Genomic DNA, 42,277 nt, shown 5'->3' with positions numbered 1-42,277 from the left:
CCCCCCGCCGCCCCCCCCCCCCCCCCCCCCCCCCCCCCCCCCCCCCCCCCGCCCCCCCCCCCCCCCCGCCGGCCCCCTGGCGCCCCCGCCGCGCCCCCCCCCCCCCCCCCCCCCCCCCCCCCCCCCCCCCCCCCCCACTCGCGGCTTCAGCGCAGCAAAAAGCCGATGTCCGCCGCGAAGCGGGCATCGGCTTTTTCGGTGGCTGGCACAGGCCGGTCACGTCACCGCGGAGGCGACGTGAACCGAATCAGCTGGCCAGGGGATGGAGTTCGTCGAACTGTTCCGAAGTCTCACCCTCGACGAGGAAGTCGCCGTGGTAGAGCGCGTCGAAATCAATCTTGATGACATCAGCGTTGGTGTCGTCGATCCACATGACACTGAGCGTATGGGTCACTCTTAAGGATTCATTGAGTCACAGTTCGGAAAACGGTGGCAATTATTACTTCGAAGTAGGGTTACCGACAGGTCACCCTCAGGCCGCGGGCGATGTGAAGTGGATGGGGTTGGTGCCGTTGAGCGCCACCCAGGTCACCACGGCCGCTGCGATCGCCACGACCAGCAAAGTCACCGAGACCAGCCGCGGCCAGGTCGCGCGCCCCCACAGGCGCTCGTCGAGCGAGTAGACGCCGGCGCCGGTGAACAGCAGCGCAATCGCCCCGAGCCCGATCATGAACGGCATGTTGAAGGGTTCGGACCAGAACGCCGCGCCCGACACATTGACGGCCCACGCGTCGATCATCGCGGCGGTCACGGCCATCGCTGCCAGCGGAGTGACGATTCCGAGCAGCAGGCCGATTCCGCCGAGGGTCTCCGCGGCGGTGACCATGAAGGCCGCCAGCTGCGGCATCCTCCACCCGCTCTGGCCCATGCTGTCGACCACCATCTGGAAGTCGAACGCCTTCAGCAGTCCCGCCTGCAGGATGGCGGCGCCGACGGCAAACCGCAGCACCAGAAGGCCGAGATCCCGCCCGGACGTCGTGAAACGAATATCGGATCCAGTCGCCATAGATCACCACCCTAGGTGGACGGCCCCAGAAGGTAAGGCTCGTTAAGACTGGCCACAGGTGCCGGGTGAACGATGAGGATCTGCTCGACGTGTCCCCTGTGCGGCGTGTTCGGCCCGCGTCGGACAAGCGTTGACCGCGATAACTTAACGCTGATAAGTTCGTGCCGATTCTCGGCTTGAATCGAGGGCGGGTGGCGGGACGGCCATCGGTGAGGGGGACGCACGTGCTGCAACGGATCGCGCTATTGGCCATCGCGGCGCCGCGCCGCATCATCGCGCTTGCGGTGCTGACCATGATCGCCTGCGCGGCGTTCGGCCTCCCGGTCGCCAAGAGCCTGTCCGCCGGAGGATTCCAGGATCCGGGGTCGCAGTCCACACAGGCCTCCGAACTGCTCGCGGAGAAGTTCGACCAGGGCGATATGCAGCTGGTCTTCGCCGTCACCGCGCCCGAGGGCGTCAAGAGTCCCGAGGCCGCCGCCGCAGCGCGGGACATCATCGACCAGATCAAGACCTCCGAGCACGTCGCCAGCGTCACCTCGGCCTGGACCTCGCCTCCGGCGGCCGCCGCCGAGCTGGCCAGCCGGGACGGCAAGACCGGTCTGATCGTCGCCGGAGTGAACGGCGGTGAGAGCAGGGCCCAGAAGTACGCCCAGGAAGTCGTGGATTCCGTCACGGAGACGATCCCGGCCAAGCACGCGGATGTCACGATCGTCACCGGCGGGCAGGCCCTGGTCTACTCGCAGATCTCCAAGCAGTCCGAACATGATCTGCTGCTCATGGAGTCGATCGCCATCCCACTGAGCTTCCTGGTGCTCGTGTGGGTGTTCGGCGGACTGCTGGCGGCGGCGCTGCCGATGGCGGTCGGCGCGCTGGCGATCGTGGGTGCCATGACGGTGCTCCGGTTGATCACGTTCGCGACCGACGTGTCGATTTTCGCCCTCAATCTCTCCACGGCGATGGGGCTGGCGCTCGCGATCGACTACACGCTGCTGATCATCAGCCGCTACCGCGACGAACTGGCGAAGGGCTCGAGCCGCGATGAGGCCGTGGTGCGCACCATGGTCACCGCGGGCCGCACAGTGCTGTTCTCCGCCACGACGGTCGCGCTGTCGATGGTCGCGATGATCCTGTTCCCGATGTACTTCCTGAAGTCCTTCGCCTATGCGGGCATCGCAACGGTGGCGTTCGCGTCGTTCGCGGCCGTCATCATCACCCCCGCGGCGATCGTGCTGCTGGGCCCCCGCCTTGACGCGCTTGATGTGCGCAGGCTCGCGCGCAGGCTCACCGGACGGCCCGAACCGCAGCCCAAACCCGTCGAGCAGCTGTTCTGGTATCGCTCCACCAAGGCCGTGATGCGCCGGGCCCTGCCCATCGGCCTGGCCGGCGTCATCCTGCTGTTGGTGCTCGGCACCCCGTTCCTGGGAATCAAGTGGGGATTCCCGGACGACCGCGTCCTGCCGGCGAGCGCGTCGGCGCATCAACTCGGCGACCAGCTTCGCACCGAGTTCGCCGATAACTCCAACACCGCCGTGACCGTCGTCGTCCCCGACGCCGACGGGTTGACGCCCGCCGACTTCGACCGGTACGCCGCCGAGGTGTCCAAGGTGGCCGACGTGTCCGCGGTGACCGCGCCGACCGGCACGTTCGTCGGGGGCAACCGAGTCGGGCCGCCCGCGGCGGCCACTGGAATCGCCCAGGGCAGCGCGTTTCTGACCGTCGGCAGCGCCGCGCCGCTGTTCTCCGACGCCTCGGAGAACCAGCTCGACGCGCTGCACAGTGTGCAGGGCCCCGGCGGTCGCGACGTCCAGTTGACCGGTATCGCGCAGATCAATCGGGACAGCGTCGACGCCATCACGTCCCGGCTGCCGCTCGTGCTCGGCGTGATCGCGGTGATCACCTTCATCCTGCTGTTCCTGTTGACCGGCAGCGTGGTGCTTCCGCTGAAAGCCCTTGTGCTCAATGTGCTTTCATTGACCGCGGCGTTCGGCGCGCTGGTCTGGATCTTCCAGGACGGGCACCTCGGTGCGTTCGGGACCACGCCCACCGGGACGCTGGTCGCCAACATGCCGGTGCTGCTGTTCTGTATCGCGTTCGGCCTGTCGATGGACTACGAGGTCTTTCTGGTCTCGCGCATCCGCGAGTTCTGGCTCGAAAGCGGAAGGACCCGCGCCGACAACGACGAGAGTGTCGCCCTCGGACTGGCCCGCACGGGGCGGGTGATCACCGCTGCGGCGCTGGTCATGTCGATCTCGTTCGCGGCATTGATCGCCGCGCAGGTGTCGTTCATGCGGATGTTCGGGCTCGGGCTGACCTTGGCCGTCCTCGTCGACGCCACCCTCGTGCGCATGGTCCTGGTCCCGGCGTTCATGCACGTGCTCGGCAGGTGGAACTGGTGGGCGCCCAAACCGCTGGCGCGCCTGCATGAGCGGATCGGGATCAGCGAATCGGGACCGGACCACCCCCGGCCGGGAGCGGACGCGCCCGCTGGCGCCCGGGTCGGTGTGACGGAGACCGGTTGATGAACCCACGGTCGTTGGAGGGACGCCGACGGCGGGCCCCACGTGGGTCTGGCGAGCAGTTGCGCGACGAGATCCTGGATGCCGCAACCGATCTGCTCCTGGAGACCGGCAGCGTCAAAGACGTGTCGATCCGCTCGGTGGCCGAACGGGTCGGTGTCACGCCGCCGTCGATCTATCTGCACTTCACCGACAAGGACGCGCTGCTGGACGCGGTGTGCGCGCGCTACTACGAGAGCCTGCACGCGAAGATGAAGCAGGCGGCTGATGGCCAGTCGACCACGTTGGACGTGCTGCGTGCGCAGGGGCTGGCCTACGTCCGGTTCGCCATCGACACCCCGGAGCTGTACCGCATCGCCACCATGGGCGAGGGACGTCCCGGCAGTGATGTGGACGCCACGTTGGCCTCGTCGGCGTTCATGCATCTGCGGGAGACCGTGCAGACGTTGATGGACGAGGGGATCTATCCGCCCGGAGACCCCACGGCCGTCACCCTTCAGCTGTGGTCGACGGCGCACGGGATCGCGGCCCTGCTGGTGGCCAAGCCGTACCTGCCGTTCGGCGACCCACTCGACTTCGCCGACAACGTGATGCGGGCGTTCTGCACGGGACAGATCGTGATCGGGATCATCGGTGCAGAGGCCACGGTGCAGGACACCCTGGACTGGGTTCTCGAGAACAAGGGAGTGCGTCAATGAGCGAGGTGTCGAACCCATTCTTCGCCCGGGTGTGGACCGTGATGTCGGCCCATGAGACCGAGGAGTTGACCAGGCTGCGGCGCGAGAACCTGGCGGGGCTGTCCGGGCGGGTGCTCGAGGTGGGCGCGGGCACCGGCACGAACTTCGCGCACTATCCGGCCGAGGTGAGCCAGGTCGTCGCCGTCGAACCCGAGGCCCTGCTGTTGCGACACGCGCAGGTCGCCGCCGCGGCGGCGCCCGTCCCGGTGACGGTGACTGGTCAGACCGTGGAGGAGTTCACCGACGCCGAACCCTTCGACGCCGTGGTGTGCTCGCTGGTGCTGTGCACGGTCGATGAACCTGCCCCGGTGCTGCGTCAGCTGTTCACGGCCCTGCGGCCCGGCGGCCAACTGCGCTACCTCGAGCACGTCGCGAGCGCGGGGTGGCGGGGCCGGCTGCAGAGCGCGGCCGACGCCACGGTGTGGCCGAGACTGTTCGGCGGGTGCCACACGCACCGGGAGACCGAACGCGGGCTGACCGAGGTCGGGTTCACGATCGACACCGCACGCAGGCAGTGGACACTGCCGCGGTGGCTGCCGCTGCCCGTTGCGGAGTTCGCGCTGGGCCGCGCCGTCAAACCCGCCTGAGCAGCGAGGGAAGCTGTTGCAGCAGGTGTGGCAGCGCGTCGCTGGCGCTCTGCCGCACCGCCAGAGTCGCTGACGCGGACAGCGGGGTCTCCTCGGGGTTGACCTCCACCACCACGGTGCCCTGCGCCAACGCCATCTCCGGCAGGCCCGCGGCGGGGTAGACGATGCCGGAGGTCCCCACCACGATCAGCAGATCCGCGCGCTGGACGGCCTCGACCGAGGCCTGCCAGGGCCCCTCGGGCAGCGGCTCGCCGAACCACACGATGTCCGGGCGGATCAGCCCACCGCACGCGCACTGCGGCGGTTCGGCTTCCAGCTCGGGCTCCAGCATCTCGGGCAGCTCGCCGAGGTAAGCGGAATCGCATTTGTCGCAACGGAATTCGAACAGGCTTCCGTGCAGGTGGTGCACCGCGGTGCTGCCGGCGCGCTCATGCAGGTTGTCGACGTTCTGCGTGATGACCGTGACGTCCTCGATCCCGGCGATCTTCTCCCACGCCGCCACGGTGTGGTGACCCTCGTTGGGGTCGACGCGCTGGACCAGGTGATGGCGCCACAGGTACCACGCCCACACCCGCTCGGGGTGGTCCTGCCAGCCCTGCGTGCTGGACAGTTCGTAGGGATCGAAGCGCGCCCACAGGCCGTTCCTGTCGTCACGAAAGGTGGGCACGCCGCTTTCCGCGGAGATGCCCGCGCCGCTGAGGACCACGATGCGCACCCCACCAAAATAGCGGGCCTGATGGATACTGGGACACGTGGAGTTGGGGGAGTGGTTGCAGGTTGATCCGAGCGCGCCGAAGCCGCTGTTCGACCAGTTGCGGAGCCAGATCATCGAGGCCGTGCGGGACGGACGTCTTCCGCCCGGCACTCGGCTGCCCACGGTGCGGGAACTGGCGGGCAAGCTCGGTTTGGCGGTCAACACCGTGGCGCGGGCCTACCGCGAGTTGGAGGCCTCGGGAATGCTCGAAACGCGCGGGCGCTTCGGTACTTTCGTGGCCCGTGCCGATCCGGCGGATGCGGCGATGGCCGCCGCGGCGCACACCTACGCGCAGGCCGCGCGGGCGCTCGGCGTGGATCGGGCCGCCGCGCTGCGCTACATCGAGGCCGCGTTCGCCTGACGCCGGGCTCAGCCGAACTCGAGCAGCGCGGTGATCCCTCGGACCGATTTCAGCAGGTCGATCCGGTACAGCAGCCCGATGGCCTGGTTGAACAGCCAACCCCGGCCGGATTCCAGCGGCAGGTCGTGCACCGCCGTGACCCCGGGGACGGCGCTCAGCTGGGTCACCGCCTCATCGGGGGTCAGCGCGAAGGGCATGGTGGGCACGGTGTAGCGGCGGGACGGGCGCAGCCGGCCCCGCTGGGCGAGCCCGGCGAACCACTTCGGGGTCAGGTCGAACATCATGCGGCCGCCGGGGAAGCGTCGGGCGCATTCGCCGATCAGTGCGAAGGCCTCCTCGGGCTGCAGGTACATCAGCAGCCCCTCGGCGGTGATGAAGACCCCGCGCGAGGCGTCGACGGCATCGGCCCAGCTGTAGTCCAGTGCGGACTGGGCGCGGTACTCGATGCGCGGTGACTCGGGCAGCAGAGCGCGCCGGATGTCGACGACCGGTGGCAGATCGACCGTCAGCCAACGGAATCGAGGCGCGGGAAGTGTCGCGTCCAGACGCCAGAAGCTGGTCTGCAGACCCTCCGCGAGCGCGACGACGGTGGCCTCGGGGTGGCTGCGCAGGTACCGCGCGGTGTGCAGGTCGAACGTCTTGGACCGCACGGCCATGTCCTGGCGCGTCGAACCGAACCTGGTGAAGTCGTAGTCGATGGAGTCGACGAGGCGGATGGCCATCGGGTCAGAGATCACCGCATCGGCCCTGCGGGCCTCGCGTGCCCGGCTGCACAGCGTCATCAGCGCGGTTTCGGAGACACCGGTCAGGTCGGCCCTGTGCTTGGCCGTGGCGTCGGTCCCGTTCTCGAGAGCGTCGTCAGGTGAGGCAGTCATCGAGTTCGACCCTACCGGCGCAGCACCTTCTCCAGCGTGCGCAGGTTGCGGGTGGTCGTCGACGCTTTGTAGCGCTTCTTGCCCATGGTTTTGCCGATCGTCGAGTCCAGCGTCCCGGCGCGTGGCACCTGCCAGTACAGGACGCCGACTCCGCGCGCGATCCTCTCCTCTGGGCCTGCGGGCAGGGCGGCGAGTTCCTCGAGCACCTCGGGGTCGGTGACGAAGGTGACGTAGGAGTGGTGGCCCTCGACCTCGCGTTCGAACGGAAAGGCGTCATCGATCGCCGCGACGGTGTCCATGTCATAGGCGAGCACCCACGCCTCGTAGCCGAACTTCTCCCGCAGCGTGTCCTCGGCCTTCTTCCGCACCCCATCGGTCTTGGCCTTGGCGTCGAACACGACGTTGCCACTGGCCAGCACGGTCTTGACGTTGCCGAACCCCGCGTCGGAGAAGGCTTTGGCCACATCGGCCATCTTGAGGTTCACGCCGCCGACGTTCACTCCGCGCAGGAAGGCCACGTAGCGGGTCATCGGCTCGACTCCGAAAACCTTGGCCTGACAATGGTCATACTTGCAATGGTAGGCACGAGGGGGCCCTGTCAGTAGGCTCACAAGATGACTCGGCAGGTATTCGACGACAAGCTCCTGGCCGTGATCCGCGGCAACTCTCTTGGGGTGCTGGCCACACTCAAGCGGGACGGCCGTCCGCAGTTGTCCAACGTCTCCTACCACTTCGACCCCCGGCAGGTCGCGATCCAGGTGTCGATCACCGAACCGCGCGCCAAGACCCGCAATCTGCGCCGGGATCCGCGCGCGTCCATCCTGGTCAGCTCCGACGACGGATGGTCCTATGCGGTGGCCGAGGGCACCGCGAGCCTCACGCCGCCGGCCGCCGATCCGCATGACGAGACTGTCGAGGCGCTCGTCGAGTTGTACCGCAACATCGCGGGTGAGCATCCGGACTGGGACGAGTATCGGCAGGCGATGGTCACCGACCGGCGTGTGGTGCTCACCCTGCCGATCTCGCACGTCTATGGCAGCCCTCCGGGCAGGCGCTGACGGTAGGCTGCCGTCCATGGGTAAGGACGAGGCTCCGGAGGACGAGAACAAGAAGAAGTTCCGTGAGGCATTGGAGCGCAAGAACGCCAGATCCGCCGCCGGGACCTCCCACGCGGACGGCGGCGCCAAGCAGCCCAAGGCTCATGGCCCGGTCGAGGGCCGTCGCGAATTCCGGCGTAAGAGCGGATAACTCAACGCTCGAGGACACGCGTGTCCGACGGGTTCCGCTGAGAGGTTCGGCGCCGCCGACGACGGGACAGTGCCCACCCCTGAGCGACGCCGGGTCACTCAGGGGTGAGCGGGAGAGTGGTCTCAGCGGATCGCGGTGCGCGCTTCGGCGGCCGCCTCGACTGAGGCACTGCTGAGCACCCGGGCCGCGATGAGCGCCGCAAGCATGACGGCGACGCAGGCGATGCCGTAGTCCTTCAGACCCCACTTCACGGCCGCGAGCGTCGCGGCTCCGGCCACACACAACAGCGTGCCCACCGCGGCACTGCGCGGTCCCGGTGACATCGCGATGGCCGCGTCCCAGCCCGGCAGCGGGGTGTTCTCCAGCGGGCGCAGCACCATGAACAGCACGCCGACCACCACCGTCATGATCATCAGTTGAATCACGCTGAGCGCCAGGAAGTTCGGCTGACCCGGGTAGCGATCCAGGCCCGCGTAGTCGAACGCGAGATGCATCAGCAGCAGGGCGGGCATGTGCCAGAGGTAGAGCGTCATCGCGCCCGAGTTGCCGATCGCGGCCAGCCACCACACCCGGGGCCGCTGCGCCCAGCGGTTGATCGCCGGGGCCGCGGCAATCGCGAACGCGCACATCATGATCGCGTGTCCGGCCAGCAGCAGTGACGGTGGCGTCATGTTCGCCAACCGCTGGCCCTCGATACCAACCAGGCTCAGCTCATACGGCCCGAACACCAGCAGTCCCACGTTGACCGCGAACATGCCCAGACCCACGCGCAGTGCCGTGACCCCGTCGAGCAGGCGACGTCGGTGGGCCACACCGAACATGCCGGGGATGACCCACACCGCCATGTTGGCGTAACCCAGCAGCGCCAGATCCGGATCGTGCAGGCGGATCGCATCGACGGCGGCGACCAGGACGTACACGCCGAGGACACCGGCGAACAGGTGGCCCGCGGTCCTGATCCGGTCAAGCAGCGGCATCGCGGCCAGCATCAGCACGTAGGCGCCGAGGAACCACAGCAGTTGGATGCTGATCCCCGCGACCGGCTCGTAGACATGGATGGGCAGCAGCGGTTGCAGCGCCACCAGGGCGACGGCCCAGAAGGCCAGATACCAGAACACCGGCCGGAACAGCCTGGCGCAGCGCTTCATCAGCCATCCGCCCCATGAGGTGCCGGGCCGCCACGAGCCGGCGCTGGCGGCGGCACCGGCGAAGAAGAACAGCGGCATGATCTGCAGCACCCAGGTCAGCGCCTGGAAGACCACCGATGTGGTCAGCAGGTTGTCCCAGATGAAGACGTCGTCGCGGATGGTGCTGGTGGCCATCACAGTGTGGCCGGCGACCACCCCGACCAGCGCCGAGATGCGGATGACGTCGATGGCGCGGTCACGGTCGGCGGGCGTCTGCTCGGCGACCTGTGCGGGCGTCGGAAACATCGGCAGAAATGGCATGGGGAAAACCTAAGCCGCGCCGGCCTAGGTAGAAGTCACTAATTCTGCGACTGGCGCCGCTCCTGCAGCAGCACCGCGACCAGGCACACCGCCGACAGTGCGGCGACGGCGATGGAGAACGCCTCACCCGCGGTCTTCAGCCCCCAGGTCTGGGCGGCCAGCCCGACACCGATCACCGGAATGGAGATCGCGACGTAGGCGACCACGAAGTACGTCGAACTGACCTCGGCGCGCCGCTCGGCAGGGGTGCGCTCGGACACCGCGGCCAGGCCGCGCGCGAAGCTCATGCCCTGACCGGCGCCGGCGATCACCGCGGACACGATCAGCCCCGGCAGCGAGGCGGCGTGCAGGGACACCGCGAGCATGAGCATCGCGGCCACCAGGATCGCGCAGCCCAACGCGACGGCCCGGGCCGGCGGGATCCGGCCGGCGAACAGCTGCGCCCCCGCGGATCCCGCGAACACCACGCTCGCCGTCGCACCCGCCACGGCGAGGTTGTCGATGCCCAACAGCCCGGAGACGAACGACGGCGCGACGGCTGCGAACAGTCCCGTCACCGCGAAGCCCGCGAACGCCGCGGTGGACGCGAGGACGAACACGGCGCGGGTCTGCGGAGGCACCGACAGGCGCTGCACGCTGATACGGCCGGTCCGGGCCGAGGTCTCCGGCGCGGCGAGCACGGCCGCGACCGCGATCACGGTCAGCACGATGTGGACGATGAAGCTCAACTGCAGGGGGTGCGGCGCGTACTGCACCAGCACGCCGGCCACCAGCGGTCCCAACCCCAGGCCACCCATGTTGGCGACGGTCGCGATCGCCGCGGCGCGGCCGCGTGCCGCAGGCGGGGCGGCCTCGATGATCGCGGCCGTCGCGGTCCCGGTGAACACACCGGCCGACAGGCCCGACAGCACACGGGCGATCATCAGGACCGGAATGGAGTCGGCGACCAGGAAGACCGCGGCGCTGGCCAGTGCGGACGCCGCGCCCGCCAGGAGCACCGGACGCCGGCCGACCGCGTCGGACCAGCGGCCGAACAGCAGCAGCGCCGCGAGCACGCCCACCACGTACGTCGCGTAGATGACCGTCGTGGTCAGGACTGAGAAGCGCATGTCCTCGGCGTAGAGCGCGTACATCGGTGTCGGCATCGTGGTGCCGACCATGATGGCGGCGAATGCGTAGGCCAGGAGACCTATGCCGAACCGGTGTCGGGGCGGGCTGGTCGCGTCGAGCACCTGAGGAGTCTGCGTCACCTGGCGGACAACGCTCGACGCGGGTCCCCCCATTCCGCGAACAGGCCCCAGAGGATCTCTCTGGGGCCTGCTCACCGGGTTGAGGGGCAGTGCGTCAGTGCGCGACCGCCTTCTCGGCGCCCACCCCGGTCAGCGAGCGGACCTCCATCTCGGCGTTCTTCTCGTCGTCACCGGTGTCGGGCGAGGTCAGCGTGCCGACGATGCCCAGGATGAAAGCCAGCGGGATCGAGATGATGCCGGGATTGGCCAGGGGGAACCACGCGAAGTCCGCGCCGGGGATCATCGAGGTCTTGGTGCCCGAGACCGCCGGTGAGAACACGATCAGCACGATGGTCGAGATCAGGCCGCCGTACATGCTCCACAGCGCGCCCCGGGTGTTGAACCGCTTCCAGTACAGCGAGTACACGATGGTCGGCAGGTTGGCCGCCGCGGCGACCGCGAACGCCAACGCCACCAGGAAGGCGATGTTCTGCCCGTTGGCCAGGATGCCCAACCCGATCGCGAACACGCCGAGCACCACCGCGGTGATGCGGGAGACGCGCACCTGCTCGTCCTCGGTGACGTTGTGCGACTTCAGCACGCTGGCGTACACGTCGTGCGCGAAGGATGCCGACGCCGTGATGGTCAGGCCCGCGACCACCGCGAGGATGGTCGCGAACGCGACCGCCGAGATGATCCCGAGCAGGACCACGCCGCCGAGTTCGAACGCCAGCAGCGGGGCCGCGGAGTTGACGCCGCCCGCCGCGCCCAGGATCCGGTCGGGGCCGACGAGTGCCGCCGCGCCGTAGCCGAGCACGAGGGTGAACAGGTAGAACGCGCCGATCAGCGCGATGGCCCAGACGACGGACCGGCGGGCCTCCTTGGCGGTCGGCACGGTGTAGAAGCGCATCAGCACGTGCGGCAGACCAGCGGTGCCCAGCACCAGCGCCAGGGCCAGCGAGATGAAGTTGATCTGCGACGTCAGCGACCCGCCGTACTGCGCGCCGGGGGCGAGCACGTCGCGACTGGCGACACCCGGAGTCGTCGAGCCCGAGATCGCGGCCTGCGCGGTGCCGAGGATCTCAGAGAAGTTGAGCCCGAACTTGCCCAGCACCATGACCGTCATGAGGCCCGCACCCGCGATCAGCAGCACGGCCTTGATGATCTGCACCCAGGTGGTGCCCTTCATGCCGCCCACGAGGACGTAGACGATCATCAGGATGCCGACGATGGCGATGACGAGGGATTGCCCTGCGCGACTGTTGATGTCGAGCAGCAGCGCCACCAGACCGCCCGCCCCGGCCATCTGGGCCAGCAGGTAGAACAGCGACACCGTCAGCGTCGAGGTGGCGGCGGCCAACCGGACCGGCTTCTGCTTGAGGCGGAAGCTCAGCACGTCGGCCATGGTGAATCTGCCTGTGTTGCGCAGGAGTTCGGCGACCAGCAGCAGGGCGACGAGCCAGGCCACCAGGAAGCCGATCGAGTAGAGGAAGCCGTCGTAGCCGTAGACCGCGATGGCGCCGGCGATGCCCAGGAAGCTGGCCGCCGACAGGTAGTCGCCGGCGATCGCGATGCCGTTCTGCGGGCCGGAGAAGCCGCGGCCGCCGGTGAAGAACTCGTCGGCCGTGGCGTTGCGCTTGCTGGCCCGGATCACCACGACCATGGTGACCGCGACGAACACGCCGAAGATGGCGATGTTGGCGACGGGGTTGCCCACACCGTCGGCGGCGAGAAGGGTGGTGGTCACAGCGCGTCACCTTCCAGTTCGGCGCGGATCGCCTCGGCCCGCGGATCGAGTTCGCGGTTGGCGAAGCGTACGTAGAGCCCGGTGATGACGAACGTCGTCAGGAACTGGCCCAGGCCGATGAGCAGGCCGAGGTTGACGTTGCCGAACACGCGGATGGCCATGAAGTCGTGGGCGAAGGCGCCGAGGGCGACGTACAGGGCATACCAGAGCAGAAAGAACACGGTCATCGGAAAGACGAAGCGGCGCAGCCGAGTCCGCAGTTCCTGGAACTCTGGGCTGGCCTGGGTCTCGAGGAACTGAGCGCCGGTGGGCGCTGGTGGACTGTCGGTGGTGGGCACGGCGGGTCTCCTGACGTCGATGTGGTGCTGCACTGGAGGTCAGGGTATTGAGACTCACATCACATCCGAAGGGCTTCAGCGCCGCTGCTCGCCGAAGCCCGCCCCTCATGCGGTGAACGGTCGGCGGTGACCGCTGAACGGTCGTGGTCAACCGCGCGGGACACGCTCGATTCCCATGCCCAGACGTTCCGGGACATGCATGCGCGCGAAGATCCGGGCGACGTCGCGTGGCGCGCTGCCCGCCGTCAGCCGGCTCACCACCACCGTCGTCACGAAGGCGATGGGCACCGTGACGGCGGCCGGGTAACCCACGATGGCCGCGGGCCATCCGGCGAACGCGTCGGTGTCGATCACACCGGTGACGGTCAGGGCCACCGCGGTGCCGGACAGCAGACCGCCGGTGGCCAGGCCGGCGATCGCGCCCGCCGCGGTCAGGCCGCGCCACCAGATGCCCAGCACCAGCAGCGGGCACAGTGTCGATGCCGCGACCGCGAACACCAGTCCGACGTTGCGGGACAGGTCGAGTGCGGAGGCCGCCAGTGCCAGGGGGATCGGCACCAGGCCGCCGATGACCGCGGCCAACCGGAAGTCGCGCACCCGGCCCTTGAGCACGTCGGTCGACAGCGCACCGGCGATGCTGACCAGCAGCCCGGACGAGGTGGCGAGGAATGCCGCGATGGCACCCGCGGCGACCAGTGCCGCGAGGCCGGCGCCCACGGGTCCGCCGATCGCCGCCCCCGGCAGCAGCAGCACCGCCGCGTCGGCCGTGCCGGTGATCAGCAGTTGCGGCACGTAAAGCCGGGCGAACACCCCGAGGATCGTCGGGAACAGATAGAACAGCGACAGCAGCGCGATGACCGCCACCACCGTGCGGCGCGCCGCACGACCGTCGGGATTGGTGTAGAACCGCACCAGGACGTGGGGCAGCCCCATGGTGCCCAGGAAGGTCGCGACGATCACCGAAAGGACTTGGTACAGAGGGTGTTCGCCGCCCAGGCCGGAACCCGAGGAGAGCCACTGCTCACCGCTGACGGGCGCGCCGTCGACCACGGGGGTGGCGGCGCCCGCGGCCAGGGTCAGGGTGCTGCCGGTGTGCAGTGTGTATCGGCCCGGCCCGTGCAGGGGTGCGCCGTCGATCGAGACGCCGTCGGGTTGCGCGACCTGCACCACGACGTCGGTCTCGATCGCGACCGTGGTGGTGTCGGCGACGACGGGCGGCAGCGGACCCCCGAGGGCGGGACGGTCGGTGAGGAACAGCATCGTCAGGGCCAGAGCCGGAATGGCGATGGCCGTGAGCTTGAGCCAGTACTGGAAGGCCTGGACGAACGTGATGGAGCGCATGCCGCCGCCGACGACGTTGGCGATCACGATGGTCCCCACGGCCACCGGGCCGATCCAGACCGGCACGCCCAGAAGGATCTTCAGGGTCAGTCCGGCCCCCTGATACTGCGGCACCAGGTAGAGCACACAGATCACCACGACCACGAGCATCGCGATGGTGCGCACCCGCGCCGACCCCAGGCGGAATTCGGCGAAGTCCGGCACGGTGTAGGCGCCCGAGCGGCGCAGCGGCGCGGAGGCGAAGAGCAGCAGCCCGAGGTAGCCGGCGGTGAACCCGACGGGGTACCACAGCGCGTCGGCGCCGTACTTGGCCACCAGCCCCGCGACGCCGAGAAAGGATGCGGCCGAGAGGTATTCACCCGATATCGCTGCGGCGTTCCAGTGCGGCCCGACGGTGCGGGAGGCCACCAGGAAGTCGGATGTGGTGCGGGACAGCCGCCCCCCGTAGGCGCCCACCAGTATCGTCGCCAGCGCCGCGAGCACCAGAGCGGCCGCGGTCACGGGTCCTCACCCTCCTCCCGGCCGCCCTCGTTCACGATGCGCATGAAATCGCCTTCGGCCTGTTCGGCGAGGCGCACGTAGAGGCGACCGAGCCCGTAGATCAGCGGGTAGAGGCAGACACCCAGCACCAGCCAGTTGAGCCGGATCCCGAGCACGCTCAGCGCCGTGACTTCGGGAAAGGCGTTGCCGATCAGGGGGATCGCGATCGCGATGCCGGCGACGACGACGGCCAGGCGCAGTGCCAGGCCCAGTTGGGCCCGCACCAGTCCGCGGACCAGGGCGTCGCCCACCTCGGTCTGCTCCTGGACCTCGACGCGCGTGCGAACCATGCGGGCGCCGCGCCGGTGCGCCAGCACGACCCGCTGGCGACGTGGGGCGTCGAGGCGCTCGGGGCGCGGCCGTCGGGGCGGATCGGGGCGATTCACGGTTCGACCGGGCGATAACTGCGCATGGGTTCGCGGACCAGTCGGTCGCGCAGTTCCCGGGTCTGGCGCCGGCTCACCGGAAGCTCGACCGCGGGGGAGGCGCCGTTCTCCTGGATCCGCACCAGCACCCCGCTGTCGGTGCTGCGCAACCCGGTGACCATGCCGAGTGCCACCAGGTAGGAGCGATGCACGCGCTGGAAACCCGAATTGCGCCAACGCGTTTCCAGGGTCGACAGGGGTATGCGGACCAGGTGCGAGCCCGACGATGAGTGCAGGCGCGCGTAGTCACCGTCGGCCTCGACCCAACCGATGGTGTCGCGACGCACCAGAGACGTGATGCCGGCGAGTTCGACGGGGACCACTTCGTCGTCGCCGCCGGTCTGCGGTTCCGTGGTCCGGGCCGCGACGACGCGGCGCACCGCCTCGTCGAGCCGCTCACGGCGCAATGGTTTCAACAGGTAGTCGAGCGCCCCGACCTCGAAGGCCGCGACAGCCTTGTCCTCGTGCGCCGTCACGAAGACGACGGCGGGAGGATGGGAGAAGTTGCCCAGCACCGCGGCCAGTTCGAGACCCGACAGGCCGGGCATGTTGATGTCGAGGAAGATCGCGTCGATGCTGTGCTCGGACAGTTCGCGCAGGGCGGCGTTGGCGTCACTGACCCCGTGCACCTCGCCGACGGAGGCGTTGTTGGTCAGCAGGTAGGTCAGCTCGTCGAGGGCGGGAGCCTCGTCATCGACCGCGAGCACGGTCAGTTGGCGGGTCATACGCGTACTCCTGCGGCGAATTTGGGAACCCGCATGATCACCTTCGTGCCTGCCCCGAGCGCTGTTTCGACAATGAGACCGTAGTCGTTGCCGAATGCGGCGCGCAGGCGATGGTCGACATTGGCCAGTCCGACGCTCGCGGAGTCGTCTCCGCCGTCCCTGTCCAGCGCGTCGGCGTGCGCGGTGCGCAGAGCCTCCGGGTCCATGCCGACGCCGTCGTCCTCGACGCTGATGACACAGTCATTGCCCTCGTCACGGGCGGTGAGGGTGATGACGCCGTCGCGACGGCCCGCGAGGCCGTGCCGAATCGCGTTCTCCACCAAGGGCTGCAGGGCCAGGAACGGCACCACCACACCCAACACTTCGGGGGCGACCTGAAGCCTGACATCCAGGGCGGGCCCGAATCGGGCGCGTTCGAGGGTGACGTAGCGGTCGATGTTCTTGAGTTCGTCGGACAGCAGCGTGTACGGACCCGCGGCCCGGAACGAGTAGCGAGTGAAATCGGCGAAGTCGAGGATCAGCTCACGGGCCCGGTCGGGGTCGGTGCGGACGAACGAGGCGATGGTGTTGAGGGCGTTGTAGACGAAGTGCGGGCTGATCTGGGCGCGCAGCGCCAGCACCTCCGCGCGGTCGAGGCGGGCCCGCGAGGCGTCGAGTTCGGCCAGTTCGAGTTGGCTCGAGGCGTACCGGGCGACTTCCCCGACCGCGCCGAGCATCCCGGGACCAGGCCGGGCGTGGGTGAGGACCACCAGGACGCCGAGCACGTCGTGCGCGTCGGGCAGCAGAGGCTGGGCGATCACCGCGGGACTGGTGCCGGCCAGCACGCGCCTGCCCTCCTCGGCGGCGGTGCGGGCCGCGCGGGCGCATTCGGCCAGCATGTTCGTGGTCCACATGAGCGTGTCGTCGGGATCGTGTGCCAGCAGGTGGCCGTCGGCGTCGTACAGCGCGACGCCCTGGGCGCCGGTGAGATCCCGCAGGTGCGGCACCGCGTCCCGCGCCGATTCGGCGTCGAGGCCCTGGCGCAGCGCCCGCGCCGACAGTGCGGCGGTGTGCAGGGCCGCGTGCACGGCGATCTCGGTGGGGGTGGCCACGACCCGTCGGGTGCGCACCACGGTGATCGCCGCGATCAGGGCGACGACGAGCAGTGCGGCGACCAGCGCAGCCGCCATCTCGCCGGACATGATGCTGACCCTAGCGACTCAGTGTGTGCGTGATCCGAGATTCCCGGGCCGTCACTGAACCGGGCAGGCGTACTTGCGTGCCACGTCGAACACTCGATCCTGGGCTCCGGGACCGATGACCCCCTGCGCGGCCAGTTCGAGACCGATGTATCCCGGGATGCCGCCGATGCAGGCCTGATGGGCGACGCGCCAGGCGGTGTCGGGGTTGAGGTTGTAGCCGTTGCGCTGCAGGCCCTGCAGGTATTCGTCGAAGGCTGGGGTGCCCTGGTCGGGGATGGCCGCCGCCGGGCCGGCCAGGGCGAGCGCGGCGACGACTGCCGCGACAAGAGGTGTCACCACGCGTCTCATGTCCATCTCCTAGGGGCATATCCAGGGTTATTGCGTCTACGTTCGCACACTTGGCCGACACCGGCGTCTGAACGGGTGGACACCGGTGCCCGTGCTGATCGCCGCCCTCGATCCGGCCTAAACTGGCTCGGTGCCCACCTTGCAGCTGGTTCAAGATCCGGATGCCGACGCGCTGCTGGAGTCCAGCCCGCTGGCGCTGCTGATCGGGATGCTTCTCGATCAGCAAGCCTAGATTCGATTGCGAGCAGACGAAGCAAGCGCTCTCCGCGCCCTCATCGGGGTTCGGCTATCGGTAGCCCAAGGGCGGCAAAAGGGTTTCCTATCTCGCCCAGATCGATACTGCCACCAAGTGGGCAGAGGCCAAGGGATACGAAATCGTTGGGTCGTTTCAGGATCTCGGCGTCTCGGCTGAGAAGTGACCAGGCCCAAGCATCCGACGTAGCCGTGCGCCTGGCACGAGAACTCACGACCGAGGAGACGGGTCTAATCTCCCGTCGACTCGCCTGGGTCGAGCAGGAACTCCGACTGACGAGCGCGGATCCGCGCTCGTCAGTCGCTTTTCATCAGTTGGATCACCCAGCGCAGGTGAAACCAGTGTGAAACGATTCTGCGAGTCTGCTGGCAAACGAGGGGTCTTGATATGGGTGGCTTACAACCTTGGCATTGGCTGGTTCTTCTGCTGGTGGTTGTTCCTTTGGTATGCGGTTGGATCTCGTCCAACATTGCCAAGAAGAAGGACCGCAGCGCCGGGGGTTTCTTCGCCCTCGGATTCTTCTTCGGAGTAATCGGAATCATTGTTGCTGCTGTCGTCTCGCCTGGACAGCCAGGACCGCCCTCGGGGATGAGGGGCGTGGCGTGCCCGCGGTGCAATGCCCGGCAGAACGTCGCACTGGGTGCTTCCCACTTCGAATGCTGGCAGTGCAAGACGACGGCCACAGTGCCCGCCTAGCGCGGACGTTGGACTCCGTAGTTCGCCGGAGGGGACTGCCCCGAGTTCTAGACTGACTGCGTGCCCACATTGCAGCTGGTTCAAGATCCGGATGCCGACGCGCTGCTGGAGTCCAGCCCGCTGGCGCTGCTGATCGGGATGCTTCTCGATCAGCAGATTCCGATGGAGGTGGCCTTCGCCGGGCCCAAGAAACTCGCCGATCGCCTCGGCGGCCTGGATGCCCGCGTGATCGCCGAGTACGACCCGGACAAGTTCGCCGCCCTGTTCGCCGAAACGCCTGCCGTGCACCGGTTCCCGGGCTCGATGGCCAAGCGTGTGCAGGACTTGGCGCGCATCATCGTCGACGAGTACGACGGTGACGCCGCGGCGGTGTGGACCGAGGGCAACCCCAACGGGCGCGAGGTGCTCCTGCGGATCAAGCGACTGCCCGGGTTCGGTGACCAGAAGGCCAAGATCTTCCTCGCCCTGCTGGGCAAGCAGTACGGCCTGACCGCCGAGGGTTGGCAGGCCGCCGCCGGCGACTACGGCAAGGACGGCGTGCACATGTCGGTTGCCGATGTGCGTGACGCCGAGTCATTGGGCAGGGTGCGCAGCTACAAGAAGCAGATGAAGGCCGCCGCCAAGGAGGCCAAAGCCGCGAAGGGCTGAGCCCCACGCGCGCCGAGCGACCACCTGGGGAGCGACCACCTGGGTACGCGACACGCAGTGTCTGGACGTACGTAAGTGGTCGCTCGCGGGCGACCCAACGGGCGCCGCGCCCCCAACCCAGCGAGTGGCCGTGTTGGTACGCGCACACCCGGCTGGGGTCCCCCGCGTGCAGGGGCGTCCCGTACCAACGCCCCGCAAGCGGGGACCCCAGCCCGCTCGCGGGAAAAAGAAGGGGCTCAGGGCACGACGGTGGAACCGATGGTGGGCATGAACTGGCACTGCTTCTCGGTCGTGGTGACCTGCCCGAAGATCGTGGACATGATGCTGCCCGAGCCGGTGTCGACGATCGCGGTCAGCGTCGTCGGCCCTTCGGGGTTGATGTCAGGGCGCGGCTTGAGCGTCGCGCTGCCGGACTTCCCGGTGGTCAGGTTCACCCAGGTGACGTTGAGCGGCAGCTTCTGCTCGGCGGCCGGCGCCGAGGTCCCGACGGCGGTGAACACGTAGGCGGTCTGTCCTGCGCCGGGGCCCGGGAGCGGGATGGTGGCCGGGCCAGCGACCGAGATCGCGGTCGCGATGGAGTTGCCGCCGTCGGCCAGGCACCCGTTGCCGATCGACGGGTACATGAAGTCCTGCGTCACCGGCGCGTCGGGCCCGAAACCCGGGGCGGCGGCGTCGGGAACAGGCGCAGGCGCGGCCTCGGGAGCGGGAGCAGCATCCAGAACGGACACAGGCACCGCCTCGGGAGCGGGTGCAGGCGCCGCCTCGGGGGCCGGTGCAGGTGCCGCCTCGGGGGCAGGCGCCGCGAGCGGAGCAGCCTCAGGTTCGGGACCCGCGACATGCGCGGGATTGATGCCCGGAGGCAGGTGCGCCTCGGCGCCGGGCACCACGCCGGCGGGCGGGTTGTGCGCGGTGGCGGCCACCGGTGCCGGGATGGACGTCGGAGGATCGGACACGAACTGGCTGACCGCGGCCGCGAGATGATGTGAATCGTCGGCCGCGGCGGTGTTCTGGGTGAACGCCGCCGCGGCTGCCATCAGCATCGACGCGGCATTGGAAGGGTCACCGGCGGCCTGTTGGATCACCGGGCTCAGGTTCTGCACCGCCGACAGTCCCGGTGCCTGCACACCTTCGATCGGCGACGGGGCCGGTGCCGGCGGTTCGGCGGCGGCAACACCACCGAACGTCATTGCGACCGACGAGCCGACGACCAAGGCCGTGCTGGACAGCAGGATCCGGGACATGCGGAAGCTCCTCACGTGGGGTCGGTGTGGATCAGGGCAGGGCGCTGGTGGGGAACAGCGACAGCAGAGCCGGCTCGGTTCCCGGGTATGCGGCCGACGGGGCGCCGGACGCGGTCGCCGCCGCCTGCGCGGGGGTCATGCTCGTGCCGCCCAGGAACGACGTCAGCTCGGTGGGCAGCGTGAGGTTCTGCGGCAGCGGCACGGGCAGGCCGGGCACCTGGGGCAGGGTCAGCTGAGCGCCGGGCTGGGCAGCGCCGGGCACGCTGGCGGGTACGGCCGGGGTTGCGGCGGGCATGCCGGGCAGAGCGGCGGGCATGCCGGGCAGGGCGGCGGGCACGGCCGGGATTGCGCCGGGCATGCCGGGAAGAGCGGCGGGCATGCCGGGCAGCGTCGGCTGCGGCACGTTGAGTGACGCGCTGGCCACCGGCGGCGGGGTCAGGGGCAGGGCCGGTGTGGCCGGCGCGGTCTGCGTGCCGCCCAGGATCGACGCCGCGCTCTGCAGCAGTTGGGGTGCCTTGGACGGGTCGACGAACTGCTCGACGACGCTCAGTCCGGGCACACTGGGTGCCGGCACGGCGGGGGCCGCCGGGTCGGCCTTGGCGATTCCTCCGGTCAACAGGGCAAGGCCGCCTCCGGCGATGATCGCTGAGGTGGACAGCACGCTTCTGATCCCTGACATGGCTCTTCCAATCCCTTGTAGGTGGTATGAACCCGAAGCTACGGTGTTACTGGTGGTACTCAAGTGACACGTGTGGCATTTATGCGACCGTTACCGAAGCGAGTGGCGACGGTGACCGGAGAGGCGGCCCATTAACCTTTCGCGTATCGACACAAAGAACACGGCCCTGCGATACGCCCCAGTGCTGCTGGTGCTCAGCGTCGCGGCGCGACTGGCCTGGACCTACCTGGTCCCCACGGGCGCGAACTTCGTCGATCTGCACGTCTACATCGGCGGCGCGGAGGCGCTGAACCGGCCGGGCACGCTCTACAGCTACGTCTACGCCGACCAGACGCCGGACTTCCCGCTGCCGTTCACCTATCCGCCGTTCGCGGCCGTCCTGTTCTATCCCTTGACGCTGCTGCCGTTCGGTCTGGTGGCACTGCTGTGGACGCTCGGCGTGATGGGTGCGCTCTACGGTGTCGTGCGCCTGTCCCAGCGCCTGCTCGGCATCACGGGAGGGGCGCGGACCGCGATGTTGTGGACCGCCGTGGGCATCTGGACCGAGCCTCTGCGCAGCACCTTCGACTATGGCCAGGTCAACGTGCTGCTCGTGCTGGCGGTGCTGGCCGCGGTCCACAGCACCAGATGGTGGCTGTCTGGCCTGCTGCTCGGACTCGCCGCCGGGATCAAGCTCACGCCGGCGGTCGGCGGCCTGTACTTCGTGGGCGTCCGACGGTGGGGCGCGGCGGTGTTCTCGGCGGTCGTGTTCGCCGCGACGGTCGCGCTGTCCCTGCTGGTCGTGGGTGACCAGGCGCGGCACTACTTCACCGACCTGCTGGGTGACGCCGACCGTGTCGGACCGATCGGCACATCGTTCAACCAGTCGTGGCGTGGCGGAATCTCGCGCATCCTGGGATATGACGCGGAGTACAACTGGCTGGTCGTGACGGCCATCGCCGCGACGGCGGTGCTGGCCTGGCTGGCATGGCGCGCGGTGCAGACCGCACCCGGCGAGCAGGACCGGCTCGGCCTGATCCTGGTGGTGCAGCTGTTCGGTCTGCTGTTGTCGCCCATTTCCTGGACGCACCACTGGGTTTGGCTGATACCGCTGATGATCTGGCTGTTCCACGGGCCCTACCGGTACCTGCGCGAGGCACGCGTGCTGGGCTGGGGCTGGCTGGTGTTGGTCCTGGTCGGCGTGCCGTGGCTGCTGAGCTTCGCCCAACCCAGCATCTGGGAGATCAGCCGGCCGTGGCCGCTGGCATGGGCGGGACTGATCTACATCGTCGCCACCGTGGTGACCCTGGCCTGGATCGCGGCGCTGCGGATCAGGTGTCCCGGCGCCCGACGATCGAGTCGATATCGCGCGCCATAGCCACGTCCTTCTCTGTGATGCCGCCAGCGGAGTGCGTCACCAACGCGAATGTGACTGTCCGCCAACGGATGTCGATATCAGGATGGTGATCCTGCGCTTCGGCGCGCTCGGCGACGCGGCGCACGGCGTCGATGCCGTCCAGGAAGGTGTCGAATTTGATCGACCGCCGCAACGCCCCATCGGAGCGCTGCCATCCGTCCAGTTCCGCGGCGGCCGCGTCCACCTGTTCATCGGTCAACACAGACATGCTTCGATCTCCTCACCGAGTTGAGAGCATGTAGGGCCGATCTTATGTGAGAAGTCGCGGCCACGGTCCCCGCCGACAATGAAAGAATCCGCGCTGTGGAGTCCAGAGTCGTCACCGTTGCCGGCGTCCGTTCGCCCGTGCTGGTGGGGGGTGAGGAGAGGGCTCCAGGCGAAGCCGTGGTGTTCGTCCACGGCAACAACGCCGGCGCGCCGTGGACCGCGCTCATGACTCCCGTCGCCGACTTCGCGCGCGTGGTGGCGCCGGAGATGCCCGGATTCGGTGCCGCGGACAAACCGGCCGAATTCCCTACACCGTCGACGGCTACGCGCGTCACCTCGACGGCGTGCTGACCGAACTCGGTGTCGCGCGTGCGCATCTGGTGGCGCACGACTTCGGGGGGCCGTGGGCATTGGCGTGGGCCGCCGACCATCTGGATCGCGTCGCGAGCATCACGCTGATCAACACTCCGGTCGACATCAACCACACCGCCGCGAAGATCTGGCGCACCCCGGTGCTGGCCGAGGTGCTGGGCGCAGCCCTGGGGGCCTGGTTCACCGCGGCCCTGCTGCGTCGCACCGACCCGAACGTCCCCGCGTCGGACCTCGACGAGATCGCCCGGCACGCAACGGTTCCCGGTACCCGTCGCGCCGTCCACCGCCTCTACCGGGCAACGGGGCGGAACGCGCTCGGGCCGTATCTGGCGCGACTCCGAGGCTTTTCGGGCAACGTCCTGATCATCTGGGGTGACAGCGACGCCTACCTGGGGACCGACCAGGCCCGGGCCCAGCAGGAGTTGTTCACGCATGCGCGGCTCAGAATCGTCCCAGGAGCCGGTCACTGGCCGTGGCTCGCTGAACCCGAGGTGGTCAGCGGCCACCTGACGGCCTTCCTTCGCGAGCAGTGACCATGCCGGTGCAGGTGGTCGTCGCGGGTGCGCTCATCGTCGACCGTGCGCTGCTGGTCGCCCAGCGGGAGCGCCCACCCGCGCTGGCCGGGATGTGGGAACTGCCCGGCGGCAAGGTGGCGCCGGGGGAGTCCGACGAGCAGGCACTGGCCCGCGAGCTGCGGGAGGAGCTCGGGATCGACGTGACGGTCGGTGCGCGCCTGGGCGCCGACGTCGCGCTCAACGAGAACACCATGCTGCGTGCCTACGTCGTCACGCTGACCGACGGCGAACCGCACCCGCACGATCACCGCGAACTGCGCTGGGTGCGCAGCGGTGAACTGCACGACCTCCCCTGGGTGCCCGCCGACACCGCATGGTTACCGGATCTGACGGTGGCGCTGGCCGAGTAGCGCCACTCGACTTCGGGTGCGCAGACAGGTCAGTAGTGCAGCGAGTCCGCGAGCACCCGCACCGGCGCGCGACGATGGTGCGCGGCGTACAGCGGGTGCATCAGCACCGGGTGCCTGCAGTGCGGGCACGAGGTCGGCGGGGAATTGACCGACGATCCGGTGAGGTGATGACACTCACTGCAGTGCACCACGTAGAACCCGCCCATCCAATTGAGCAGACCCAGATAAATGGCCAATGTTGCGGCGAATCCGACGAACGCGATGATCGCGAGCGCTACAGCCGTGACGACCATGTCGGCACCTCCAAACCAGCCCTGAGAGACCTTCCGACGGTGATTCCACGGTACGCCGCCAGACTGCGCAGTGGGACCGCAATCAGGGCGCCGAAGTGCGAGAACGGCGTTCTGCAGGGGCGGTCTGAGCCACCTGATCAGGCCTTCCGCGCGCGCTTGTAGACCTTCTCGAGTTCCTTTCCGCGAAGGCCCGTCAATTCGGCCTTGTGGACCTTGTTCAGCACCAGTGGGCAACGCTTGCAGCGGGGCTTGCTGCGGCAGCATTTCTTCTTCGGTTTGAGGTCGGCGTACTTGCTGGACTTCACAGGCTGGCTGTTCTCGTTTTCGTGATCGGGGTCTGCACTGCAACAATCTGTAGGTGGAATCTCGCCCCAACTTTAGAAACGTCGCGATCGTCGCCCACGTCGACCACGGCAAGACGACCCTGGTCGACGCGATGCTGCGGCAGTCAGGGGCCTTGACGCACCGTGGTGACGACGCCACCGAGCGCATCATGGACTCCGGTGACCTTGAGAAGGAAAAGGGCATCACGATCCTGGCCAAGAACACCGCGGTGCACCGGCACAACGCGGACGGCACGGTCACGGTGATCAACGTGATCGACACCCCCGGACACGCCGACTTCGGCGGTGAGGTCGAGCGCGGCCTGTCCATGGTCGACGGCGTCGTGCTGCTCGTGGACGCATCCGAGGGGCCGCTGCCGCAGACCCGCTTCGTGTTGCGCAAGGCGCTGGCCGCGCACCTGCCGGTGATCCTGGTGGTCAACAAGACCGACCGGCCCGACGCCCGCATCGCCGAGGTCGTCGAGGAGAGCCACGACCTGCTGCTCGATGTCGCGTCCGACCTCGATGAGGAGGCCCAGGCCGCAGCGGAGAAGGCCCTGGACCTGCCGACTCTGTACGCCTCGGGCCGCGCCGGCATCGCCAGCACCACCCAGCCCGCCAACGGAGAGAACCCGGACGGGGAGAACCTCGACCCGCTGTTCGACGTGCTGCTCGAGCACATCCCGCCGCCGCAGGGCGATCCGGAGGCCCCGCTGCAGGCGCTGGTGACCAACCTCGACGCCTCGGCGTTCCTGGGCCGTCTCGCTCTGATCCGGATCTACAAGGGCCGGATCCGCAAGGGCCAGCAGGTGGCCTGGATGCGCGAGGTCGACGGGCACCCCGTCGTCACGAACGCCAAGATCACCGAACTGCTGGGCACCGTCGGCGTCGAGCGCACGCCGACCGAGGAGGCCGTCGCCGGTGACATCGTCGCGATCGCCGGCATTCCCGACATCATGATCGGCGACACCCTGGCCGACCCGGATCACGCGCACGCACTGCCGCGCATCACCGTCGACGAGCCGGCCATCTCGGTCACCATCGGCACCAACACCTCTCCGCTGGCCGGCAAGGTGTCCGGGCACAAGCTGACCGCGCGCATGGTGAAGAACCGGCTGGACGCTGAACTGGTCGGCAACGTGTCCCTCAAGGTCGTCGACATCGGGCGTCCCGACGCGTGGGAGGTGCAGGGCCGCGGTGAGCTGGCGCTGGCGATCCTGGTCGAGCAGATGCGCCGGGAGGGCTTCGAGCTCACCGTCGGCAAGCCGCAGGTGGTCACCCAGACCATCGACGGCAAGCTGCACGAGCCGTTCGAAGCGCTGACCATCGACTGCCCCGAGGAGTTCCTCGGCGCCGTCACCCAGCTGATGGCCGCCCGCAAGGGCCGGATGGAACAGATGGCCAACCATGCCGCCGGATGGGTGCGGATGGACTTCATCGTGCCCAGCCGCGGCCTGATCGGTTTCCGCACGGATTTCCTGACCCTGACCCGAGGCACCGGTATCGCCAACGCCGTGTTCGACGGATACCGGCCGTGGGCCGGTGAGATCCGCGCGCGCCACACCGGCTCGCTGGTGTCGGATCGCAGCGGCCAGATCACCCCGTTCGCGATGATCCAGCTCGCCGACCGCGGGCAGTTCTTCGTCGAGCCCGGCGAGGAGACCTACGAGGGGCAGGTCGTCGGCATCAACCCGCGCGCCGAGGATCTCGACATCAACATCACCCGCGAGAAGAAGCTGACCAATATGCGCAGCTCGACCGCCGACGTGATGGAGACGCTGGCCCGGCCGCTCGAACTCGACCTGGAGAAGGCCATGGAGTTCTGCGCCGAGGACGAGTGCGTCGAGGTCACGCCTGAGATCGTCCGGGTGCGCAAGGTGGAACTGACGGCCAGCCTGCGGGCCCGAGCCAAGGCTCGCGCCAAGCAGAACGCCAAAGTCTAGACAGCACGCTGGGCCCCTCCCAGCGGAGAGGCCCAGCGGGTTTCGCCGTCGTCACTCGGTGGCTGCGGTCTTCTGCGCCGTTGGCGCCAGGGCTTTCTTCGCCTTCGGTGACAGTGCCTTCTTGACCTTGGCCACCGCGGCCTTGATCTCGGTGCGCACCGACTTCGCCGCCTGACGCAGTGCCGCGCCGGGCTTGGCCTTGGTTGTGGTGGCCTTCACGCTGTCGGTCGTGACGCTGTCGGCCTTCCCCGTGACGGCGGCGTCGTCGACCAGCGCGGCCCGATCGGCCTTGACCATCTCGGCCGGCTCATCGGGTGTCTTCACCGGCCCCGGTTTGAGTGCTTCGGCGATGCTGCGCTGTGCGGTGCGCACCGTGCCCAGAATGCTGCGAGCCTTCAACTCCATCTTCGCGGCCTCATCGGCCTCGCGGCTGGAGGTGCCGATGGTGACCGCCCGCGTGACGTCGGCGACGTTGGCCGCGCCTGTCACCACGGCGTTGTAGGTCGCGGTGAGGTCGCGGGACTTGACCGCCTCGACGACACCGACGAATGCGGTGATCTGAGCGCGGGTGATCTCCCGGACGGCGTTCGCCGACGCCGCGAGGATGGCCCTGGCCGCCTCGGGCACGGCTTCGGACAGCCTGCCGAGGATGTCGGCCTGCATCCGCATGATCTGCTGGCCGGTTCGGATCAATCTGTCGGCCGCCTGGAGGGCGCGGCCTATGGTGCCATCCTCGAGGGCCGCGATGGCACCTTCGACGTCGCCACTGCGGACCAAATCCCTGGCGGAGCTCAATGTGGCGGGCAGGTCCCAGACGATGCTCGACAGCGTTGCGCCGGCCTCGACGGTCGCGTACGCGAGCCCGCCGGTGAAGTACACGCTGTTGGAGATCAGCTGCCGGGTGATCGGCATCGGGTCGGCGATGACGTCCATGGTCGCCAGCGTGAGATCCTGGATCGTGGCCTGCACGACGGGGGAGAACACCTCGATCGGGTTGACGGGCCCGGCGTCCATCGCGGTGGGCATGACCGCGAGATCGTGAACTGAGCGAATTTCTGGCCGCCGTGTCACCGGTGACACCAGCAGGGCGCCGACGCTGACAAGCGCGACCCCCGCGGCTAAATGACTTCGTAGTGCGATCGACATCTGGAGACCCTTTCCGATGGTGGTTGATGTGCGGAAACGTACCTGAGAGGAAGCTGAGAAGTTTGGCTTCAGCAAAAATTGACACTGCCGCCCACTCGGGTGGTTACCAATGCAAACAAATGTTTAACAGCGGTGAAATAGCTGATAGCATCTGTGCAGTTCAACCGCGGAAAACTGAGGTGTGGAAGGTGTGGGTAAGTGGTCACCCGCGCTGCAACTTCTGGCCGGATAGCGGCCCTGGTCAGCTAATTCAATTTCCCCTGGCCTGAATGGCCCGACTTTCTCGGCCGAAATTGCCGCAGGAAATGTGGCGACATCCTGGTGAGCGGCCGGCGGCACCCCGCCCGACCCCGTTGTTCGGGCGATGCGTGAGCCTGGGCAGGCGTTTGCTGGGCAACCGGTGTGCGCCCTGGTGTCGGCGATGACCGGCAGGAGGACATCGGGCCTGCCGATACGCTGATGTGCGTGCAGACCGCCCGCCGCCGCCTGATGACGACCGCGGCCGTACTGTCTGCGCTGGTCACCGGATCGTGCACGGTCAGCCCGCCCCCGGCCCCGCAGAGCACCGAGACCGTGGAGAGCACGCCTCCGCCGCCGCCGAAGGCGACTCAGATCATCATGGGCATCGACAACGTCGGCGCCGGGTTCAATCCGCATCTGCTGTCGGATCAGTCGCCGGTGAACGCCGCGATCAGCGCCCTGGTGCTGCCCAGTGCGTTCCGTCCCGTCGTCGACAACAAGAGTTCGACGGGATCGCGTTGGGAGATCGACAACACGCTTTTGGTGTCGGCCGAGGTGACCAGCGAGGACCCGTTCACGGTCACCTACAAGATCCGTCCCGAGGCGTCGTGGACCGACAACGCGCCGATCGCCGCGGACGACTTCTGGTACCTGTGGCGCCAGATGGTCAGCCAGCCCGGTGTGGTGGATCCCGCGGGCTATGACCTGATCACTGGTGTGCAGTCGATCGAAGGCGGCAAGACCGCCGTGGTGACCTTCTCGCAGCCGTACCCGGCCTGGCGGGAGCTCTTCACCGACATCCTGCCGGCCCACATCGTCAAGGACGTGCCCGGCGGATTCGGGGCCGGCCTGGCCCGCGCGCTGCCGGTGACGGGCGGACAGTTCCGGGTTGAGACCATCGATCCGCAGCGCGATGAGATCCTGCTGGCTCGCAACGACAGGTTCTGGGGTCCGCCCGCGGTGCCCGATCAGATCCTCTTCCGCCGGGCCGGAGCTCCTGCGGCACTTGCCGATTCGATCCGAAACGGTGACACTCAGGTGGCTCAAGTCCACGGCGGCGCGGCGGCGTTCGCGCAGCTGTCGGCGATTCCGGACGTGCGCACCGCGCGGATCGTGACCCCGCGCGTGATGCAGTTGACGCTGCGGGGGCAGCAGCCCCAGCTGGTCGATACGCAGGTGCGAAAGGCGATCCTCGGTCTGGTCGACGTCGACCTGTTGGCCGCTGTGGGTGCCGGCAGCGACAACACCGTGACATTGGCTCAGGCCCAGGTGCGGTCGCCGTCCGATCCCGGCTACGTGCCCACCGCGCCCACGGCGCTCACGCGGGATGCCGCGCTCGCCCTCCTCGAGGGGGCCGGTTACGTGTTCGAACCGGAGCGGACCACTCCGGAGCAGGAGCCGTCGCGGCCCCGTCTGGTCAAGGACGGCAAGCAGCTGTCGCTGGTGCTCGGGGTCGCGGCCAATGATCCGACGTCCGTGGCGGTGGCCAACACCGCCGCCGACCAACTGCGGAACGCGGGGATTGCCGCCTCCGTGCTGGCGTTGGACCCGGTGGCGCTGTATGGAGATGCCCTGGCCAACAACAAGGTCGACGCGATCGTCGGGTGGCATCGGGCCGGGGGAGACCTCGCGACGCTGTTGGCCTCGCGGTATGGCTGCCCGGCGCTGGAGGCGACTCCGGTGCCCACGTCGGGCGCCGGACCGACCACCACGCCTGCCTCCGCGGGGCCGACGACCGCGAGCCCGCCGCGATCTGCGCCGCCCACCGCGACGCCGACCACCACGACCGTGCCCCCGCCCCCCGTGGAGTCGGGCGAACTGGTGCAGGCGCCGTCCAACCTCACGCAGGTCTGCGACCGCAGCATTCAAGCCAATATCGATGCGGCCCTTGACGGTTCGAAAGACATCGACGCGGTGATCGATGCCGTCGAGCCCAAGCTCTGGAACATGTGGACCGTGCTGCCGATCCTGCAGGACACCACGATCGTCGCCGCGGGGCCCTCGGTGCAGAACGTCGCGCTGACGGGTGCTGTGCCGGTCGGCATCGTCGGTGATGCGGGGACGTGGACGAAGAAGCCCTGACACAGCGATGGGGCCCACCTCACGGTGAGCCCCATCGGTGTTGTTTCGGTCAGGCAGCGTCCTGAGCCGACGCGGACGGTGCCTCGGCGCCGCCGCTGTCGCGGTCCGCCTTGGCTGCGTCCCGCTTGGCCTGGCGCTCGGCCTTGGCCGCCTCACGCTGGGCCTGCCGTTCCGCCTTGGCCGCCGCGCGCTCGGCCTTGGCTTCGGCGCGCTTCTCCTTGATCTTCGACACCGCGTCGGAGATCTTGCCCGCCAGTCCGGCACCGGCCTGCGGCGCCGCGGAACCCGAATCACCATCGGTGCCCGAATCGTCCCCGGCTTCGAGGGCGGGCGTGGGCGCGGTACCGGTGTCGCCCGGAGTCTGGCCCTCCAGGCCGGCCCCGTCCCCTGCCGCGCCGGCGGCCCCGGACTCGACAGCCCCGGCCTCGGCGGGTTCTGACTGCGACACGTCGACGATGAAGGAGCGCTGCGTGACCGACTCGTCGGCCTCGACCTTGGCGGCCGCGGGGACCGCGCTCGGGTCGCCCGAGGCCGTCATCGCTTCGGCGATCTTCTTGCGGAGATCCAGGAGCGCCGCGATCGGGCCGCCGAACCCGAATTCACCTTCGGCCGGCGACGGCGTGAGAAGACCCGGGTTCGGGCCGAGGAGCTCGCCCGCACCGTTGAGCAGTGCATCGACCAGGCGGGCCGGTGCGTTGATCAAGGTGCTCGCCACTGCGGCGAAGTCGAGGTTGCGCAGTCCGTCCACGATCGCCTGGCCGGTCTGGCCGATTGTGTACATCACCGAGAAGATGGGTCCGCCCACGCCGAGCAGCACGGGGAGGATGTTGTCCACCTTGGTGACGACCTCGAATGCGGCTGCGAAGTTCTGCACGACGTTATTGGCGACCGCGCCCACTGCGAGTACCGGTGCGACCAGCCCGAGTCCCAGGGGGAGTACAGCGAAGGTGAGGGTCTGCACCGCACCGGCGATGTCACCGTCAGCCAGCTGGGTGACGAGGGTCTTCACCGTGTCGGGCAGCGCGCCGACCGTTGACAACATCAGGTCCACCGTCTGCTGCGCGGTGACGGCCAGGAACGCGGCGTTGCCGAGTTGATTGCGGATCGCCTGCGCCAGCACCGGGGCCGGTGCGGCGAGGAAGTCCTGGGCCAGAGCGCCCGCGTTGTCCGCGGACCTCTGCAGGACTTCAGCCCACACAGTGATGGGATTGGTGCTCGCGGTGAGCCCGACGTCGGCGAAATGAGCGGTCGACGGCGCCGCGATCTCAACGGAGGACACCGGAGGATGAATGGGCGCGAGCGCGATCGCGCCTGCTCCGACCATCGCGACACCTGCGGTGAGGTATGAACGTACAGCTATTTGCATTGCTTGCATCCCCTTCATGAAGCTGATGGCTTCTGACGGGCCGAAAGTACCTGAGAGGAAACTGAGTAAGTGGGTTTTTGTGCACATTTGAATTTCCCTCGAATTGCTCAGCTATGTACCTTTGGTAACGAAATCCTGCCGCATTCAGTGGAGGTCATTGCCCTCCGCTAACGACCTGGCCAGCAAGGTCGCTGCGGCGTGACCGGGCGAATCGCCGGGCGTATATTGGGCGTCGAGCTGCGAATCACTTCGCGTCCATCTGCTCCTTTTATTTTCGCCAACAATGGCACTCTCTGTGTAAATGCCAGATCACGGGATCTGATTTTCTGGATGGGGAAATTGCCGGTCGGAGGGTCGTCCGCACGGCGTCCGGTGCGAGTTTCCGGGGCATTGCGAATCGCATGTATGTCATCGGCCTGGGTGGCACACCGACTGGGTCGCGGGTTCGTGCGCTACCGCGGCTTGGGGCGGTTGGAGTGCCCCGGCAACCAAAAAAATGTCACGTCCTGACGCGATTTGATCGTCATCGTGTCGCGGAAAGCGACTGCACCCCGCCCAGCGCTCAGCGCCGAACGGGGTGCATGAGTGGCTCGAGTTCAGGCGCCCCACACCGCCCGAACCGTCATCCGAGCCGAGATCAGTCCGCGGATCCGGCCTCCGGGGCGCGATTGGCGCCGGTCACTCGCTTCACGAGGCGCTCCAGGCGCTTGACGGGAGCCTTCGCGTCCAGTCTGCGATCGGGTCTGGTCAGCGAGGTGGCCGGTGTGGTCCGCTTCGGCGCCGCGGACTCGCCCTTGCGGGCCGCGGCATCGTTGTCGCTGGCAGAAGGGAGCAGACTGCTGCGCGACTGCATGGTCGCGGTCGAGATCGGGGCACCGGTGTCGGGGTGAACGCCCAGGGTGTCGGCAACGGTGCTGCGCACCGAATCGCGGGCGCCGATGAGCACGTTGTTGCGGAACTGCATGAGCTGACCGTCGCCGGTCGGATCCGTCGGTTCACCGTTGGTGCCTCCGACGGGTGCGGGCAGCACCCGCGCCGCACCTTCGATGGCGGGATCGGCGATCCACTGTGGTGCATCGATGTACTCCCGCAGGGCCAGGTACAACGCGGTGTTGGGCCCGCCCGAGATCGAGGTGAGCGCACCTTCGGCGACCGGTACGACGCCAAGGGGTGCCAACGCGAGTCCTCTGACGAGGCGCTGCAGGGTCAGCGCCGCCCCCTCGGCGAGGTCGCCGGCGTCGTCACGCAGGTCGATCAGGACCGTGTTGCGGAACTGAAGAAGCGCCCCGTCGTCGACTCCGTCGGTGGATTCCTGGCCGGTGCCACCGCCCAGCTCGCCCGGAAGAATCTGCGCGAGGGCCTCCAGGGCCGGATCCATCACCCACAGTGGTGCACCGGTGGCATCGGCGACCACCTCGCGCAGCAGGTTCTCATCCCCTGCGATCACCGCGTACGCCGCGGCCAGTGGTGTCAGCGGAGCAGCTGCCGCCGTGGTGACGAGCCGCTCGCCCGACAGCGTCAACAGTTCACTCGGTGCCTGGTCGTAGATTGCTGCCAGCCCGAACGGCGCTTCGACCACCCGTGGCGCCGCCGCCGACGCAGGCGCCACAGGTGTCAGAGCGACGACGCTTGCACCAACGATCGCCACACCCGCTCCGAGACGGCATTGAACAGACTTCTTCATTTGCTGAACCCCCCAAGGTCCTCATTGATCCCCGACCCCGCGCAGGTTTTCCATGCGCCCCGCGTCGAGTATGGCTCAGGTTTCTCTCAGCTTTCGCCACGTCATTGCGAGCGCAAGCACTCGTGCGTCCCGGCGGGTAGCTGGCAGTGGCGACGGTCGCGCGAAGCAGCAGATCGGCACACCCGAGCCGGCTTTGCCAGTGGGTGGGACTGCGGCAAAAAGAAAGAGGGGCCCACTCCATGAGTGGGCCCCTCTTTCGTTGGGGTGTTACTCGGCGCTGGCGCTGCTCGAAGCGGAGTCGCGCTTGGCCGCACGCTCGGCCTTGGCGGAGTCACGCTTGGCCGCGCGCTCGGCCTTGGCGGCCGAACGCTGCTCGGCGCGCTCGGCCTTGGCTGCTTCGCGGTCGGCCTTGGCGGCCTCGCGCTTCTCCTTGGCCGTCTTCTTGGCCGGGGCTTCCGTGCCGGACCCACCGTCGGAGACTCCGGTCGACGGGGCGTCGGCCAGGTCCTTCGGGTCCGTCACGACCACCGAGGTCTCCTCACCGGAGGCGGAGTCGTCGACCGCGACGATCTCCTTGTCGGTGACGACCTCAGTCTCGACAACCTCGGTCTCGACGACGGTCTCGTTCTCGACGGCGACCAGGGCGGTGCGCAGTCCGGCGTCGCCGGCGGCCGGCGCCTCCGGGGTCAGGTCGGGCAGAGCTTCGCCGACGGTCGTCAGGGCACCGGTGATGGCGTCCTCGATGGCGTTCGAGACGGTGATGACGGTGCCCACACCGGTGTCGATCAGGCTGTCGACGGCAGCAAGACCGCCGAGGGCCAGGTCGCGGGCCTCGTTGACCACCGAGTTGATCGTCGCGGCCAGCGCGACCGGGAGGTCTGCGACCTCGGCGGGCAGACCCACGGCGGTGAGCAGACCGGAGACCGCGGTGGCCAGACCGCTGGTGAGATCGGTGATCAGGGCCGCGGCGGAGACCGTGAGGTTCGAGGCCAGGTTCACTGGAACCTTGGCCAGGTCGCCGGCGGTGAACACCGCGGTGTTGAAGACCCCGAACCCGCCGCTGATCAGCGAGGACAGTGCCGTGGTGTAGCTGGCGGGGTCCAGCGGTGCGTTGCCGATCGCGTCGAGTGCCCCGGTGATCGCGTATTCGACTTCGGCCACCGCGTACCAGGCACCGTCGGAGATGGTGAAGAAGCCGTCGCTGAGCGCGTTGACCACGCTGTTGGCGGCACCCGCCGAAGCGTTGACGACCGCAGAGATCGGAGCGATGGCCAGGCCCTGGACCGCCGCGACGACACCCTCCACGATCTGGCTGCCCGATGCCGTGGCGACACCGTCGAGCAGTGCGCTCAGGCCGCCCAGTGCGATGTTGAACTGGCCCTGGACGCCGTCGATGTTGATGCCGAGCAGGCCGGGAAGCTGAACTTCGCCGTCGTTGTAGCCGAACAGCGCGAAGCCGAACTCGTTCACCAGATCGATGCCGCCGTAGGCCACCCCTGCGGCGGTCTCCACGCCGGCGCCAAGCAGGCCGGTGTAGCTCGACAGGGCCAACGGGTTGTTGACCACGTCGGCGATGGCGTAGAGGGCCGTCGACAGCGTGCCGATCAGCGTCGATCCGATGATGTCGGTGACGGTGCCGGGCAGCAGCGAGATGATCTCATCGGTACCCCCGACGGTGACCAGCAGCTGGTCGAATCCGGCCTGGGAGGTGCCCGCCAGCAGGGTCAGCAGGCCCGACAGGGTCTGAGAACCGGAGGCGGCCTCGATCAGGGTGTCCCACAGAGCGGTGTTGAGGCTGGACGCCTCGTCCAGAACGCCGAGCAGAGTTTGCCCCGGAATCGCGGCAACCGCGTCGACGGTCGCGACCACGTCGGCGAGGCCGGCATTGAGCGCGGCGATGAACTCAGCGATCGCGGCATCGTCGATGGCCGCCGACAGCTGCACATCAGGTACCGAGACGCTCGGGATCGTCAGGTTCCGATCGTGCGTCGGCGTCACCACGACTGGCGTCAAAGCAATGGCGCTGGCTGCGGTGAGCGCCATGCCGGCCGTGAGGTACGAGCGGGCGGAGATCTCCATTTTGTTACTTCCCCTATCTGGTTGGGCTGAACCGGGTAGCTGAGAGCTTGGGCCAGTTTCTCAGGTTCTGCTCAGGGAATCACAGACCAAATCGGACAGTCTTTGCGGTTTCAAGAATGTTTGCTGGCTAACGCCGTGGAGGCGGGTGCGCCCGCATGCAAGAAGGGGTGAATAACGGAAACTCGTGGCACGGTGTGTCACTGTTTGCTGGATACGTGTGTGGCTGCTGTTGCTGCTGTTGGCAACCTTCAAGATCGCGTCCAGCCGCCGTAACTGTTAGCTGAGTCACCTCAGCTCCGGTTAAGTTCTGGTAACGACAGGGCGGGTTAGCGGCGCTGCAGGTTTCGTTCGCACACGTGAACGAAATTTGGTCTCAGAACAGTCTCGATGGGAGGTGTGACACCTCTTGGTGGACGTGCCCAAAGGTGCTGACGGCGACGTAAAACCTTGCTGCCGACACCGGGAACCTGAGCTCAACCTGGGAAATCGTCGGTAGACGGAATTCGCCAGAGGGTCGCCGCTACGCTGGGTCGATGCAAGCTGAAAGGCCACGCCTTCTCTTTGTGCACGCGCACCCAGATGACGAGACCATCAATAACGGGGCCACCATCGCCCACTACGCAGCACTGGGCGCCGAGGTTCGAGTCGTCACCTGCACGCTCGGTGAAGAGGGGGAGGTGATCGGGGACCGCTGGGCACTGCTGGCAGCCGATCACGCCGATCAGTTGGGGGGATACCGCATCGCCGAACTCTGCTCGGCGCTGCACCTGCTCGGGATCGATGACCCGATATTCCTCGGAGGCGCCGGACGCTGGCGCGACTCGGGGATGGCGGGAACGCCTCCACGCGGTGAGCGGCAGCGCTTTGTCGATGCGGATGAGAGGGAGGCCGTCGGCGCTCTCGTGGAGATCATTCGCGATCTGCGTCCTCACGTCGTCGTCACCTACGACCCCAACGGCGGGTACGGGCACCCCGACCACATCCGGGCACACCAGGTCACCACGGCAGCGGTGGCCGCCGCGGCCACCACGGACTACCCCGGTGAGCCCTGGACGGTGTCCAAGTTCTATTGGACGGTCCTCTCCGGTCGCGCCGTCCAGGCCGCAGCCGCCGGCCTGGACTCCGCTGATCTGCTGCCGGGTTGGGTGCTGCCCCCGAGCGACATCGAGTTCGGCTACTCGGACGAGCAGATCACCACAATGATCGATGCCACCGATGGATTGACCGCCAAGATCGAAGCGCTCGCGGCCCACGCCACACAGGTCGTCGTCGGTCCCACCGGCCGCGCTGCGGCGCTCTCGAACAATCTCGCGCTGCCGATCTCGGGATACGAGCACTACGTCCTCGTATCGGGGGAGAGCGGCGCGCGCAACGAGCGTGGTTGGGAAACCGACCTGCTGGCAGGTCTGGACCTGCCGTAGAAAAGCCGGAATCGCCGGCGGGACTGCCCCCTCTGCAGTCCCGCCGGCGAAGTCACCGGGTCAGATGTTCGGTGAGCGTCGGAAACGGCGCGTCCGAGTCCTCTTCGCGCGGTTCCGTAGCGCTCGCGGCTGTGATTCACTGCGGCCCTGCGTGATCACGGCGGTGCAGACTCTGCTGCTCATCGGTCCCCCCTTGGTTCGACTCTGCGCAGAAAATTACGGAGATTCATAACGGTGCGATACGCCCTGCGCCGCACACGAGTAGCCATGGCAGCAGATTCGAGTAGTGACTACCCGTGTCGGGTAGGCTGCCGACAGCGGCGCATCGGAAGGGACGAACCATGGATCCGGATCTGGACCCCAACCAGCAGCATTGGCAGGACCGGCTGGACAACTTCCAGTGGGTCGTGGGCTCACTGACCGCGCTGCTCGACAGCGTCCCGACCTGACCGACGAGCGCGGAGTCGATTCCGCCAGTCGCGTCATCGTCCTGACTCTTCTCGCCGTCGACGGCGTCATCTGCGCCGTGATGTCTGCGCTCCTGTTGCCGCTCTACATCGGCGTCGTTCCGTTCCCCGTCAGTGCCCTTGTCGCGGGCTTGGTCAACGTGGCGCTGGTGTGGGCCGCCAGCCAGTGGACGACGGAGACTCGAGTCGCGGCGCTCCCACTGTGGACGTGGCTGATCACCACCGGACTGCTGACGTTCGGGGGCCCCGGCGGGGACATCATGTTCGGCGGATCGGGTTGGCGTGCGTTCTATCCGATCCTGCTCATCGTGGTGGGAGCCGGACCGGCCGCGTGGTTCCTGATACGGCACAACGACGACAAGCTTCGCCGGGCGCAGGCCCACCGCTGACCGGTTGGGGCGGGTCGGTCAGAAGGCCTTGCACCGGGGCACGTCGGCCCCTCGGCCTCCCCTTCCGCCGGCCTTGTGCCTACTCCGCCGACTGAGCGGCTCGGCGGGCCGACGTGGACTTGGTGGCCCGCTCGGCGGCTTTCGCCAAGCGGGTCTTCACGCCGTCCACGACGCGGGTGCGCGGACTGTCCCCGGCCGCTGAGTCGGTCCTGGTGCCGGCCTTGGCGTCGTCTGCGGTGTCCGACTGCGCGGTTTCGGGTGCAGACCGCTCGGGTCTGGCGACCCTGTCGAGGTGTCTGACGGCCTTCTCTCTGGCCAGTTCCAGGCGTGACAAGGCGTTGTCGAGGGCAGACCGAGGACGCTCGACGGCCCCGTCGGCGGCTGTGGTGACGTCGACCGGGTCAGGTGCGGCGCCGGGGGCGGTGTTCGGCGTCGGCCCCGGGAGTGTCTCCTGGACCGCGGACTGTGTCTGGCCGTCGCCGGTGCCCACCACCTCAGTGGGCTGCACCGGCGATGGCGCCTTCTCCGAGCCGGCGATGTCGGCGGGGGCGATCCCGTCGGGCGCGGGAACCCACGTTGTGGGGTCGAGCGCCTGCGTCAGGTGGTCAATGCCGCGCTGGATCGCCGGCTGGATCTCGGCGTTCCATGCCTGTCCAAGTGATTCGGACAGTTCCGTGAGGGTCATCCCGGCTTTGAGGAGTGACTCTCCCTCTGTGGCGGCGGACGCGGACGCGACCGACGAGAGGCTGGGCCACCACGGCGGCAGCGGGGGCACGGGGAATGGCAGCCACTGCAGGCTCAGCACGTAATTGATCTCGCCGCGGATGCCGGCGACCACGCCGTTGATGGCCGCGTCGGCGATGGCACCGATTCCGGCTCCCCAGACCCCGAGGTTGAGGGGGTCGTTGACCACCGGGTCCAAGAAGTCATAGACGAACGCGTCGGTCACGGCGAGAACGAACGGTTCGTACCAGATGAAGATCTGGTCAGAGACCAGGTATCCGAACGGGACGAAGCTCAGCGCCCACGGTGCCAGGTCGAGGGAGGCGTAATTGGCCCAGCGTCGAGTGAACGCGTAGACGGTGTCGATGACGTTCGAGGCCGCGTTCATCGGGGTCACCACCGCGTCCTCCAGCGGCGGCGCGGGGAGGTCGAACAGATTGGGGGCCACGCTCGCGGTGTTCTGCACCGACCAGGTGACGGCGGGTGGCGCCGCAGGGACGGGCGGTGACACGATCGGGGCGGCCACGATCGCGGTGGCCGTGAGAGTGGTGACGCCGGTGGTCAGAACCGAGCGAACGGAAACACCCATACCAACTCCCTGACTCTGCATTTGGCCACCGTGGAATCTACGCCCTCGCCCGCTGATCTGTCGGTACTGTCGGACACAACCCAAGGGCGTGTTCACCGAAGCGATGGGCGCGGCTAGTGTGGGGGCGTCAGGGCAGGGACCGACGTTTCAGATAGTGAGACATGCGGATGAATCTCAACCATCGATGGGTTAACGAGGAGTGGCTCTGAACCCGCAGCACGTCGACCTGCCCACACCGGTCATGCCCGTGGATACGGCCGCCCCCAGCCAATCGGCGCTGCGGCGAGTCCTGCGGCGGGCCCGCGACGGGGTGATCCTGAATGTCGACGAGGCGGCCATCGCACTGGCCGCCCGTGGTGACGATTTGGCGGATCTGTGCGCGAGCGCCGCGAGGGTTCGTGATGCGGGCCTGGAGTCGACCGGACGACGCGGTCCGGAGGGGCGCCTGCCGATCAGCTATTCGCGCAAGGTGTTCATCCCCATCACCCACCTGTGCCGGGACACCTGCCACTACTGCACCTTCGTCACCGTCCCGGGGGCGCTGCGCAAGCAGGGTGTGGGCATGTACATGGAGCCCGACGAGATCCTCGAGGTCGCCCGTCAGGGTGCCGAATTGGGCTGCAAAGAGGCTCTGTTCACGCTCGGCGATCGCCCCGAAGCGCGTTGGCCGGAGGCGCGGCAGTGGCTCGACGAGCGCGGTTACGACTCGACGCTGGACTACGTGCGCGCCATGGCGATTCGTGTGCTTGAGGAGACCGGCCTGCTGCCGCACCTCAATCCCGGCGTGATGAGCTGGTCGGAGTTGTCGCGGCTCAAGCCCGTTGCGCCCTCGATGGGCATGATGCTGGAGACGACGTCGCGGCGGCTGTTCGAGACCAAGGGCGAGGCGCACTACGGCAGTCCGGACAAGGATCCCGCGGTTCGCCTGCGCACGCTGACCGACGCTGGTCGGCTCTCCATCCCGTTCACGACGGGCCTGCTGGTGGGGATCGGGGAGAACCTGACTGAGCGCGCCGAGACGATTCATGCGATTCGGAAGTCGCACAAGGAGTTCGGGCACATCCAGGAAGTGATCGTGCAGAACTTCCGAGCCAAGGACCACACCGCGATGGCGTCGACGCCGGATGCCGGACTCGATGACTTCCTGGCCACGATTGCGGTGGCCCGGCTGGTGCTCGGACCCGGCATGCGCATCCAGGCGCCCCCGAACCTCGTGTCGCGCGAGGAGTGCCTCGCACTGGTCGGCGCCGGCGTCGACGACTGGGGCGGCGTGTCCCCGTTGACTCCAGATCACGTCAATCCCGAACGGCCCTGGCCGGCATTGGATGACCTCGCCGACGTCACCGCCGAGGCCGGTTACGACCTGGTTCAGCGGCTGACGGCGCATCCCAAGTACATCCAGGCTGGTGCGGCGTGGATCGACCCGCGGGTGCGAACGCATGTCGACGCCCTTGCCGATCCCGAGACCGGTTGGGCCCGCGACGTCAATCCGACGGGACTGCCCTGGCAGGAACCGGACGAGGCCGCCGAGTCGCTGGGGCGCACTGACCTGCACACCGCGATCGACTCCGACGGCCGGCTGACGGAGACGCGCAGCGATCTGGACAGTGCGTTCGGGGACTGGGAGTCCATCCGCGCGCACGTCCACGAACTTGCGGCGCGTGCGCCCGAGCGGATCGACACCGACGTCCTGTCGGCGCTGCGGTCGGCCGAACGTGACCCCGCCGGCTGCAGCGACGACGAGTATCTGGCGCTGGCGACCGCGGACGGTCCCGCACTGGAGGCCGTGACCGCACTCGCTGACGCGCTGCGCCGCGACGTGGTCGGCGAGGACGTGACGTTCGTGGTGAACCGGAACATCAACTTCACCAACATCTGCTACACCGGTTGCCGGTTCTGTGCCTTCGCGCAGCGCAAGGGCGATGCCGACGCCTACTCCCTGTCGACCGACGAGGTTGCCGACCGAGCCTGGGAGGCGCACGTCGCGGGCGCGACCGAGGTGTGCATGCAGGGTGGCATCGATCCGGAACTGCCCGTGACGGGTTACGCCGATCTGGTGCGGGCCGTCAAGGCGCGGGTGCCTTCGATGCATGTGCATGCGTTCTCTCCCATGGAGATCGCCAACGGTGTGACGAAGAGTGGGTTGAGCATTCGTGAATGGCTGACTGCCCTGCGCGAGGCCGGGCTCGACACCATCCCGGGGACTGCCGCCGAGATCCTCGACGATGAGGTGCGCTGGGTCCTGACGAAGGGCAAGCTGCCGACCTCGATGTGGATTGAGGTGGTCAGCACCGCTCACGAGGTCGGGTTGCGGTCGAGTTCGACCATGATGTACGGGCACGTCGACACCCCGCGGCATTGGGTCGGTCACCTCAATGTGTTGCGTGAGATTCAGGACCGCACGGGCGGTTTCACCGAGTTTGTGCCATTGCCGTTCGTGCACCAGTCCTCGCCGCTGTACCTGGCGGGTGCCGCGCGGCCGGGACCCACGCACCGGGACAATCGCGCGGTGCATGCGCTGGCCCGGATCATGCTGCACGGCAGGATCTCTCAGATCCAGACCAGTTGGGTCAAGCTCGGCATCGAACGCACGCAGGTCATGCTGCGTGGTGGGGCCAACGATCTCGGCGGCACGTTGATGGAGGAGACCATCTCGCGGATGGCTGGTTCGGAGAACGGCTCGGCCAAGACCGTCGCCGAACTCGTCGAGATCGCCGCGGGTATTGGGCGGCCCGCGCGTCAGCGGACGACGACCTACGCCGAAATCGCGGCTTGAGTCCTTTCGTCCTGCGTGTCCGTGAGGCTCGATGTGCCACGCGCGCAGCGGGTTCGGTCAGGTCTCGATCAGCAGTCTTGGCCGCAGTCGGGTTGCGGTGATCTCGACGCCCGCGGCGACATCGGCGGCGAGGCTGTCGGCGTACGCGATCAACGCGTCACCGTCGATCCGATAGGGCAGAGGGCGAGTCACTTCGCCGATGCGTTCGGCCGCTCGACACAACAGTGCGGCAGCGCCTTTGGCGTTACCCCGTTGGACGTGGGTGATGCCGACCGCGAGTTGAGCCAACGCCTGCCACAAAGCGCGTTCCTCGGCGGGGCCGTTCTTCCAGGCGGCCTCGAAGACTTCGTGCGCGTGAAAGGCCATGCCGTCGTCGAGCAGCCGTTGTGTGTATCGCAGGGTCTCGTCCGGGGTGAGCCGCAGGTCGTCGCTGATGCGCGGGACGCCCTGACTGTCGGCGGGAAGTGGACGGCCGAGCGCATCGCGTGGCCGTGAGTTGCGGGGGCGGCCAGATTCATCGCGGTCGCGGTCAGATTCGCTCTTCACCTGCGTCCCCGTCCTGGTCGGCCTCGGCAATCCTGTCGGGCCCTCCGGTCCCATCGACTTCTCCAATCCTAGTGCCGGGCAGTTTCAGTCAATGCCGCCGACCAACAGCGACACGACTCTCTGTGCGCCCCCAGGTGGCCCCGGCTGTTCGGCCGGGGTCGGGGGGTCGCGTGCGCTGTCCACCTGTCAGCCGGGGTCGGGGCCGCCTTCGTCGTCCTCCTGGTGTGGGTTCAGGAGGTTTTCGGGGTGGTGGTGGTCGTTGACCCGTGGTCCACCGTTGTCGAGGTGGGGTGGTGGGATCTATTCACACCGCCCGCGGCGCATGCGGGTTCGCCATTTGGTGGGGCTGACTTTGCGGTTGTCGGGCCCGCACGCCAAAGCCAACTC

The 42,277-nt window shown here is 68.1% G+C and carries 41 protein-coding genes and 1 pseudogene; 17 read left to right on the top strand and 25 right to left on the bottom strand.

Annotated features, from left to right (window positions below; genetic code table 11):
* Positions 1-247 precede the first annotated feature (247 nt).
* Both A5727_RS28405 and A5727_RS19640 read right to left on the bottom strand, forming a co-directional pair.
* On the bottom strand, positions 248-373 hold the full coding sequence (locus tag A5727_RS28405; RefSeq protein ID WP_286150203.1) for a hypothetical protein: 126 nt from the start codon (positions 371-373) through the stop codon (positions 248-250).
* A 99-nt stretch (positions 374-472) separates the two neighbouring features.
* Positions 473-1,006 carry a DoxX family protein gene (locus A5727_RS19640; RefSeq protein WP_068253592.1) on the bottom strand — a complete coding sequence of 178 codons (534 nt, stop codon included), beginning with the start codon at positions 1,004-1,006 and terminating at the stop codon, positions 473-475.
* Positions 1,007-1,230: 224 nt separating this feature from the next.
* Here A5727_RS19640 and A5727_RS19635 point away from each other — a divergent pair, with 224 nt between their 5' ends.
* Genes A5727_RS19635 through A5727_RS19625 form a run of 3 tightly spaced genes read left to right on the top strand, consistent with a single transcriptional unit; the run spans position 1,231 to position 4,846 of the window.
* Positions 1,231-3,525 (top strand): MMPL family transporter, encoded by a 2,295-nt coding sequence (locus tag A5727_RS19635; protein ID WP_068253598.1) that lies wholly within the window; start codon positions 1,231-1,233, stop codon positions 3,523-3,525.
* On the top strand, positions 3,525-4,220 hold the full coding sequence (locus A5727_RS19630) for a TetR/AcrR family transcriptional regulator (protein ID WP_068253589.1): 696 nt from the start codon (positions 3,525-3,527) through the stop codon (positions 4,218-4,220). Before A5727_RS19635 ends, A5727_RS19630 begins: the two co-directional genes overlap by 1 nt.
* Complete coding sequence (locus A5727_RS19625; RefSeq protein ID WP_068253586.1) at positions 4,217-4,846, top strand: class I SAM-dependent methyltransferase; 630 nt, start codon at positions 4,217-4,219, stop codon at positions 4,844-4,846. Before A5727_RS19630 ends, A5727_RS19625 begins: the two co-directional genes overlap by 4 nt.
* Here the strand turns inward: A5727_RS19625 and A5727_RS19620 are convergent.
* Positions 4,833-5,561, bottom strand: coding sequence for an NAD-dependent deacylase (locus tag A5727_RS19620; RefSeq protein ID WP_068253583.1), 729 nt, complete (start codon positions 5,559-5,561; stop codon positions 4,833-4,835). The two genes, A5727_RS19625 and A5727_RS19620, sit on opposite strands and share 14 nt — an antisense overlap.
* Before the next feature lie 37 nt (positions 5,562-5,598).
* Here A5727_RS19620 and A5727_RS19615 point away from each other — a divergent pair, with 37 nt between their 5' ends.
* Entirely contained in the window at positions 5,599-5,961 is a 363-nt protein-coding gene (locus tag A5727_RS19615) for an Rv1152 family transcriptional regulator (RefSeq protein ID WP_502687696.1), read from the top strand.
* Between the two features lie 8 nt (positions 5,962-5,969).
* On the opposite strand, the gene A5727_RS19610 is transcribed toward A5727_RS19615, so the two are convergent.
* Both A5727_RS19610 and A5727_RS19605 read right to left on the bottom strand, forming a co-directional pair.
* Positions 5,970-6,836, bottom strand: coding sequence for a class I SAM-dependent methyltransferase (locus A5727_RS19610; protein ID WP_068253571.1), 867 nt, complete (start codon positions 6,834-6,836; stop codon positions 5,970-5,972).
* An 11-nt stretch (positions 6,837-6,847) separates the two neighbouring features.
* The gene (locus tag A5727_RS19605; protein ID WP_068253568.1) at positions 6,848-7,366 is read right to left on the bottom strand and encodes a DUF1697 domain-containing protein; all 519 of its coding nucleotides are present in this window, start codon (positions 7,364-7,366) and stop codon (positions 6,848-6,850) included.
* An 84-nt stretch (positions 7,367-7,450) separates the two neighbouring features.
* Here A5727_RS19605 and A5727_RS19600 point away from each other — a divergent pair, with 84 nt between their 5' ends.
* Together A5727_RS19600 and A5727_RS27915 are read left to right on the top strand one after the other, a co-directional pair.
* Entirely contained in the window at positions 7,451-7,894 is a 444-nt protein-coding gene (locus A5727_RS19600) for a PPOX class F420-dependent oxidoreductase (RefSeq protein WP_068253564.1), read from the top strand.
* A 16-nt stretch (positions 7,895-7,910) separates the two neighbouring features.
* Positions 7,911-8,084 (top strand): DUF5302 domain-containing protein, encoded by a 174-nt coding sequence (locus A5727_RS27915; RefSeq protein WP_197507705.1) that lies wholly within the window; start codon positions 7,911-7,913, stop codon positions 8,082-8,084.
* A 122-nt stretch (positions 8,085-8,206) separates the two neighbouring features.
* Here the strand turns inward: A5727_RS27915 and A5727_RS19590 are convergent, their stop codons facing one another.
* From A5727_RS19590 to A5727_RS19550, 9 genes are all read right to left on the bottom strand, one after another.
* The gene (locus A5727_RS19590) at positions 8,207-9,532 is read right to left on the bottom strand and encodes an acyltransferase family protein (RefSeq protein WP_068253559.1); all 1,326 of its coding nucleotides are present in this window, start codon (positions 9,530-9,532) and stop codon (positions 8,207-8,209) included.
* A gap of 38 nt (positions 9,533-9,570) precedes the next feature.
* Positions 9,571-10,782: an MFS transporter gene (locus A5727_RS19585; RefSeq protein WP_068253557.1), complete on the bottom strand. Its 1,212-nt coding sequence runs from the start codon at positions 10,780-10,782 to the stop codon at positions 9,571-9,573.
* Between the two features lie 94 nt (positions 10,783-10,876).
* Positions 10,877-12,508, bottom strand: a complete 1,632-nt coding sequence (locus tag A5727_RS19580) for a monocarboxylic acid transporter (RefSeq protein WP_068253555.1) — start codon at positions 12,506-12,508, stop codon at positions 10,877-10,879.
* Entirely contained in the window at positions 12,505-12,846 is a 342-nt protein-coding gene (locus A5727_RS19575) for a DUF485 domain-containing protein (RefSeq protein ID WP_068253595.1), read from the bottom strand. Before A5727_RS19575 ends, A5727_RS19580 begins: the two co-directional genes overlap by 4 nt.
* 147 nt (positions 12,847-12,993) lie before the next feature.
* Positions 12,994-14,688, bottom strand: coding sequence for a sodium/solute symporter (locus A5727_RS19570; RefSeq protein WP_068253553.1), 1,695 nt, complete (start codon positions 14,686-14,688; stop codon positions 12,994-12,996).
* On the bottom strand, positions 14,685-15,017 hold the full coding sequence (locus tag A5727_RS19565) for a hypothetical protein (protein ID WP_231992166.1): 333 nt from the start codon (positions 15,015-15,017) through the stop codon (positions 14,685-14,687). Before A5727_RS19565 ends, A5727_RS19570 begins: the two co-directional genes overlap by 4 nt.
* A 92-nt stretch (positions 15,018-15,109) precedes the next feature.
* Positions 15,110-15,877: a LytR/AlgR family response regulator transcription factor gene (locus A5727_RS19560; protein WP_068253545.1), complete on the bottom strand. Its 768-nt coding sequence runs from the start codon at positions 15,875-15,877 to the stop codon at positions 15,110-15,112.
* Entirely contained in the window at positions 15,874-17,058 is a 1,185-nt protein-coding gene (locus A5727_RS19555; protein WP_068253542.1) for a sensor histidine kinase, read from the bottom strand. The genes A5727_RS19560 and A5727_RS19555 overlap by 4 nt, the downstream gene beginning before the upstream one ends.
* A gap of 51 nt (positions 17,059-17,109) precedes the next feature.
* Positions 17,110-17,412 (bottom strand): DUF732 domain-containing protein, encoded by a 303-nt coding sequence (locus tag A5727_RS19550; protein ID WP_068253537.1) that lies wholly within the window; start codon positions 17,410-17,412, stop codon positions 17,110-17,112.
* A 124-nt stretch (positions 17,413-17,536) separates the two neighbouring features.
* On the opposite strand from A5727_RS19550, the pseudogene A5727_RS27590 reads away from it, so the two are divergent.
* Positions 17,537-17,632: pseudogene (locus A5727_RS27590) on the top strand (HhH-GPD-type base excision DNA repair protein); the annotation flags it as partial.
* Between the two features lie 783 nt (positions 17,633-18,415).
* The gene (locus A5727_RS19545) at positions 18,416-19,003 is read left to right on the top strand and encodes an HhH-GPD-type base excision DNA repair protein (RefSeq protein WP_068253534.1); all 588 of its coding nucleotides are present in this window, start codon (positions 18,416-18,418) and stop codon (positions 19,001-19,003) included.
* A gap of 236 nt (positions 19,004-19,239) precedes the next feature.
* Here the strand turns inward: A5727_RS19545 and A5727_RS19540 are convergent, their stop codons facing one another.
* The gene (locus tag A5727_RS19540) at positions 19,240-20,244 is read right to left on the bottom strand and encodes an Rv1157c family protein (protein WP_068253531.1); all 1,005 of its coding nucleotides are present in this window, start codon (positions 20,242-20,244) and stop codon (positions 19,240-19,242) included.
* Between the two features lie 31 nt (positions 20,245-20,275).
* The gene (locus A5727_RS19535) at positions 20,276-20,923 is read right to left on the bottom strand and encodes a hypothetical protein (RefSeq protein ID WP_068253527.1); all 648 of its coding nucleotides are present in this window, start codon (positions 20,921-20,923) and stop codon (positions 20,276-20,278) included.
* A 130-nt stretch (positions 20,924-21,053) separates the two neighbouring features.
* On the opposite strand from A5727_RS19535, the gene A5727_RS19530 reads away from it, so the two are divergent.
* Positions 21,054-22,280, top strand: coding sequence for a mannosyltransferase (locus A5727_RS19530; protein WP_082949905.1), 1,227 nt, complete (start codon positions 21,054-21,056; stop codon positions 22,278-22,280).
* Here A5727_RS19530 and A5727_RS19525 read toward each other — a convergent pair.
* Entirely contained in the window at positions 22,234-22,527 is a 294-nt protein-coding gene (locus A5727_RS19525) for a 4a-hydroxytetrahydrobiopterin dehydratase (RefSeq protein ID WP_068253518.1), read from the bottom strand. The two genes, A5727_RS19530 and A5727_RS19525, sit on opposite strands and share 47 nt — an antisense overlap.
* A gap of 95 nt (positions 22,528-22,622) precedes the next feature.
* Here A5727_RS19525 and A5727_RS28230 point away from each other — a divergent pair, with 95 nt between their 5' ends.
* The 3 genes from A5727_RS28230 to A5727_RS19515 are packed head-to-tail and all read left to right on the top strand — an operon-like array spanning position 22,623 to position 23,823.
* Complete coding sequence (locus tag A5727_RS28230) at positions 22,623-22,877, top strand: alpha/beta fold hydrolase (protein ID WP_231992168.1); 255 nt, start codon at positions 22,623-22,625, stop codon at positions 22,875-22,877.
* Positions 22,802-23,431 (top strand): alpha/beta fold hydrolase, encoded by a 630-nt coding sequence (locus tag A5727_RS19520; protein WP_231992165.1) that lies wholly within the window; start codon positions 22,802-22,804, stop codon positions 23,429-23,431. Before A5727_RS28230 ends, A5727_RS19520 begins: the two co-directional genes overlap by 76 nt.
* 2 nt (positions 23,432-23,433) lie before the next feature.
* Positions 23,434-23,823: a (deoxy)nucleoside triphosphate pyrophosphohydrolase gene (locus A5727_RS19515; RefSeq protein ID WP_068253514.1), complete on the top strand. Its 390-nt coding sequence runs from the start codon at positions 23,434-23,436 to the stop codon at positions 23,821-23,823.
* Between the two features lie 29 nt (positions 23,824-23,852).
* Here A5727_RS19515 and A5727_RS19510 read toward each other — a convergent pair whose 3' ends face one another.
* Positions 23,853-24,116 (bottom strand): hypothetical protein, encoded by a 264-nt coding sequence (locus A5727_RS19510; RefSeq protein ID WP_068253512.1) that lies wholly within the window; start codon positions 24,114-24,116, stop codon positions 23,853-23,855.
* Between the two features lie 137 nt (positions 24,117-24,253).
* The gene (locus A5727_RS27585; RefSeq protein WP_109788585.1) at positions 24,254-24,421 is read right to left on the bottom strand and encodes a hypothetical protein; all 168 of its coding nucleotides are present in this window, start codon (positions 24,419-24,421) and stop codon (positions 24,254-24,256) included.
* Between the two features lie 53 nt (positions 24,422-24,474).
* On the opposite strand from A5727_RS27585, the gene typA reads away from it, so the two are divergent.
* A complete protein-coding gene (gene typA / locus A5727_RS19505; protein WP_068253510.1) occupies positions 24,475-26,382 on the top strand; it encodes a translational GTPase TypA in 1,908 nt (635 codons plus the stop codon).
* Between the two features lie 51 nt (positions 26,383-26,433).
* Here the strand turns inward: typA and A5727_RS19500 are convergent, their stop codons facing one another.
* Complete coding sequence (locus tag A5727_RS19500; protein WP_068253505.1) at positions 26,434-27,408, bottom strand: hypothetical protein; 975 nt, start codon at positions 27,406-27,408, stop codon at positions 26,434-26,436.
* A 579-nt stretch (positions 27,409-27,987) separates the two neighbouring features.
* Here A5727_RS19500 and A5727_RS19495 point away from each other — a divergent pair.
* Positions 27,988-29,850 (top strand): ABC transporter family substrate-binding protein, encoded by a 1,863-nt coding sequence (locus A5727_RS19495; RefSeq protein ID WP_068253502.1) that lies wholly within the window; start codon positions 27,988-27,990, stop codon positions 29,848-29,850.
* Positions 29,851-29,899: 49 nt separating this feature from the next.
* On the opposite strand, the gene A5727_RS19490 is transcribed toward A5727_RS19495, so the two are convergent.
* From A5727_RS19490 to A5727_RS19480, 3 genes are all read right to left on the bottom strand, one after another.
* Entirely contained in the window at positions 29,900-31,174 is a 1,275-nt protein-coding gene (locus tag A5727_RS19490) for a hypothetical protein (RefSeq protein WP_068253499.1), read from the bottom strand.
* A 679-nt stretch (positions 31,175-31,853) separates the two neighbouring features.
* The gene (locus A5727_RS19485; protein ID WP_157521465.1) at positions 31,854-32,864 is read right to left on the bottom strand and encodes a hypothetical protein; all 1,011 of its coding nucleotides are present in this window, start codon (positions 32,862-32,864) and stop codon (positions 31,854-31,856) included.
* 303 nt (positions 32,865-33,167) lie between these two features.
* Positions 33,168-34,979, bottom strand: coding sequence for a hypothetical protein (locus A5727_RS19480; RefSeq protein ID WP_068253492.1), 1,812 nt, complete (start codon positions 34,977-34,979; stop codon positions 33,168-33,170).
* A 533-nt stretch (positions 34,980-35,512) separates the two neighbouring features.
* Here A5727_RS19480 and mshB point away from each other — a divergent pair.
* Both mshB and A5727_RS19470 read left to right on the top strand, forming a co-directional pair.
* Positions 35,513-36,400 carry an N-acetyl-1-D-myo-inositol-2-amino-2-deoxy-alpha-D-glucopyranoside deacetylase gene (mshB, locus tag A5727_RS19475; RefSeq protein ID WP_068253490.1) on the top strand — a complete coding sequence of 296 codons (888 nt, stop codon included), beginning with the start codon at positions 35,513-35,515 and terminating at the stop codon, positions 36,398-36,400.
* Between the two features lie 400 nt (positions 36,401-36,800).
* Positions 36,801-37,256, top strand: coding sequence for a hypothetical protein (locus tag A5727_RS19470; protein ID WP_068253487.1), 456 nt, complete (start codon positions 36,801-36,803; stop codon positions 37,254-37,256).
* A gap of 79 nt (positions 37,257-37,335) precedes the next feature.
* Here A5727_RS19470 and A5727_RS19465 read toward each other — a convergent pair whose 3' ends face one another.
* Complete coding sequence (locus A5727_RS19465) at positions 37,336-38,568, bottom strand: hypothetical protein (RefSeq protein ID WP_068253483.1); 1,233 nt, start codon at positions 38,566-38,568, stop codon at positions 37,336-37,338.
* Between the two features lie 241 nt (positions 38,569-38,809).
* On the opposite strand from A5727_RS19465, the gene A5727_RS19460 reads away from it, so the two are divergent.
* Positions 38,810-41,344 (top strand): bifunctional FO biosynthesis protein CofGH, encoded by a 2,535-nt coding sequence (locus A5727_RS19460; protein ID WP_197507706.1) that lies wholly within the window; start codon positions 38,810-38,812, stop codon positions 41,342-41,344.
* A 57-nt stretch (positions 41,345-41,401) separates the two neighbouring features.
* On the opposite strand, the gene A5727_RS19455 is transcribed toward A5727_RS19460, so the two are convergent.
* On the bottom strand, positions 41,402-41,890 hold the full coding sequence (locus A5727_RS19455; RefSeq protein WP_068253472.1) for a DUF309 domain-containing protein: 489 nt from the start codon (positions 41,888-41,890) through the stop codon (positions 41,402-41,404).
* Between the last annotated feature and the right edge of the window lie 387 nt (positions 41,891-42,277).

Source organism: Mycobacterium sp. ACS4331, assembly GCF_001667265.1.
Taxonomy (GTDB): domain Bacteria; phylum Actinomycetota; class Actinomycetes; order Mycobacteriales; family Mycobacteriaceae; genus Mycobacterium.
This window is presented reverse-complemented; position numbering and strand designations above follow the sequence as displayed.

Bases quoted from the DNA above. Each gene is read 5' to 3' on its own strand.
- A5727_RS19565 (WP_231992166.1), bottom strand. From the start codon at position 15,017: ATGGTTCGCACGCGCGTCGAGGTCCAGGAGCAGACCGAGGTGGGCGAC.
- A5727_RS19480 (WP_068253492.1), bottom strand. From the start codon at position 34,979: ATGGAGATCTCCGCCCGCTCGTACCTCACGGCCGGCATGGCGCTCACC.
- A5727_RS19550 (WP_068253537.1), bottom strand. From the start codon at position 17,412: ATGGACATGAGACGCGTGGTGACACCTCTTGTCGCGGCAGTCGTCGCC.
- A5727_RS19625 (WP_068253586.1), top strand. From the start codon at position 4,217: ATGAGCGAGGTGTCGAACCCATTCTTCGCCCGGGTGTGGACCGTGATG.
- A5727_RS19610 (WP_068253571.1), bottom strand. From the start codon at position 6,836: ATGACTGCCTCACCTGACGACGCTCTCGAGAACGGGACCGACGCCACG.
- A5727_RS27915 (WP_197507705.1), top strand. From the start codon at position 7,911: ATGGGTAAGGACGAGGCTCCGGAGGACGAGAACAAGAAGAAGTTCCGT.
- A5727_RS19465 (WP_068253483.1), bottom strand. From the start codon at position 38,568: ATGGGTGTTTCCGTTCGCTCGGTTCTGACCACCGGCGTCACCACTCTC.
- A5727_RS19500 (WP_068253505.1), bottom strand. From the start codon at position 27,408: ATGCCCACCGCGATGGACGCCGGGCCCGTCAACCCGATCGAGGTGTTC.
- A5727_RS19630 (WP_068253589.1), top strand. From the start codon at position 3,525: ATGAACCCACGGTCGTTGGAGGGACGCCGACGGCGGGCCCCACGTGGG.
- A5727_RS19640 (WP_068253592.1), bottom strand. From the start codon at position 1,006: ATGGCGACTGGATCCGATATTCGTTTCACGACGTCCGGGCGGGATCTC.
- A5727_RS19510 (WP_068253512.1), bottom strand. From the start codon at position 24,116: ATGGTCGTCACGGCTGTAGCGCTCGCGATCATCGCGTTCGTCGGATTC.
- A5727_RS19560 (WP_068253545.1), bottom strand. From the start codon at position 15,877: ATGACCCGCCAACTGACCGTGCTCGCGGTCGATGACGAGGCTCCCGCC.
- A5727_RS19515 (WP_068253514.1), top strand. From the start codon at position 23,434: ATGCCGGTGCAGGTGGTCGTCGCGGGTGCGCTCATCGTCGACCGTGCG.
- A5727_RS19555 (WP_068253542.1), bottom strand. From the start codon at position 17,058: ATGTCCGGCGAGATGGCGGCTGCGCTGGTCGCCGCACTGCTCGTCGTC.
- A5727_RS19490 (WP_068253499.1), bottom strand. From the start codon at position 31,174: ATGGTCGGAGCAGGCGCGATCGCGCTCGCGCCCATTCATCCTCCGGTG.
- A5727_RS19525 (WP_068253518.1), bottom strand. From the start codon at position 22,527: ATGTCTGTGTTGACCGATGAACAGGTGGACGCGGCCGCCGCGGAACTG.
- A5727_RS19535 (WP_068253527.1), bottom strand. From the start codon at position 20,923: ATGTCAGGGATCAGAAGCGTGCTGTCCACCTCAGCGATCATCGCCGGA.
- A5727_RS19590 (WP_068253559.1), bottom strand. From the start codon at position 9,532: ATGCCATTTCTGCCGATGTTTCCGACGCCCGCACAGGTCGCCGAGCAG.
- A5727_RS19540 (WP_068253531.1), bottom strand. From the start codon at position 20,244: ATGTCCCGGATCCTGCTGTCCAGCACGGCCTTGGTCGTCGGCTCGTCG.
- A5727_RS19600 (WP_068253564.1), top strand. From the start codon at position 7,451: ATGACTCGGCAGGTATTCGACGACAAGCTCCTGGCCGTGATCCGCGGC.
- A5727_RS19460 (WP_197507706.1), top strand. From the start codon at position 38,810: ATGCCCGTGGATACGGCCGCCCCCAGCCAATCGGCGCTGCGGCGAGTC.
- A5727_RS19495 (WP_068253502.1), top strand. From the start codon at position 27,988: ATGTGCGTGCAGACCGCCCGCCGCCGCCTGATGACGACCGCGGCCGTA.
- A5727_RS19605 (WP_068253568.1), bottom strand. From the start codon at position 7,366: ATGACCCGCTACGTGGCCTTCCTGCGCGGAGTGAACGTCGGCGGCGTG.
- mshB (WP_068253490.1), top strand. From the start codon at position 35,513: ATGCAAGCTGAAAGGCCACGCCTTCTCTTTGTGCACGCGCACCCAGAT.
- A5727_RS28405 (WP_286150203.1), bottom strand. From the start codon at position 373: ATGTGGATCGACGACACCAACGCTGATGTCATCAAGATTGATTTCGAC.